At 64.6% G+C, this 56,652-nt stretch carries 52 protein-coding genes and 1 pseudogene; 23 read left to right on the top strand and 30 right to left on the bottom strand.

From position 1 onward, the window contains the following. Nucleotides 1-80 precede the first annotated feature (80 nt). The 3 genes from C2I35_RS13100 to C2I35_RS13090 all read left to right on the top strand — a co-directional run bounded on the left by C2I35_RS13100 (nt 81) and on the right by C2I35_RS13090 (nt 4,515). The gene (locus C2I35_RS13100) at nt 81-1,127 is read left to right on the top strand and encodes an ABC transporter permease (protein WP_103763518.1); all 1,047 of its coding nucleotides are present in this window, start codon (nt 81-83) and stop codon (nt 1,125-1,127) included. Between the two features lie 16 nt (nt 1,128-1,143). Beyond that, entirely contained in the window at nt 1,144-2,331 is a 1,188-nt protein-coding gene (locus C2I35_RS13095; protein WP_103763517.1) for an ABC transporter permease, read from the top strand. 90 nt (nt 2,332-2,421) lie between these two features. Then, entirely contained in the window at nt 2,422-4,515 is a 2,094-nt protein-coding gene (locus tag C2I35_RS13090) for an ABC transporter ATP-binding protein (protein WP_103763516.1), read from the top strand. Nucleotides 4,516-4,521: 6 nt separating this feature from the next. On the opposite strand, the gene C2I35_RS13085 is transcribed toward C2I35_RS13090, so the two are convergent. Next, nucleotides 4,522-6,303: an SLC13 family permease gene (locus tag C2I35_RS13085; protein ID WP_103763515.1), complete on the bottom strand. Its 1,782-nt coding sequence runs from the start codon at nt 6,301-6,303 to the stop codon at nt 4,522-4,524. Between the two features lie 155 nt (nt 6,304-6,458). Beyond that, entirely contained in the window at nt 6,459-6,890 is a 432-nt protein-coding gene (mscL, locus tag C2I35_RS13080; protein WP_103763514.1) for a large conductance mechanosensitive channel protein MscL, read from the bottom strand. Between the two features lie 175 nt (nt 6,891-7,065). On the opposite strand from mscL, the gene C2I35_RS13075 reads away from it, so the two are divergent. Together C2I35_RS13075 and C2I35_RS13070 are read left to right on the top strand one after the other, a co-directional pair. Beyond that, complete coding sequence (locus C2I35_RS13075; protein WP_103763513.1) at nt 7,066-9,123, top strand: hydantoinase/oxoprolinase family protein; 2,058 nt, start codon at nt 7,066-7,068, stop codon at nt 9,121-9,123. Then, a complete protein-coding gene (locus C2I35_RS13070; protein ID WP_103763512.1) occupies nt 9,120-10,853 on the top strand; it encodes a hydantoinase B/oxoprolinase family protein in 1,734 nt (577 codons plus the stop codon). The genes C2I35_RS13075 and C2I35_RS13070 overlap by 4 nt, the downstream gene beginning before the upstream one ends. 19 nt (nt 10,854-10,872) lie before the next feature. Here the strand turns inward: C2I35_RS13070 and glmM are convergent, their stop codons facing one another. Further along, entirely contained in the window at nt 10,873-12,216 is a 1,344-nt protein-coding gene (glmM, locus tag C2I35_RS13065) for a phosphoglucosamine mutase (protein WP_103763511.1), read from the bottom strand. Nucleotides 12,217-12,423: 207 nt separating this feature from the next. Here glmM and C2I35_RS13060 point away from each other — a divergent pair, with 207 nt between their 5' ends. Continuing rightward, on the top strand, nt 12,424-13,770 hold the full coding sequence (locus tag C2I35_RS13060; protein ID WP_103763510.1) for a UDP-glucose dehydrogenase family protein: 1,347 nt from the start codon (nt 12,424-12,426) through the stop codon (nt 13,768-13,770). Between the two features lies 1 nt (nt 13,771). On the opposite strand, the gene C2I35_RS13055 is transcribed toward C2I35_RS13060, so the two are convergent. Together C2I35_RS13055 and C2I35_RS13050 are read right to left on the bottom strand one after the other, a co-directional pair. After that, entirely contained in the window at nt 13,772-14,926 is a 1,155-nt protein-coding gene (locus tag C2I35_RS13055; protein WP_103763509.1) for an amidohydrolase, read from the bottom strand. Then, complete coding sequence (locus C2I35_RS13050) at nt 14,923-16,158, bottom strand: glycerate kinase type-2 family protein (RefSeq protein ID WP_103763681.1); 1,236 nt, start codon at nt 16,156-16,158, stop codon at nt 14,923-14,925. Before C2I35_RS13050 ends, C2I35_RS13055 begins: the two co-directional genes overlap by 4 nt. 107 nt (nt 16,159-16,265) lie before the next feature. Here C2I35_RS13050 and crcB point away from each other — a divergent pair, with 107 nt between their 5' ends. From crcB to C2I35_RS13010, 8 genes are all read left to right on the top strand, one after another. Next, complete coding sequence (crcB, locus tag C2I35_RS13045) at nt 16,266-16,643, top strand: fluoride efflux transporter CrcB (RefSeq protein WP_103763508.1); 378 nt, start codon at nt 16,266-16,268, stop codon at nt 16,641-16,643. Then, nucleotides 16,640-17,695 (top strand): RluA family pseudouridine synthase, encoded by a 1,056-nt coding sequence (locus tag C2I35_RS13040; protein WP_103763507.1) that lies wholly within the window; start codon nt 16,640-16,642, stop codon nt 17,693-17,695. Before crcB ends, C2I35_RS13040 begins: the two co-directional genes overlap by 4 nt. Next, complete coding sequence (locus C2I35_RS13035) at nt 17,692-18,372, top strand: HAD-IA family hydrolase (RefSeq protein ID WP_103763506.1); 681 nt, start codon at nt 17,692-17,694, stop codon at nt 18,370-18,372. The genes C2I35_RS13040 and C2I35_RS13035 overlap by 4 nt, the downstream gene beginning before the upstream one ends. Then, nucleotides 18,369-19,082 (top strand): ATP12 family chaperone protein, encoded by a 714-nt coding sequence (locus C2I35_RS13030; protein WP_103763505.1) that lies wholly within the window; start codon nt 18,369-18,371, stop codon nt 19,080-19,082. Before C2I35_RS13035 ends, C2I35_RS13030 begins: the two co-directional genes overlap by 4 nt. Before the next feature lie 205 nt (nt 19,083-19,287). Then, nucleotides 19,288-20,307 carry an amino acid ABC transporter substrate-binding protein gene (locus C2I35_RS13025; RefSeq protein ID WP_103763504.1) on the top strand — a complete coding sequence of 340 codons (1,020 nt, stop codon included), beginning with the start codon at nt 19,288-19,290 and terminating at the stop codon, nt 20,305-20,307. Nucleotides 20,308-20,423: 116 nt separating this feature from the next. Then, a complete protein-coding gene (locus C2I35_RS13020; RefSeq protein ID WP_103763503.1) occupies nt 20,424-21,638 on the top strand; it encodes an amino acid ABC transporter permease in 1,215 nt (404 codons plus the stop codon). 1 nt (nt 21,639) lies between these two features. Next, nucleotides 21,640-22,932: an amino acid ABC transporter permease gene (locus C2I35_RS13015; protein WP_103763502.1), complete on the top strand. Its 1,293-nt coding sequence runs from the start codon at nt 21,640-21,642 to the stop codon at nt 22,930-22,932. 14 nt (nt 22,933-22,946) lie between these two features. Then, nucleotides 22,947-23,714, top strand: a complete 768-nt coding sequence (locus tag C2I35_RS13010; RefSeq protein ID WP_103763501.1) for an amino acid ABC transporter ATP-binding protein — start codon at nt 22,947-22,949, stop codon at nt 23,712-23,714. A gap of 18 nt (nt 23,715-23,732) precedes the next feature. On the opposite strand, the gene C2I35_RS13005 is transcribed toward C2I35_RS13010, so the two are convergent. The 11 genes from C2I35_RS13005 to C2I35_RS12955 all read right to left on the bottom strand — a co-directional run bounded on the left by C2I35_RS13005 (nt 23,733) and on the right by C2I35_RS12955 (nt 34,370). Beyond that, nucleotides 23,733-24,860, bottom strand: a complete 1,128-nt coding sequence (locus C2I35_RS13005) for an acetoin utilization protein AcuC (protein ID WP_245890489.1) — start codon at nt 24,858-24,860, stop codon at nt 23,733-23,735. Continuing rightward, complete coding sequence (locus tag C2I35_RS13000; RefSeq protein WP_103763500.1) at nt 24,857-25,348, bottom strand: SixA phosphatase family protein; 492 nt, start codon at nt 25,346-25,348, stop codon at nt 24,857-24,859. Before C2I35_RS13000 ends, C2I35_RS13005 begins: the two co-directional genes overlap by 4 nt. Then, nucleotides 25,345-25,983, bottom strand: a complete 639-nt coding sequence (locus C2I35_RS12995; protein WP_103763499.1) for a ferredoxin — start codon at nt 25,981-25,983, stop codon at nt 25,345-25,347. Before C2I35_RS12995 ends, C2I35_RS13000 begins: the two co-directional genes overlap by 4 nt. Further along, a complete protein-coding gene (locus C2I35_RS12990; RefSeq protein ID WP_103763498.1) occupies nt 25,980-26,774 on the bottom strand; it encodes a sterol desaturase family protein in 795 nt (264 codons plus the stop codon). The genes C2I35_RS12995 and C2I35_RS12990 overlap by 4 nt, the downstream gene beginning before the upstream one ends. Before the next feature lie 75 nt (nt 26,775-26,849). Then, nucleotides 26,850-27,713, bottom strand: a complete 864-nt coding sequence (argB, locus tag C2I35_RS12985; RefSeq protein ID WP_103763497.1) for an acetylglutamate kinase — start codon at nt 27,711-27,713, stop codon at nt 26,850-26,852. Nucleotides 27,714-27,908: 195 nt separating this feature from the next. Continuing rightward, on the bottom strand, nt 27,909-28,559 hold the full coding sequence (gene yihA, locus C2I35_RS12980; protein WP_103763496.1) for a ribosome biogenesis GTP-binding protein YihA/YsxC: 651 nt from the start codon (nt 28,557-28,559) through the stop codon (nt 27,909-27,911). Beyond that, a complete protein-coding gene (locus C2I35_RS12975; RefSeq protein WP_103763495.1) occupies nt 28,559-29,302 on the bottom strand; it encodes an MOSC domain-containing protein in 744 nt (247 codons plus the stop codon). The genes yihA and C2I35_RS12975 overlap by 1 nt, the downstream gene beginning before the upstream one ends. Continuing rightward, the gene (yidC, locus tag C2I35_RS12970; RefSeq protein WP_103763494.1) at nt 29,302-31,134 is read right to left on the bottom strand and encodes a membrane protein insertase YidC; all 1,833 of its coding nucleotides are present in this window, start codon (nt 31,132-31,134) and stop codon (nt 29,302-29,304) included. The genes C2I35_RS12975 and yidC overlap by 1 nt, the downstream gene beginning before the upstream one ends. A 193-nt stretch (nt 31,135-31,327) precedes the next feature. After that, entirely contained in the window at nt 31,328-32,839 is a 1,512-nt protein-coding gene (locus tag C2I35_RS12965) for a putative bifunctional diguanylate cyclase/phosphodiesterase (protein ID WP_103763493.1), read from the bottom strand. Between the two features lie 55 nt (nt 32,840-32,894). Beyond that, the gene (gene ttcA, locus C2I35_RS12960) at nt 32,895-33,764 is read right to left on the bottom strand and encodes a tRNA 2-thiocytidine(32) synthetase TtcA (protein WP_103763492.1); all 870 of its coding nucleotides are present in this window, start codon (nt 33,762-33,764) and stop codon (nt 32,895-32,897) included. A gap of 45 nt (nt 33,765-33,809) precedes the next feature. Beyond that, nucleotides 33,810-34,370, bottom strand: coding sequence for a TlpA family protein disulfide reductase (locus C2I35_RS12955; protein ID WP_103763491.1), 561 nt, complete (start codon nt 34,368-34,370; stop codon nt 33,810-33,812). Between the two features lie 22 nt (nt 34,371-34,392). Here C2I35_RS12955 and argH point away from each other — a divergent pair, with 22 nt between their 5' ends. Genes argH through C2I35_RS12930 form a run of 5 tightly spaced genes read left to right on the top strand, consistent with a single transcriptional unit; the run spans nt 34,393 to nt 40,314 of the window. Next, nucleotides 34,393-35,784, top strand: a complete 1,392-nt coding sequence (gene argH, locus C2I35_RS12950) for an argininosuccinate lyase (protein ID WP_103763490.1) — start codon at nt 34,393-34,395, stop codon at nt 35,782-35,784. Further along, nucleotides 35,781-36,014 (top strand): hypothetical protein, encoded by a 234-nt coding sequence (locus C2I35_RS12945; protein WP_103763489.1) that lies wholly within the window; start codon nt 35,781-35,783, stop codon nt 36,012-36,014. The genes argH and C2I35_RS12945 overlap by 4 nt, the downstream gene beginning before the upstream one ends. Beyond that, nucleotides 36,011-36,316 carry a DUF2834 domain-containing protein gene (locus C2I35_RS12940; RefSeq protein ID WP_103763488.1) on the top strand — a complete coding sequence of 102 codons (306 nt, stop codon included), beginning with the start codon at nt 36,011-36,013 and terminating at the stop codon, nt 36,314-36,316. The genes C2I35_RS12945 and C2I35_RS12940 overlap by 4 nt, the downstream gene beginning before the upstream one ends. Before the next feature lie 43 nt (nt 36,317-36,359). Then, nucleotides 36,360-37,625, top strand: coding sequence for a diaminopimelate decarboxylase (lysA, locus tag C2I35_RS12935; RefSeq protein WP_103763487.1), 1,266 nt, complete (start codon nt 36,360-36,362; stop codon nt 37,623-37,625). A gap of 37 nt (nt 37,626-37,662) precedes the next feature. Beyond that, a complete protein-coding gene (locus C2I35_RS12930; protein ID WP_103763486.1) occupies nt 37,663-40,314 on the top strand; it encodes a TIGR02302 family protein in 2,652 nt (883 codons plus the stop codon). 48 nt (nt 40,315-40,362) lie between these two features. Here C2I35_RS12930 and C2I35_RS12925 read toward each other — a convergent pair whose 3' ends face one another. Further along, complete coding sequence (locus C2I35_RS12925) at nt 40,363-41,301, bottom strand: zinc-ribbon domain-containing protein (RefSeq protein WP_170067207.1); 939 nt, start codon at nt 41,299-41,301, stop codon at nt 40,363-40,365. A gap of 165 nt (nt 41,302-41,466) precedes the next feature. On the opposite strand from C2I35_RS12925, the gene C2I35_RS12920 reads away from it, so the two are divergent. The 4 genes from C2I35_RS12920 to C2I35_RS12905 are packed head-to-tail and all read left to right on the top strand — an operon-like array spanning nt 41,467 to nt 44,372. Further along, nucleotides 41,467-42,144, top strand: a complete 678-nt coding sequence (locus tag C2I35_RS12920) for a cell division ATP-binding protein FtsE (protein ID WP_103763484.1) — start codon at nt 41,467-41,469, stop codon at nt 42,142-42,144. A gap of 32 nt (nt 42,145-42,176) precedes the next feature. Then, the gene (locus tag C2I35_RS12915; protein ID WP_103763679.1) at nt 42,177-43,046 is read left to right on the top strand and encodes a cell division protein FtsX; all 870 of its coding nucleotides are present in this window, start codon (nt 42,177-42,179) and stop codon (nt 43,044-43,046) included. After that, nucleotides 43,043-43,783 carry a lysophospholipid acyltransferase family protein gene (locus C2I35_RS12910; RefSeq protein WP_103763483.1) on the top strand — a complete coding sequence of 247 codons (741 nt, stop codon included), beginning with the start codon at nt 43,043-43,045 and terminating at the stop codon, nt 43,781-43,783. Before C2I35_RS12915 ends, C2I35_RS12910 begins: the two co-directional genes overlap by 4 nt. Beyond that, nucleotides 43,770-44,372, top strand: a complete 603-nt coding sequence (locus tag C2I35_RS12905; RefSeq protein ID WP_103763482.1) for a pyridoxamine 5'-phosphate oxidase family protein — start codon at nt 43,770-43,772, stop codon at nt 44,370-44,372. Before C2I35_RS12910 ends, C2I35_RS12905 begins: the two co-directional genes overlap by 14 nt. A 222-nt stretch (nt 44,373-44,594) precedes the next feature. On the opposite strand, the gene C2I35_RS12900 is transcribed toward C2I35_RS12905, so the two are convergent. From C2I35_RS12900 to sucC, 13 genes and pseudogenes are all read right to left on the bottom strand, one after another. Then, on the bottom strand, nt 44,595-45,671 hold the full coding sequence (locus C2I35_RS12900) for a Hint domain-containing protein (RefSeq protein ID WP_103763481.1): 1,077 nt from the start codon (nt 45,669-45,671) through the stop codon (nt 44,595-44,597). 474 nt (nt 45,672-46,145) lie between these two features. Then, nucleotides 46,146-46,448 carry a hypothetical protein gene (locus C2I35_RS12895; RefSeq protein WP_146050035.1) on the bottom strand — a complete coding sequence of 101 codons (303 nt, stop codon included), beginning with the start codon at nt 46,446-46,448 and terminating at the stop codon, nt 46,146-46,148. 254 nt (nt 46,449-46,702) lie between these two features. Beyond that, on the bottom strand, nt 46,703-48,091 hold the full coding sequence (gene lpdA / locus C2I35_RS12890; protein WP_103763479.1) for a dihydrolipoyl dehydrogenase: 1,389 nt from the start codon (nt 48,089-48,091) through the stop codon (nt 46,703-46,705). A 63-nt stretch (nt 48,092-48,154) separates the two neighbouring features. Then, nucleotides 48,155-48,538 carry a hypothetical protein gene (locus tag C2I35_RS12885; protein ID WP_103763478.1) on the bottom strand — a complete coding sequence of 128 codons (384 nt, stop codon included), beginning with the start codon at nt 48,536-48,538 and terminating at the stop codon, nt 48,155-48,157. Continuing rightward, entirely contained in the window at nt 48,535-48,930 is a 396-nt protein-coding gene (locus C2I35_RS12880) for an MAPEG family protein (RefSeq protein ID WP_103763477.1), read from the bottom strand. Before C2I35_RS12880 ends, C2I35_RS12885 begins: the two co-directional genes overlap by 4 nt. Beyond that, nucleotides 48,927-49,472: a hypothetical protein gene (locus C2I35_RS12875; protein ID WP_103763476.1), complete on the bottom strand. Its 546-nt coding sequence runs from the start codon at nt 49,470-49,472 to the stop codon at nt 48,927-48,929. The genes C2I35_RS12880 and C2I35_RS12875 overlap by 4 nt, the downstream gene beginning before the upstream one ends. Nucleotides 49,473-49,557: 85 nt before the next feature. Beyond that, a complete protein-coding gene (locus C2I35_RS12870; protein ID WP_103763475.1) occupies nt 49,558-49,791 on the bottom strand; it encodes a hypothetical protein in 234 nt (77 codons plus the stop codon). 96 nt (nt 49,792-49,887) lie between these two features. Further along, nucleotides 49,888-51,483 (bottom strand): 2-oxoglutarate dehydrogenase complex dihydrolipoyllysine-residue succinyltransferase, encoded by a 1,596-nt coding sequence (gene odhB, locus C2I35_RS12865; protein ID WP_103763474.1) that lies wholly within the window; start codon nt 51,481-51,483, stop codon nt 49,888-49,890. A gap of 6 nt (nt 51,484-51,489) precedes the next feature. Next, nucleotides 51,490-54,447 carry a 2-oxoglutarate dehydrogenase E1 component gene (locus tag C2I35_RS12860; RefSeq protein ID WP_103763473.1) on the bottom strand — a complete coding sequence of 986 codons (2,958 nt, stop codon included), beginning with the start codon at nt 54,445-54,447 and terminating at the stop codon, nt 51,490-51,492. Between the two features lie 46 nt (nt 54,448-54,493). Further along, nucleotides 54,494-54,949, bottom strand: coding sequence for a DUF805 domain-containing protein (locus tag C2I35_RS12855; protein WP_103763472.1), 456 nt, complete (start codon nt 54,947-54,949; stop codon nt 54,494-54,496). 27 nt (nt 54,950-54,976) lie between these two features. After that, on the bottom strand, nt 54,977-55,861 hold the full coding sequence (gene sucD / locus C2I35_RS12850; RefSeq protein ID WP_103763471.1) for a succinate--CoA ligase subunit alpha: 885 nt from the start codon (nt 55,859-55,861) through the stop codon (nt 54,977-54,979). A gap of 100 nt (nt 55,862-55,961) precedes the next feature. Then, nucleotides 55,962-56,453 (bottom strand): hypothetical protein, encoded by a 492-nt coding sequence (locus C2I35_RS12845; RefSeq protein ID WP_103763470.1) that lies wholly within the window; start codon nt 56,451-56,453, stop codon nt 55,962-55,964. Between the two features lie 2 nt (nt 56,454-56,455). Beyond that, nucleotides 56,456-56,652, bottom strand: a pseudogene (sucC, locus tag C2I35_RS12840) (succinate--CoA ligase subunit beta); the annotation flags it as partial.

Raw genomic sequence — 56,652 nt, 5'->3', positions numbered from 1 at the left:
TGGACCGCGCGGCTTGGCCCCAGCGGCTCTATGGTCATACAAACAAGAATAACCGTAGAGCCAGCCGGGGGCATCGCCATATGGGCCGATTTATCCTGCGCCGTATCGGAGTGATGCTTCTGACGGCGCTTTGCCTGACGTTCATCGTCTTCTTCCTGACCAATCTTTACCCGAACCTGGAAAAGATGGCGAAGACCGAGGGCAACATGCGGATGTCGGATGCCGAGGTCGAAAGCTATCTTCAGAACAACGGGTATTTGCAGCCGACGCTGGTGAAATACGGCCAGTGGCTGGGCGTGCTGCCCGGGTATGTCATCGAAGGGACGGACGGGAAGGTGCGGGCGAAATGCGCCACGCCCGAGAAGCCCGTAGAGCAGGCGCCGGCGTTTTGCGGCGTGTTGCAGGGGAACTGGGGCTATTCCAACCGTCTGAAGAAAGACGTGGACGTGGTGATCGGCGAGAAGCTGGCGCTGACCGGCATCCTGATGTTCTGGGTGATGCTGCTGATGGTGCCCTCGGCGCTGATCCTCGGGGTGTTGGCGGGGATGCGGGAAGGGTCAAAACTGGATCGGACGTTGTCGACCTTTTCGATCGGCACGACGGCGACCCCGGAATACGTGTCGGGTGTTCTGTTCATCGCCGTCTTCGCCAGTTCCGCCGTGGGGTTGAAGTGGTTCAAGGGCACGGCGACCAGTGCGATGGACAATATCACCTTCGAGAATTTCTTTCTGCCGGTGCTGACCATCGCTGTTTACGGCATGGGGTATATCGCGCGGATGACGCGGGCCAGCATGGCCGAGGTCATGACCTCGCAATATATCCGAACGGCGCGGTTGAAAGGCGTGAGCTTTCCCAACATCGTGATGAAACACGCGTTGCGCAACGCGCTGATCGCCCCTTTCACGGTGATCATGTTGCAGTTTCCCTGGCTGCTTAACGGCGTGGTGATCGTCGAGACGCTGTTCAACTACAAGGGCTTCGGCTGGGCGCTGGTGTTGGCGGCGGGGAACAATGACATCGAACTTTTGCTGGGAATCTCGGTGGTTTCGGTCGTCGTGGTGCTGGTGACGCAGCTGATCTCGGACATCGGGTATGTCTACCTGAACCCGCGTATTTCGGTCAGCTGAGGGGAGGAGAGCGGACATGGACCCCTTGAGCTGGAGCGGGATCCTCTTGCAGATGGTGCAGCAATTCGCGGCGCCGCTGATCGCGGTGGCGGTGACCTTTGTGGTTTCCTTCGTGTTCAAGCGCAGGCTGGGCATTTACGGCAAGCTTTTTGACAGCGTGATCGGGATGATCGGGCTGGCGCTGGTGCTGTTCTGGGTGTTCACGGCGTTCTTCGCCGGGGCGCTGGACATGGTGGGCACGCATGACCCGCTGGACCAGTCGGCGATGATGAAAAAGGCACTGCCCGGCGAGCCCTATAGCAAGCTGATCGGCGAGCCGGACCCGAACGCGGGGGAGCATTACCTGCTGGGCGGGGACAACCTGGGCCGCGACGTGTTCAGCCGGGTGGTGGATGGCAGCATCAAGGTGATGCTGATCGCGCCGTTCGCGACGATCTTCGCCTTCATGGTCGGGATCACGCTGGGCCTGCCGGCCGGGTATTACGGCGGGCGGTTCGACACGGTGCTGAGTTTCCTGGCGAACCTGGTTCTGGCCTTTCCGGTGATCCTGCTCTTTTACCTGCTTGTGACGCCCGAGATCAAAGAGACGCTGATCCCGCGGATCATGGCGGGCACATTGTTCATCTTTCCAATCGTTTTCCTGACGGTGCTGTGGAATTCGCGGTTCCGAACGCAGGCGTCTAAGCGTAACCTTTACGTTGGCATCACCTTGGTCATGGGGACGTGGGTGTACCTGGGTATCGCTTGGGATGCGGACCCGACGGGGATCATCAGCTTTCCGCCCAACCTGCTGGTGGTGTTCGTGTCGGTGGTATTCGTGAACTCGCCCACGGTGTTCCGGATCGTGCGCGGGCTGGCGCTGGACATCAAGACGCGCGATTACGTGGCCGCCGCGCAGACGCGGGGCGAGGGGCCGTGGTACATCATGCTGTGGGAGATCCTGCCCAATGCGCGCGGGCCGCTCTTGGTCGATTTCTGCCTGCGGATCGGGTACACCACGATCCTTCTGGGGACGCTGGGTTTCTTCGGTCTGGGGCTGGAAAGCGAGAGCGCCGACTGGGGCAAGATGATCATCGACGGGCGGCGCCTGCTGTCGGCCAATATCCTGCATATCGCCATTCCGCCTGCGCTGGCGCTGCTCAGCCTCGTTCTGGGGCTGAACTTCTTGGCGGACGGGCTGCGGGAAGAGAGCTTGAGGGATTAGGGACCAACCCGCCCCGGACCCCGATCCGGGGCCTCTGGTGGCGAGGTCTCGGGGCAGGCCCGGGACGGGATTTCGAGAGGGACATGAGAGATGTCGAAACTGCAAGCGCATGACGGACCCATTTTGGAGATCGACAGCCTGTCGATTTCCTTCTTCACGCGGCTGCGGGAAATTCCTGCGGTGATGGATTTCTCGGTCTCTGTGCAGCCGGGCGAGGCTGTGGGGCTGGTGGGCGAGAGCGGTTGCGGAAAGTCCACGGTCGCGCTGGGCGTGATGCAGGATCTGGGTGTGAACGGACGGATCGTGGGCGGCACGATCAAGTTCAAGGGGCGCGACCTGAGCCAGATGAGCGCCAAGGAGTTGCGCGATATTCGCGGCAACGAGATCGCGATGATCTACCAGGAGCCGATGGCCAGCCTGAATCCGGCGATGAAAATCGGCAAGCAGCTGATCGAGGTGCCGATGATCCACGAGGGAATCGGCGAGACGGAAGCGTGGCAGCGCGCGCTGGACGTGGTGCGGGACGTGAAACTGCCCGATCCAGAGCGCATCCTGAAATCCTTTCCGCACCAGTTGTCGGGCGGGCAGCAGCAGCGGATCGTGATCGCGATGGCGCTGATGTCCAAGCCGTCGCTGCTGATCCTCGACGAGCCGACGACGGCGCTGGATGTTACCGTGGAGGCCGCCGTGGTCGAGCTGGTGAAGGACCTCGGCAAGAAATACGGCACGTCGATGCTGTTCATCAGCCACAACCTAGGGCTGGTGCTGGAAACCTGCGACCGGATCTGCGTGATGTATTCCGGCGAAGCGGTGGAGACGGGCAGCATCCGGGACGTCTTCGACAAGATGCGGCATCCCTATACGCAGGCGCTGTTCCGGTCGATCCCGCTGCCCGGGGCGAACAAGAACGCGCGTCCGCTGGTGGCCATTCCGGGGAACTTTCCCCTGCCGCACGAGCGGCCGCAGGGGTGCAACTTCGGCCCGCGTTGCGATTATTTCAAGGAGGGGCGCTGCAACCGGGCGGAGGGCGTTCCGATGTCGCCCGTGCCGGGGGACGAGCGCCATGCGTCGCGCTGTCTGCGGTTCGAGGAGATCGACTGGACCGCGCCGGTGAAGGCCAGCGTGACGACCGAGGCGACCGAGAAGGGCGAGGTCGTGCTGAAAATGGACAAGCTCAAGAAATACTACGAGGTGGCGGCGAACGCGCTGTTCGGAACAGGCGGCGACACCAAGGTCGTGAAGGCGAACGAGACCCTGAGTTTCGAGGCACGGGAGAGCGAGACGCTGGCCATCGTGGGCGAGTCGGGCTGTGGGAAGTCGACCTTTGCCAAGGTACTTATGGGGCTGGAGACGGCGACGGACGGACAGATCCTGCTGGACAATCGCAATATCGAGCGCACGCGGATCGAGAGGCGGGACACCAAGACGGTGGCCGATATCCAGATGGTGTTTCAGAACCCGTTCGATACGCTGAACCCGTCGATGACCGTGGGGCGGCAGATCATCCGCGCGCTCGAAGTATTTGGCGTGGGCAAAAACGATGCCGAGCGGCGGGCGGAATTGATGCGACTGCTGGACCTTGTGAAACTGCCGCGTGAATTTGCAGACCGGATGCCCCGGCAGCTGTCCGGCGGGCAGAAGCAGCGCGTGGGGATTGCGCGGGCCTTTGCCGGGGGCGCGCGGATCGTGGTGGCGGACGAGCCGGTGTCGGCGCTGGATGTCAGCGTGCAGGCGGCGGTGACGGACCTGCTGATGGAGATACAGCGCGAGAAGAAGACGACGCTTCTGTTCATCAGCCACGACCTGAGCATCGTGCGCTACCTGAGCGACCGGGTGATGGTGATGTACCTGGGGCACGTGGTGGAACTGGGCACGACCGAGCAGGTCTTTGCGCCGCCCTATCATCCCTACACCGAGGCGTTGCTGTCGGCTGTGCCGATTGCCGATACCAGCGTCGAGAAGACGCATATCGTGCTGGAAGGCGACGTGCCGTCGGCGATGAATCCGCCCTCGGGCTGTCCGTTCCAGACGCGGTGCCGGTGGAAATCCCAGGTGCCGGCGGGTCTGTGCGAGGTCGAGGTGCCGCCGATGCGAACGCTGGATGACGGTCACCAGCTAAAATGTCATCTGGCCGAGGTGAAGCTGGCCGAGATGGAGCCGGTGATCAAGGTCGCGGCGGAGTAGCCTGCTTCAGAGTGGGAAGAAAATGCTGATCGCGAAACTGGCCGTCAGGCCGACGATGATGTTCATCGGCACGCCGACCTTGAGAAAATCGGTGAATCGATAATTGCCCGCGCCGTAGACCAGCGTGTTGGTCTGGTACCCGATGGGCGTGGCGAAGCTGGCGCTGGCGGAGAACATGACGGCGACGACAAAGGCCCGGGGATCGACTCCCAGCTGGCTGGCCAGTGCCACGACGATGGGTGTGAAGATCACGGCGACGGCGTTGTTGGTCACCACCTCGGTCAGGATCGAGCCGACCGCGTAGATCGCCAGCAGGGTCAGGAAGGGTGGCATGCCCTCGAGCCAGGGCGTGAGCGCGGCAACGAGCAGTTCCACCGCGCCGGTATGGTCCAGCCCGGCGCCGACGATCAGCATGGCGAAGATCAGCACGAGGATCGAGCCGTCGATGGAGGACCACGCCTCGTCACTGTCGATGCAGCGCAGCACGAGGATGGCGGCGACGCCCACGAGGGCGAGGATGCCGATGGGCATGACCTCGAACGCGGCGAGGCCGACGATGCCCAGGAGCGCCAGGATCGCAACCGGGGCCTGCTTGCGGCGGAAGGCGCGCCCGCCCGGTTCGCTGACCGAGACGACATCGCCGGACTTGCGCAGCTCCTCGAAGCCTTCGGAGGTGCCTTCGAGCAGCAGCTTGTCGGCGGGACGCAGGCGCACGCCGGACAGATCGGCGCCGGCGATGTGCCCGGCACGGAACGCGCCCAGCACGCGCATTCCGGCCCGGCGTCCTAGCGCGAGGTCGGCGATGCGGACCCCGGTGCTGCGGCGCGAGGGGGTGACGATGGCCTCGGCCACGCGGATTTCGGCCTCGGGGTCAAGCTCGACCGAGCGGCGCAGGCCGACGCGAAGGCCGGGCGTTTCCGAAAAGGTCAGGATCTCGGAGGTGGGGGCGAGCAGGATGACGGCATCGCCACGGGCGATGACCTGATCGGGCAGGTCCCGGCGCACGATCTGGCTGCCCCGGCGCAGGCCGGTGACGCGGATGCTGTTGCGCTGGAAATCGGCGATCTCGGACAGGGGCATCCCGATCATGGGGGAGTCGGCCAGCACCGTGATCTCGGACAGAAAGGCGGTCTCGGAGGTCTCTGCCTCGTCCTTTGATCGGCGGTCGGGGAGCAGGAAGCGGCCCAGCAGCACCATCGCCGCACCGCCGACGATGGCGACGACAATGCCGACCGGGGCGATTTCGAAGATCGAGAACGGCTCCAGCCCGGCCTCTCGCGCGACGCCGTCGACCAGAAGGTTGGTCGAGGTGCCGATGAGCGTGCAGGTGCCGCCAAGTACGGCGGCATAGGAGAGCGGGATAAGCAGCCGCGTGGCGGCGATGTTGAGGCTGCTTGCCAGGCGCATGACCACGGGGATCAGCACCAGCACGACCGGCGTGTTGTTGATGAAGGCCGAGGCGGCGATGGTGGCAAAGATGAAGATGCCGATGGCCAGAAGTGGACGGTCCTTGGCCCGGCCGATCACCAGACCGGCGATGGCATCCAGCACGCCGGTGCGCACCAGAGCGCCGGAGACCACGAACATCGCGGCAATGGTGATGGGCGCGGAGCTGGAAAAGACGTCCATCACCTCGTCCGTGGGCACGAGGCCGAGGATGATGAAGAGCGCGGCGGCGCCGGCGGCGGTCACTTCGGGCGGGTATTTTTCAAGCGTGAAGGCGACGAAGAGAAGCGCGAGGATGACAAGCGCGATGACAGGGGCGTTGGCCCCGATGATGTCGTACATTTCCGCAACCTGGAACGAGATACTCTGCGGCGGAGCATAGGCCTGTTCGGTGCGATGACCAGAGGGATTCGCGCAGCGAGCGGCAGGGTGCCGAGCTGCGGCAGGCGAGCCCTTTTACAAGAGCCCGCCAGACGCTGTGTTGCGGTGGTGTGGCCTTAGCGGGCCTTCAGCGCGTCGCGGATTTCCACGAGCAGGTCGATCTCGTTGGGGCCGGGGGCCTCTTCGGGGGCTTCTTCCTTTTTCTTGAAGGCGGCGTCCTTCACCTTGTTCACGTAGCGCACCAGCATGAACACGACGAAGGCGATGATCAGGAAGTTGATCACGGCCATGACGAACGCGCCCCAGGCGAAGACGGCGGCACCGGCCTCGCGCGCGGCTTCCAGCGAGGCGCCTTCGGCCACGTCGCCCGAAAGGACGGTGTAGTTGTTGGTGAAGTCCAGCCCGCCGGTCACGAGCCCGATGATCGGATTGATTAGGTCGGCGACCATGGACGAGACGATGGCGGTGAAGGCCGCGCCGATGATGATGCCGACGGCCATATCCATGACATTGCCGCGGGCGATGAAGTCTTTGAATTCGCTTAGCATATCAGTGTCCTCTTTTCATAACGAGGCTGTTGCCGCCTCTGCCGGAATTTTCATTAGCACAGGTTATTTACAGAGTGTGACGATTTGTTTGGGGAAAGATGCGGGGTCTCTCCCCGAGATTGACTTTTACCGACCCCTCGCGGACGGTCGCTTTGGGTGCAGGCAAGGGACGACGATGACAAACCGGCAGAATGGCACGATCGTGGGGATCGACGTGGGCGGGACGTTCACCGACCTCGTGCAGCTTGATCCTGCCAGCGGCAAGGTGCGGTTGGCCAAGGTGCCGACCACGGTGGAGAACCAGGCCTTCGGCGTGATGGATGCGCTGGCGGCGGCCGAGGCCGAGCTGGCGGCGATCGACCTGATCGTGCATGGCACCACCACGACGACGAACGCGGTGCTGGAACGCAAGCTGAGCCGGACCGGGCTGATCACCACGCAAGGCTTTCGTGACGTGCTGGAACTGGGGCGGCGGACACGGCCGCAAGCCTATGGCATGACGGGGCAGTTCACCCCGATCATCCCGCGCGACCTGCGGATCGAGGTGCCCGAGCGGGTGGATGCCGCTGGAGACGTCGTCGTGCCGCTGGACGAGGATGCGGTGCGGACGGCGGCGGCGCGTTTGCTGGCCGAGGGGTGCGAGGCGGTGGTGGTGCATTTCCTGCATGCCTATGCCAACCCGGCGCATGAGCTTCGCGCCGGGGAGATCATCGCCGAGGTTTGGCCCAACGGGCACATCACCCTGGGCCATGCGATCTTGCAGGAAAGCCGGGAATACGAACGCGGCGTGACGGCGGCGGTGAATGCCAGCGTGCAGCCGATCCTCGACCGCTACCTGAAGCGTTTGACCGACAGCCTGTCGGAGGGCGGATACGACCGCGACGTTCTGGTGATGAACGGGAATGGCGGCATGGTGTCGGCGCGGCTGGTGGCGCGGGAGGCGGCGAAGACGGTGATGTCGGGGCCGGCCTCGGGCGTGATGGCGGCGGCTTATACGGGTCGGCAGGCCGGGTTGGTGAACCTTATCACCTATGACATGGGCGGCACCTCGACCGACGTGGCGCTGATCCGGGGGGCGGAGCCGCCGGTGTCGAACGAGATCGAGATCGAGTACGCGATGCCGATCCACGTGCCGATGGTGGATGTGCGCACGGTAGGGGCCGGCGGCGGGTCCATCGCGAAGGTGAACGCCGCTGGATTGGTGGATGTGGGGCCGGAGAGTGCCGGGGCCGACCCGGGGCCAATCTGCTACGGGCGGGGCGGGACACGGCCCACGATCTCGGACGCGAACCTGATCCTGGGGCGGCTGGATGCGGCCAGGCTGGCCAAGACCGGCGCGGTCGCGGCAGGCGACGTGGCGCAGGCTTTTGCCCGGGACCTGGCCGAGCCGCTGGGGCTGGACGTGACCGAGGCGGCGCTGGCGGTGATCCGGATGGCGAATACGAAGATGGCGGGGGCCATTCGCATGGTGTCGCTGTCGCTGGGGGCGGACCCCAGGGATTTTGCCCTGTTTGCCTTTGGTGGAGCGGGGCCGCTGCATGCTTGCGCGCTGGCGCGGGAGTTGGGCGTGCCGCGTGTGCTGGTGCCGGCCCGGCCGGGGATCACCAACGCGCTGGGCTGCGTGGTGGCCGACCTGCGGCACGACTTCGTGCAGACGGTGAACCGGCCCGTGCATGCGCTGGAGGCGGGCGAACTGGCGGCGGTCTTCGCCGGGCAGGCGGCGGCGGGCAAGGCGATGCTGGACCGCGAGCGCGTGGCGATGACCGGGGTGCGGCATGTCTATAGCGTGGACATGCAGTTTGCCGGGCAGACGCACCTGTTGCGCGTGCCGCTGGAGCGGCCGGACGTGATGCCGGAGGAGCTTCAGTCGTTGTTCGAGGATGTCTATTTTGCGCGCTTCAAGGTGCGGCTGCCCGAAATCCGGGCGCATGTGGTGAACGCGAATTGCTCTGTCATCGGAGAGCGGGCGCCGCTGGATTTGTCGGTGCTTGTCGACCCGGCGGGGCGGAAGGCGACGCTGGAAGAGGCCCGGCAGGGATCGCGGCGCGTGCGGTTCGAGGACGACTGGCACGAGACGCCGATCTATTGGCGCGATCACCTGCCTTTGGAATTCCGGCTGCAGGGGCCGGGCATCGTGGCGCAGATGGACACGACCGTGCTGATAGAGCCGGGCTGCGTGGCGGCGGGAGACGCGCATGGCAATATCCTGATCTCCGTGGGAGAGGCGCCATGACGATGGATCCGATCACGCTGTCGGTTATCCAGGCCGGGTTGCAGCAGGTCTGCGACGAGATGGACCTGGCGTTTTCACGGGCCGCGTTTTCGCCGGTGATCGCCGAGGCGAATGACCGTTCGGACGGGATATACGCCGCTGCCGATGGGGCGTTGATCGCGCAGGGGGCGGGTGGCCTGCCGGTGTTCGTCGGCACGATGCAATATTCCACGGCCACGCTGATCGAGATGATCGGGGATGGGCGCGTGGGCGCGCCGGAGCCTGGGGATATCTATATCGTCAACGATCCCTATCTGGGGGGCACGCATTTGATGGACGTGCGCTTTGCGCGGCCTTTCTATCGCGGGGATCGCCTGTTCTGCTGGCTGTCGAATACGGGGCATTGGCCTGACACCGGCGGTGCGGTGCCCGGAGGCTTTTCCGCCAGTGCCACGGCGGTGGAGCAGGAAGGGCTGCGCCTGCCGCCGGTGAAGCTGTTCAAGCGGGGGCAGATGGATGCGGAGATCTACAGCATCATCTGTTCCAACATCCGAGTGGCCGATCAGCGGATCGGCGATGTGCGGGCGCAGGCCGCGGCACTGGATCTGGGGGCCGAGCGGCTGGGCGCGCTGATGGATCGCTATGGCGATGACGTGGTCGAGGCGGCGATTGAAGCGTTGCGGGACCGCGCGGCGCAGCAGATGCGACGGTTCATCGGGGAGATTCCGGCGGGGGCGTATGAGGCCGTTGCGTGGATCGACAGCGATGGCGTTGTGGATGAGCCGCTGGCGATCCGCCTGAAGGTCACGCGGGAGGCCGAGCGGCTGGTGTTCGATTTCACCGGGTCGGCGCCGCCGTGCCTGGGGCCGATGAATTCGGTCCGAGCAACGACCCTGAGCTCGGTCTACCTGGCGATGCGGCATATCTTTCCCGACGTGCCGATCAGCGCGGGGGCGTTCGAGCCGCTGGAAGTGACGGGGATCGAGGGTACGTTCCTGGATGCGCAATATCCTCGCCCGGTGTCGGGATGCGCCGCAGAAGTGAGCCAGCGGATCGCGGAGGCGGTGTTCGCCGCATTGGTTCAGGCGCTGCCCGAGCGGGTGACGGCGGCACCGGCGGGAACAAGCGGAAACTTCGCGCTGGGCGGGCATGACCCGGCGAAGGGTCGGGATTTCGTGATGTATCAGTTGTCCGGCGGCGGTTATGGCGGCTGGGACGATGGTGACGGGATCAGCAATGGCTGTTCGACCATCGGGATTTCCAAGGCGCCGCCGGTGGAGATCATGGAGCAGGCCTTTCCGGTGCTCTACCACCGCTATGCGCTGCGCGAAGGGTCAGGCGGGGCGGGCCGAATGCGTGGCGGGTTCGGCCTTGATTACGAGGTGGAACTGCGGCGCGGTCAGGCCAAGGCGAGCTTTGTCATGGATCACGGGCGGTTCGGGCCTCAGGGCGCGATGGGCGGCGGCGACGGTGCGCCGAACGAGGTGACGGTGTGGCGGGGCGACGTGCCCTATACGCCGGTGCATTTGTCGAAGGAGCAGGGCATTCCGCTTGAGCCCGGCGACCGGGTGCGGGTGAAAACGCCGGGCGGCGGCGGGTACGGGGACCCGATGCAGCGGGAGCCGGCGCTGGTGGCCGCGGATGTGCGGCTGGGGCGGTACAGCGTCGAGGAGGCGGAGCGGCTCTTTGGCGTGGTCATCGAGGAGGGCGTGGTCGACAAAGTGGCGACGACGCAGCGGCGGTTGGGGTGAGGCTGGCCGCGCGATGCGTTCAGACCGTCGCCTGTTTCACCGCACCCACGACATCCTCCAGGACGGTGTCCAAAAGGGCGGGATCGACGGCCTCGCCCATGACGCGGATCAGGGGTTCGGTGCCGGATTTACGGATCAGAAGGCGGCCGTCGCTGCCCAGCTTCTTCTCGCCGTCGGCGATGGCCTGTTGCACCGCGTCGGCCTCGAGCGGGGTCTGGCCGGACTGGTAGCGGACATTGATCAGCTTTTGCGGGATGGGGGTGAAGACACGCGCCAGTTCGCTGGCCTTCTGGCCGGTTTCCACCATCGAGGCGAGGAACTGAAGCGCGCCAATCAGCCCGTCGCCGGTGGTGGCGTAATCCGTCATGACGATATGGCCGGACTGTTCGCCGCCCAGGTTGTGGCCGCTGGCGCGCATCTCTTCGACCACGTAGCGGTCGCCGACCTTGGTGCGCTTGAGCCCGATGCCCTTGGATTCAAGGTGCCGTTCCAGCCCAAGATTGGACATGACGGTGGCGACCAGCGCATCGCCCTTCAGCCGGCCTTCGGCGGCCCAGCGGGTGGCGATGAGGGCCATGATCTGGTCCCCGTCGGCGATATGCCCGGTTTCGTCGATCAGCACGACGCGGTCGGCGTCGCCGTCGAGGCAGATGCCGAGATCGGCGCGGGTTTCCAGAACCTTGCGCGCAGCGGCTTCGGGGTGGGTGGAGCCACATTCGAAATTGATGTTGGTGCCGTCGGGCTCGACCCCGAGAGAGATCACGTCGGCGCCCAGTTCCCACAGCACGGCGGGGGCGGTCTTGTAAGCCGCGCCGTTGGCGCAATCGACCACGATCCGCAGCCCTTCGAGCCGTCCGCGATAGGGGAAGGTGGTCTTGGCATACTCGACATAGCGGCCACGGGCGTCCTCGAACCGCTTGGCGCGGCCGATGTTTTCCGGCTTGGCAAGTCGTGCGCCGTCCTGCAGCAGTTTCTCGATCCCGGCTTCGGACTCATCCGACAGTTTGAAGCCATCGGGGCCGAAAAGCTTGATCCCGTTGTCGCTGGCCGGGTTGTGGCTGGCCGAGATCATCACGCCCACGTCAGCCCGAAGCGAGTGGGTCAGGTACCCCACGGCGGGTGTCGGCACAGGGCCGAGCAGGAAGACATCCATGCCGGTCGAGGCAAATCCGGCGGTCAGGGCGTATTCGATCATATAGCCCGACAGGCGCGTGTCCTTGCCGATCACCACGCGGTGTTCCTGGTTGTCGCGGCGGAAGTGACGGCCGGCGGCCGCGCCCAGCTTCAGCGCCAGTTCGGCGGTCATGGGCCAAGTATTGGCCTCTCCGCGGACACCGTCGGTTCCGAACAGTTTGTCAGCCATGCACCCGCACCTTTAGCCCCGTGACGTTTTTGTGACCATTCTCATACAAGCGCGGCTGCGCCCTGTCCAATGGTGCGCGCGGGCATGAGCCATTTGTGGCATAGAACGCATAGCCCCGCCGGCCCGTCGCAGATGCGCGTTGACGGACGGCGAACCGCGACCGCATAAGAAGGGCGGGGGCGACAGGCAGATCAGGGGCGAAACCCGATGAAGATTGCGATGATTGGAACCGGCTATGTCGGGCTTGTGTCCGGGGTGTGCTTCTCGGATTTCGGGCATGACGTCGTGTGCGTCGACAAGGACGCCGCCAAGGTCGAGAAGCTGAACCATGGCGAGGTGCCGATCTACGAGCCGGGGCTGGACGTTCTGATGCAGAAGAACGTCGAGGCCGGGCGGCTGACGTTCACGCAGGACCTGCCACAGGCGCTGGACGGTGCGGAGGCCGTATTCATCGCGGTGGGCACGCCCACGCGGCGCGGCGACGGGCATGCCGATCTGACCTACGTGATGGCCGCAGCGCAGGAAGTGGCGAAGCTGGCCAACGACTATATCGTGATCGTCACCAAGTCGACGGTGCCCGTGGGCACGAACCGGCAGGTGAAACAGGCGGTGCGCAAGGCGAATCCGGATCTGGAGTTCGACGTCGCCTCGAACCCTGAATTCCTGCGTGAGGGTGCGGCGATCGAGGATTTCATGAAGCCCGACCGCGTGGTCGTGGGCGTGCAGTCGCAGCGCGCGGCGGAGGTGATGGAGGATATTTATCGCCCGCTTTACCTGCGCGAGTTCCCGATCCTGATCACGGATCTGGAAAGCGCGGAGATGATAAAGTACGCGGCGAACGCCTTTCTGGCGACCAAGATCACTTTCATCAACGAGATCGCCGCGCTGTGCGAGCGCACCGGCGCAGACGTGAAGCAGGTCAGCCGGGGCATGGGCCTGGATGGGCGGATCGGCAACAAGTTCCTGCATGCCGGGCCGGGCTATGGCGGCAGCTGCTTTCCCAAGGACACGCGGGCATTGGCCCGGACCGGGCAGGAATATGGCGTGCCGCTGCACATCACCGAGGCGGTGATTTCCGTAAACGAAGAGATGAAGCGGCGGATGATCGACAAGCTTCTGGACCTCTGCGAGGGCAGCTTCAACGGCAAGATCATCGCGGTGCTGGGGGCGACATTCAAACCCAACACGGATGACATGCGCGAGGCGCCGTCGCTGACCATCGTGCCGGCGTTGGTGGGCGGGGGGGCCAAGGTGCGCATCTGCGACCCGCAGGGCGAGCGGGAAGGGCATGAACGGCTACCGGGCGTGCAATGGTCCGAGAACCCCTACAAGGCGGTGGGCAATGCAGACCTGGTGGTGATCCTGACGGAATGGAACGAGTTCCGGGCGCTGGACCTGAAGCGGATCGCGCGGCGGATGAACGTCGCCCGGATGGCCGATCTGCGCAACATCTACTCGGTCAAGGACGCGAAACGCGCCGGGTTCATCGCCTATGACAGCGTCGGCCGCACCGCGTTCGAGCGCAGACCCGAAGCGGAAGAAGCGGCAGAGTAGGTCAGCCGGCCAGTTCGGCCCGTGCAACGGCAACCCAGAAAGCTGCGCCGTGGGCCAGCGTGTCATCGTTGAAGTCATAGTCCGCCGAATGCAGGGGGCGGGCGTGCGGCCCTTCGGTGCCGTTGCCCATCAGCACGAAACATCCCGGGCGTGTTGCGGCCATTTCGGCAAAATCCTCGGAGAAGAGTTTCGGCGGGCAGGCCGCATCCATCGGTGCGCCGATGGCTTGCGCGGCGGCGGTGGCCGTGGTGACGGGTTCGGGCGCGTTGATCGTGGGGCGGAAGATCGTGTCGTAGGTCACATGGCCGGTGACGTCATGGGCAGTGCAGATGCCGGCCACGATTCGGCGTATGGCGGCCTCGATTTGGGCGTTGACCTCGGGCGTGAGCGCCCGGGCGTCGCCGGTGAGGGTGGCGCGTCCGGGCAGGACGTTCCGCTTGCCGTCGGTTTCGAAGCCGGTGACCGATACGACACCGTTCTGTGCTGGGTCGAGCTTGCGCGAGACGATGGTTTGCAGCGCGCCGACGAGCTCGGCACCGATGGTGATGGCATCGGCGCCCATGTGGGGCAGGGCAGCGTGGCCGCCGCGCGCCTCGATGATGATCTCGAAAAGCGCTTCGCTGGCGGTGATCGGGCCCGTGCGGGTGGCGAACTGGCCCACGGGCATGCCAGGGATGTTGTGCATGCCGTAGACGGCCTCGACGTCAAAGCGGTCGAAAACACCTTCGGCGATCATGGCAGCGGCACCTTGACCGTGTTCTTCGTTCGGCTGGAAGAGGAAGACGATGCGCCCCGAGAGGTCGTCGGCTTCGGCCAGCGCCTTTGCCGCGCCAAGGGCCATTGTGGTGTGGCCGTCATGGCCGCAGGCGTGCATCTGGCCGGGAACCTCGGAACGGTAAGCGACGTCGGTCTGCTCGGTGATCGGCAGCGCGTCCATGTCGGCGCGGATGGCGATGGTGCGGGTGCCGTTGCCTTTCTGAAGGATGCCGACGACGCCGGACTGGCCGATGCCGGAGTGAACCTCCAGCCCGAAGCCGCGCAGCAGGTCGGCGACGCGGGCACTGGTGCGGGGCAGGTCGAAGCCCAGTTCCGGCATCCGGTGAAAGGCATGGCGCCATTCGGTCATTTGCGCCGAGAGGTCGGGCGGCAGCGTCATGGTTTTGGCATGACGAGAATCGCGCGGAAGTCGTTGACGTTGGTGAGCGTGGGGCCGGTCACGACCTGGTCGCCGATGCGCCCGAAGAAGCCGTGCGCGTCGTTGATGGCGAGCGCGTCGGCGGCGTCGGGGGCCTTGGAGAGTGTGTCGGGTGAGACGACCGCACCGGCGACCTCTGCCGCGCCGTCGACGCCGTCGGTGTCGCAGGCCAGCGCGTGGATGCCGGGGGCGCCATCGAGGGCGACGGCGAGAGCGAGACAATATTCCGCGTTAGGCCCGCCGATGCCGTTGCCGCGTCGGGTGACGGTAAGTTCGCCGCCCGAGAGCAGGAGGACAGGTTTGTCGCCCTGTGCCTTACGCGCGAGGTCGGCATGTTCGGCGGCGACGTCGCGGGCCTCGCCTTCGATTGCGTCGCCGAGGATTTGCACCTCGATCCCTTCCGCTTCCGCCATCTCGGCGGCGGCGGCGAGCGATTGCGAGGGCGCGGCGTAAATCACGTTTTCCACGGTCGACAGGCGCGGATCGTCGGGGGGCAGGGGATTTCCGCCCGCGCTCAGGTAGTCGGTGATGGAAGGCGACGGCGTGACGTTCCAGCGGTCTAAGGCCTCCAAGGCGCGAGCCGGGGTGCCGGTGTCGCCGACGGTTGGGCCGCTGGCGATGTCGCTCGGGTTGTCGCCGGGCACGTCGGAGATCAGAAGCGCGACCATTTTGGCGGGGTGGGCGGCGGCGGCGAGCTTGCCGCCCTTGACCGCCGAGATCTGCTTGCGGATGCCGTTGATGGCGCCGATGGGCGCGCCGGAGGCCAGCAGCGCGTCGGTCAGCGCCTGTTTTTCGTTGAGCGTGATCCCCTCGGCGGGCGCACAGAGGAGCGCGGAGCCGCCGCCGGAGATAAGCGCCAGAACGGTGTCTCCTTCGCCGCAGGTGTCCAGCAGGGCCAGCATCCGACGGGTGGCGTCGACCCCGGCCTGATCCGGGACGGGATGCGCGGCCTCGACAATCTCGATGCCTTCGCAGGGACGGGCATAGCCGTAGCGGGTGATCACCAGCCCCTCGCAGGGACCATAGGCGGCCTCGACCGCCTCGGCCATGCGGGCGCTGGCCTTGCCGGCGCCGATCACCACGAGGCGCCCCTCGGGGCGGGGTGGAAGGTGCGCGGCGAGGCTTTGCATCGGGTCGGCCACTTCCACGGCACGGTCGAACAGGCGGCGCAGGAAGCTGTCGGGGTCTTGCATCGGGGGCTCCGGGTCTTTGGTTGACGCAGCGTAGCGTTGTTCACGGCGCATGCAAGCCAAGCCTGCCCAGCTTGACAAAACCGGGGGCAGAGGCGACAGACGCGGCCATGTGGATGACCTTTCTTCAGGTGGGCCTTGGCGGCGCCATGGGCTCGATGCTGCGCTTCGGTGTGGGGCAGGCGGTGGCGCGTCACGTCGCTGGCGGGTTCCCGTTGGGCGTGCTGCCGGTAAACGTCTTGGGGTCGTTCCTGATGGGGATGGTGGTGGTCTACACGTTCCACAAGGACATCACGCATTTGAACCCGTTCCTGATGGCGGGCGTGCTGGGCGGGTTCACGACCTTCTCGGCCTTTTCGCTGGAGGCGTTCACACTTTACGAGCGCGGCGCGGTGGGGACGGCGGCACTTTACGTGATCCTGTCGGTGGCGCTGTCGATCCTCGGACTGGCACTGGGCGTCTGGCTGGCGCGGGGGATCTGGGCATGAGCGGTGTGCAGACATTGACGGTGGAGGCCGGCGAGGGCGACCAGCGGCTGGATCGTTGGCTGCGGCGGCGATTTCCGCATGTGGCGCAAGGCCGGATCGAGAAGATGTGCCGCAAGGGCGAGCTGCGCGTCGATGGCGGGCGGGTGAAGGCAAACACGCGTCTGAAAGAGGGCCAGCAGGTGCGCGTGCCGCCCCTGCCGGAGCCGGGCGAGGTGGAAAGCGTGCCGGTGGAGAAACAGAAGTCCAAGGTTTCGGACGCCGACGCGAAAATGATGCGGGACGCGGTGATCTATCGCGACGATCATATCATCGCGCTGAACAAGCCGCCGGGCCTGCCGGTGCAGGGGGGCAGCAAGCTGACCCGGCACGTGGACGGGCTGGCCGATGCGCTGCGGTTCGGAATGGATGAAGCGCCGCGGCTGGTGCACCGGCTGGACAAGGATACATCCGGTGTCCTGATCCTGGCGCGCACGCGGGCGATGGCAGCGGCGATGACCCAGGCGATCCGGCACCGCGAGACGCGCAAGATCTACTGGGCCGTGGTGGCCGGTGTGCCGACGCCGTATTTGGGCGAGGTCAAATACGGGCTGGTCAAGGCCGGGGGGCATGGATCGCGCGGCGAGGGCGAGAAGATGGTCTGCATCCATCCCGGCGAGGTGGACCACACCAAGGGCGCCAAGCGGGCGATCACGCAATACGCGACGCTCTACCGGGTGGCCAGCCGGGCCGCGTGGGTGGCGATGGAGCCCATCACAGGGCGCACGCATCAGTTGCGGGCGCATATGGCCGAGATCGGCCACCCCATCGTGGGCGATGGCAAATATGGCGGCTCGAGCCAGGAGAACCTTGGCGACGGCTGGGGGGCAAAGCTGGGCGGGATCATTTCGAACAAGCTGCACCTGCATGCGCGGACCATGGCGTTCGAGCATCCGGTGACGAAAAAGCCGGTGGTAATCGACGCGGAGCTGCCAGAGCACATGGCAAATACGTTCGAGACGCTGGGCTGGACGCCGGACCTGGCCGCCGAGGACCCGTTCGAGGCGCTGCGATGAGCGCGCTGCGGCTGGTGATCTTCGACGTGGACGGCACGCTGGTCGACAGCCAGGCGGATATAGTCGCGGCGATGAGCCATGCCTTTGCGAGGGCCGAGCGAGAGGCACCGACGCGCGAGGCGATCCTGTCGATTGTCGGGCTGTCGCTGGACCGGGCCATCGCGTTGCTGGCGCCGGACCTGGAGGCCGGGATGCAGGATCGCATGGTGGAATGGTACAAGGACGCTTATGTTGCCTTGCGGGCCGAGATCGGTGCAGCGCAATCCTCGCCGCTTTATCCCGGGGCGCGGGAGGTGCTGGAGGCGCTTAACGCGCAACCCGAGACGCTGCTGGGCGTGGCGACGGGCAAGTCGCGCCGGGGGTTGGACAAGTTGCTGGAAGGGCATGGGCTCGAGCGGATGTTCATCACCCAGCAGGTCAGCGACCACCACCCGTCAAAACCGCATCCGTCGATGATTCGCGCGGCCCTGTCCGAGACCGGGCTGGAGCCGCACCAGGCGGTTATGATCGGCGACACCAGTTTCGACATGGAGATGGCCGCGGCGGCGGGCGTCGCGGGCATTGGCGTCGGCTGGGGCTATCACCCGCGCGAGTCGCTGGGCGCGGCGCGGCACGTGATCGAACGTTTCGAGGACCTGCCGCCCCTGTTGCAGCAAATATGGGAGGCCGCAGCATGAGCGAGTGGAAGGCCAAGCGGTTCTGGAAAGAGGCTACCGTCGTGGAGGAAGCGGGCGGGTTCGGCATCCGGCTGGATGGCCGGGCGGTCAAGACGCCGGCCAAGGCGGCGATGATCGTGCCGACGCGCCCACTGGCCGAGGCGATCGCGGTGGAGTGGGACGCGCAGGAGGACCTGATCCAACCGGGCACGATGCCGGTGACACGGTCGGCCAATGCGGCCATCGACAAGGTGCGGCACCAGCATGCCGAAGTGGCGGAGATGCTGGCCGGTTACGGCGATACGGACCTTCTGTGCTATCGCGCCGACAGCCCCGACAGCCTTGTGCGGCGCCAGGCCGAGGTGTGGGACCCGCTGCTGGACTGGGCGGAAACGCGGTACGGGGCGCGGCTGGTGCCGGTGGCGGGCGTGATGCACCGTCCGCAGGATGCCCGGTCACTGGCGCTTTTTTCAGCACATGTGCACGCGATGGACAATTTTGCCCTCACTGCCTTTCACGATCTCGTGGGCTTGTCGGGCTCTCTGGTGATCGGGCTTGCCGCGCTTCAGGACGCCCGACCGGTAGAGGACCTGTGGGAGATTTCGCGCCTCGACGAGCGCTGGCAGGAAGAACAATGGGGCATTGACGAGGAGGCCCGCGCGGTCGAGGCCGTCAAACGCGCCGAATTCCTGCATGCCAAGCGCTTCCACGATCTGGCGCAACGCGGCTAGACCGGGTCTTGGACGATGGTTTCCCAAACGGAAACATCGGCCTGATACCATCGTTTTTCGTGACACGGGTCTTGACGTTCAGGAATGAATCCACTCACACTTATGCACACTGACGTGGGGGGACCCCCTTTCACAGTATCGCTCCGGTCCTGTTGGACCGACCAAACCGCCCTAGATCGGGCGGATACATCAGGAAGAGGTAAACATGAAAAAATCCGTATTTCTAGGCGCGCTGACAGTGGCCGGCCTTACGGCTGGCGCAGCTGCAGCCGCGACGCTTGACGACGTCAAGGCACGCGGCACGCTGAACTGTGGCGTGACCACCGGGCTGGTCGGCTTTGCCGCCCCGGATTCCAACGGGAACTGGGATGGCTTTGACGTCGGCGTTTGCCGTGCTGTCGCCGCCGCCGTGCTGGGTGATCCGCAAGCCGTCGAATTCGTGCCCACCACCGGCAAGACGCGTTTCACCGCGCTGGCCTCGGGCGAGATCGACATGCTGGCACGGAACACCACCTGGACCTTTTCGCGCGATGTCGACCTGAAGTTCGAATTTGTCGGCGTCAACTATTACGACGGTCAGGGCTTCATGGTTCCCAAGGAACTGGGCGTTTCGTCGGCCAAGGATCTGGACGGCGCGACCGTCTGCATCCAGACTGGCACCACGACCGAGCTGAACCTGGCGGATTATTTCCGCAAGAACAGCATGAACTACGAGCCGGTTCCGATCGAAACCAACGCCGAAGCGCAGCAGCAGTATCTGGCTGGCGCATGTGACGTCTACACCACCGACGCCTCGGGCCTGGCCGCAACGCGCGCCGCATTCGAAGATCCGTCGGCGCACGTCCTGCTGCCCGAGATCGTCTCGAAAGAACCGCTGGGCCCGCTGGTCCGTCACGGTGACAACGAGTGGGGTGACGTGGTTCGCTGGACCCTCAACGCGCTGATCGCAGCCGAAGAGCTGGGTGTCACGAGCGCCAATATCGCCGACATGGCCTCGGCCGCCGGTGACAGCCCGGAGATCAACCGCCTGCTCGGCACCGAGGGCAACCTTGGCGAGATGCTGGGCCTCGAGGCCGACTGGGCCGTGAAGGCCATCTCGGCTGGCGGCAACTACGGTGAGCTCTTTGAGAAGAACATCGGTGAGACCACGCCGATCGGTCTGGCGCGCGGCCTGAACGCGCAGTGGACCGATGGTGGCCTGCTCTACTCGCCGCCGTTCCGCTAAGAGACAAAGTCGAAGGGCGCGGATCACTCCGCGCCCTTCGCGCATCTAAACCAAGGACAGGCCCACCCGCGCACAAGCGCACACAATAATCCGGGCCGCCAACGGGGACACTCCAGATGACAACATTGACCGACCCTCCACAGGAGTCGTTTCGACCGTCTATGCTGTTGAACGATACGCGCTATCGTTCCTACACATTCCAGTTCATCGCCCTGATCGTGCTGATCTCGATCATCGCCTACCTGGGCTATAACCTTGTGCTCAACCTGCGCGCCGCGGGTCTGAACATTTCCTACGAATTCCTGGGCGAGCCGGCGGGCTATGACATCAACCAGACGCTGGTGGAGTACACCAGCCGAAGCTCGCACCTGACCGCCGCCATCGTGGGCATCTTGAACACGCTTCTGGTGGCGTTCCTGGCCTGTGCCACGGCGACTATTTTCGGCGTGATCGCTGGCGTGCTGCGCCTGTCGAACAACTGGCTGGTGCGCAAGCTGATGGCCGGCTACGTCGAGGCGTTCCGCAACGTGCCGGTGCTGATCTGGATCATCATCATCTTCACGATCATGACGGCCGTCTTGCCAGCGCCACGGGCCTTCCGGGGCGAGGATGCGGATGCGTCGATGATCCTGGGGTCGATCGCCTTTACCAACCGGGGCGTATACGTGCCGATGCCGATCTGGGGGCCGGGGTCGATGGTGGTCGTGGTGACGTTCATCCTGTCGATTGTCGGGGTGTTCGCCTATCGCGCCTATGCCAAGAAATTATTGTTCGATACCGGTAAGCTGTTGCCGATGGGGTGGCCGTCGCTGGCGATCCTGTTCGTGCCGTCGATCCTTATGTTCTTCATCATGGGTCAGCCGATCTCGCTTGACTATCCCGAACTGGGCGGATTCAATTTCTCCGGAGGGCTGCAGATCGGCGCACCGCTGATCGCGCTGTGGTTCGCGCTGTCGATCTATACCGGCGCCTTCATCGCCGAGAACGTCCGCGCCGGCATCCTGGCCGTCAGCAAGGGCCAGACCGAGGCGGCGGCAAGCCTGGGCTTGCGTCCGCGCCGGATCATGAACCTCGTGATCCTGCCGCAGGCGTTGCGGGTGATCATCCCGCCGCTGATCTCGCAGTACCTGAACATAACCAAGAACTCTTCGCTGGCGATTGCCGTGGGCTATGCCGACATCACCGCCACGCTGGGGGGCATCACGCTGAACCAGACGGGCCGCGCCATCGAATGCGTGTTGCTCTTGATGCTGTTCTACCTGCTGATCTCGCTCGGGATCTCGGCGGTGATGAACGTCTACAACAACGCCGTGCGGCTGAAGGAGCGCTGAGATGTCTGACACACATGCAGAATCCGTCGCTTATGTCCGCGACACCATGCTACCGGAAACTCCACCTCCGGCGGCGGAAACCGGCGTCACCAAGTGGATGAAGCAGAACCTGTTCGCGACGATCCCCAACTCGGTTCTGACCGTGGCGGCAATCGTGGTGATCTACTTCCTGCTGGCCGCAACGCTGCCCTGGATCCTGAACGGGATCTGGAATGCAACGTCGATCCGGGAATGCCGCGAGATCCTGGAAGGTGCGACCGGGGGCTGTTTCGCGGTGCTGAGTGACCGGTGGAACCAGCTTTTGTTCGGGTTCAAGTATCCCAGCACGGAATACTGGCGCCCGGCGCTGGCCTTCCTGCTGCTGTTCGTGGCGGCGGCACCGGTGATGTTCTTCAAGTACCTGCCACGGCAGTTGCTGCTGTTCACCGGCGTTTACCCGTTCCTGGCATTCTGGCTGATCTGGGGCGGGTCCATTGTACCGCCGCTGTTGCTGCTGCTTGGGTTCGTCGCGGCCTATGTTGCGTTCAAGGCGCTGGAAAAGAGGGGCTTCGGCGTCGCGGCGCTGGGTGGCCTCGGGGTGCTTATCGTCGCGATCATCCTGGCCGGCAGCATCGGCAAGATCGAGGTGCTGCGGCTGGAGCAGGTGCAATCGCGCGACATGGGGGGCTTCATGCTCAACATGATCCTCGGCACGGTCTGCGTTTCGCTGTCGATCCCGATCGGCATCGCGCTGGCGCTGGGGCGGCAATCAGACATGCCGATCATCAAGTGGATCTGCGTGGTCTTCATCGAGTTCATCCGGGGCGTGCCGCTGATCACGCTGTTGTTCGTGGCGAACGTGGTGCTGGCCTATTTCCTGCCGCCGGGCACGACATTCGACCTGATCATCCGGGTGATCATCATGATCACGGCCTTCGCCTCGGCCTATATCGCCGAGGTGATCCGGGGCGGCCTCGCCGCCCTGCCGCGCGGGCAGTACGAGGCGGGCGACAGCCTTGGGCTGGACTATGCCCAGGCGATGCGGCTGATCATCCTGCCGCAGGCGCTGAAGATCTCGATCCCGGGCATCGTGAACGTGGCGGTGGGTCTGTTCAAGGACACCACGCTGGTCTCGGTCATCTCGATGTTCGATCTTGTCGGCATGATCCGGGGTCCGATCCTGGCCTCGACCGACTGGAACGGGGTCTACTGGGAGCTGTTCGGGTTTGCCGCGCTTCTGTTCTTCGTCGTCTGTTATGGCGTGTCTCAATATTCGCAGTGGCTTGAGCGCGAGCTCAACACTGATCACAGGTAAGGGGAGGGTTATCCATGGCGGAAACCGCTCAAATGCAGGTCTCGGACGAAATCGCGATCCGGATCGAGAACATGAACAAGTGGTACGGCACGTTTCACGTGCTGCGTGATATCGACCTGTCGGTCCACCGGGGCGAGCGCATCGTCATCGCGGGCCCGTCCGGGTCGGGCAAGTCGACGCTGATCCGGTGCATCAACGCGCTGGAAGAGCACCAGAAGGGCCGGATCGAGGTGGACGGGACGGTGCTGTCCTCGGACATCAAGAACATCGACAAGATCCGGTCCGAGGTCGGGATGGTGTTCCAGCACTTCAACCTGTTCCCGCACCTGACGATCCTGGAAAATTGCACGCTGGCGCCGATCTGGGTGCGTAAGATCCCCAAGCGGCAGGCCGAGGAAACGGCGATGCATTTCCTTGAGAAGGTGAAGATCCCCGAACAGGCCGACAAGTATCCCGGGCAACTGTCGGGCGGTCAGCAGCAGCGGGTGGCCATCGCGCGGTCGCTGTGCATGAAGCCACGGATCATGCTCTTTGACGAGCCCACGTCGGCGCTGGACCCCGAGATGATCAAGGAAGTTCTGGACACGATGGTCAGCCTTGCCGAGGAAGGCATGACGATGCTGTGCGTAACTCACGAGATGGGCTTTGCCCGGCAGGTGGCGAACCGGGTGATTTTCATGGACCAGGGCCAGATCGTGGAACAGAACGAACCCGAGGAGTTCTTCAACAACCCGAAAAGCGACCGGACGAAGCTGTTCCTCAGCCAGATTCTCGGGCACTGATCGGGGGCCTTCAGGGCCTTACACCCAAACGCGCCGCCGGGCCTGCAGCAGCTGCACCCGGCGGCGAATTTCGTTCTGCACGGGGCCATGGCGGGGCGTGTCGCGGAGCGTTTCCACGAGGTGATCCGGCCGGTCGCCGCGCTGGCGGGTCCAGCTGAGGGCCGCGAGGACCGACCGCGCCCGTTCCGGCAGGCGGTCGGGAATCTCGAAGCCGTTGAGCGTGGCCCAGACGCCGGACCAGAGCCGGCCGACGGTCCACGGGTTGTATCCGCCCCCGCCAAGGACCAGCAGGCGCGGGGCCATCTGTTTCAGGGCCGTGACGACCTGCCAATGAGCGTTGTTCGACAGGGCCAGACGGGCAAGCGGATCTTCCAACACCGCGTCCGCCCCGCATTGCAGGACGATGACCTCCGGGCGCCAGTCCTGCACGGCGGGCAGGAGGACTTCGTCGCGCAGCAGCGCGAAATCGTCGTCATGCGTACCGCGCGGCAGGGGCAGGTTGATCGCATGGCTGCCGGCCCGGTCGTCGAGCGCGCCGGTAAAGGGCCAGCGGGCCTCTTCGTGGGTAGAGATCATCAGCACGTGCGGGTCGCCGTGAAACGCCGCCGCGACGCCGTCGCAGTGATGCGCGTCGATATCGACGTAAGCGATGCGCGTGAGGCCCTGTGCGAGGAACGCCTTGATCGCCAGCACGGGGTCGTTGAGATAGCAGAAGCCTGCCGCATGGTCGGCCATGCCGTGATGCGTGCCGCCGCCCGGGTTGTAGACGATGCCGCCCTGTGCCAGCAAGTCCGCCGCCAGAAGCGACCCGCCGGCGGCAGTGGCGGGACGGCGGTAGATCTCGGGGAAGATCGGGTTTGACAGCGTGCCGATCTGGTGGCGCGCGCGCGTCGCCTCGTCCACCCTGTGCGCTGCCTCGGCCTGTTGCAGAGCGGTGATGTAGGCGGGCGTGTGAAAGCCCGTCAGCGCCGCGGGCTTGGCGCGCGGGCTGACGCGGAACCGGTCGCGGGGCAGCCAGCCCATCGCGTGGCACAGGTCCATGACCGTGGGCACGCGCGGGATGCTCAGCGGGTGGCGCGCGCCATAGCTGGAGCCGCGGTAGATCTCGGACCCGATGAAAAGGGGATGTGGCCCGGCCCCGGTCACTCAACCAGTTCGCGCGGGATCACGAAGGCTTCCAGCCGTCCGGTGCCGGGCGTGAACGCGCCCCAGTCGTCGATGTCGAACCGCGCGACCAGCGTGGCCCCGGTGGGATAGTCTTCGAAGCGCGGATGGTCGGGATGCTCGGCCATGATCTGGTGTGCGAAAGACGCGATGCCGGGATTGTGCGCCAGCATCAGGACGGTCTGGCCCGTGGCGCCCTTCAGAACCTTCAGCATCTCCGCCGGGCCGGCAAGGTAGAGCCGATCGAGCACCTGACGGTCGCAGTCGACCTTGAGCCGCTGCATTGTCTCGACGGTGCGGACCGACGACGACACAAGCGCTTCGTCCACCACGATGGTTTGCGCCCGCAACCAGTCGCCCAGGGTGTCGGCCGAGCGTTTGCCGCGCTTGTTGAGCGTGCGGTCATGGTCGTCGAGCGTAGGATCGCCCCAGCTGGATTTGGCGTGACGCATCAGGACGAGACGTCTCATTTGAAGGCCCTCATGTGAAAGGCGGACTGGTCTTCCAGCCGCCCGTAGGACTGGCTGACCGGGCAGGCCCGGCGCACTGCACATCCCTTTGACATACAATCATTTTCCGGCCTGTCCAAGTCTGCCTTGCAGGCGTCGATCTCATAGGTGCCGGTGGCGAAGGCATCGACGGGGCAGGCGGTGAGGCAGGGCCGGGTGGCGCAGCTGTCGCAGGGATTGGGCGGCGGGGCCGGTGCGTCGATGATGTGACCGAAGCCAAGCGCGCCGCGATACGAGATCATCAGACCGGCGGCATCGTGCACCAGCAGGCCGACCGGCGAGGAATGCGCCCGACCGCTGGCCTTGGCCCAGCTTACGAACGGCTGGTAGGGCGGGCCGCCGAAAGGGAAGAAGGCGGTGCCGTCCAGAGCCCGGGCGAGGCCGCCGATCACGCGCGACGACCAGCGGTCCATCGCGTCGGGCGCGGTGTCGGCATATTCCGGCGACGCGGTGAAGGCCGGCCAGAAGCCGGGCTCCTGCGGTCCGAGCAGAACGAGCGTGCCGATGCCGTCGGGCGTCTCCGCCCCTGTCACCACGCCGAAGGTGGCCAGATGGTGCGGGGCCGCGGCCTGTGCGATGTCGTCGAGTGTCGTCATTTGCGGAAGAATGGCAGCCCGAGAGACCATCCAAGGCGCGAGGGCCGATCATCCTGCCACTCAAGGCCGATGGTCATGTCGTCATGGCCCTTTCCGGGCTGGTCGATGTATGTGCCGAACATGCGATCCCAGATCGACAGGGCGAAACCGTAGTTGCTGTCGTGTTCGCTGCGCTGGTCGGAATGGTGCACGCGGTGCATGTCCGGCGTCACCAGGACCTTGCGCAGGGCGGCGTCCAGCCCCAGAGGCAGCTTGATATTGGCGTGGTTGAACATGGCGGTGCCGTTCAGGATGATCTCGAACAGGATGATTCCGAGCGCGGGCGGGCCGAGCAGGTAGACGAGCCCGATCTTGAGCAGCATCGACAGCGCGATTTCCACCGGGTGAAACCGGATCGCGGTGGTCACGTCGATGTCGCGGTCGGCATGGTGGACGCGGTGGATGCGCCACAGGAGCGGGATCTTGTGAGTGACGAGGTGCTGCGCCCAGATGGCAAGGTCGAAGATCAGCACGGTCAGCACCACGGCGATCCAGCCGGGAATGTCGACGGCGTTCATCAGGCCCCAGCCGTTGGCCTCGGCATCCACGGCGGCGCCGACGGCCAGCAGCGGCAGGGCGAGCGCGAGGGCGCGCAGGGTCAGCGTGTCGAGGAGGACGATGGCCCAGTTGGTGATCCAGCGCGTATTGCGCGGTTGCGTGCGCACGCGGCGCGGGGCCTTGGCCTCGACCAGGGCCAGGACCGCGAAAAGCCCGATGAAGACGGACAGGCGGATCAGCAACTCGTTTTCCATGCGGTATATTTATTGCATCCGCATGTGTCCGCAAAGAGACGAAGGGTCACAAGGCGGTGACGCTTTTGACGGCGCTCAACCCGCGCGGATCAGCGAGCCGGAGCCGTGTTCGGTGTAAAGCTCCAGCAGCACGGCATTGTCCAGCCGCCCATCAAGGATGACCACGCCGCGCACGCCGTACGAGAGTGCATCGAGCGCGGTTTCCGTCTTGGGGATCATGCCGCCCGAGATGACGCCCCGATCGGTCAGAGACTTGATCTGCGATGCGGTCAATTCGGTGAGGATGTTGCCCTCGCCGTCGCGCACGCCGTCCACATCCGTAAGCAGCAGCAGGCGGTCGGCCTGAAGCGCCGCCGCAATGGCACCGGCGGCGGTGTCGCCGTTGATGTTGAAGGTCTCGCCCTGGCGGCCCGCGCCCAAGGGAGCGATGACGGGGATCGCGTCATCCTGAAAGAGCGTGTGCAGGATGGACGGATCGACCTTGTCGGGCGTGCCGACGAAGCCGAGCTTGGGGTCGGTGGGCACGCAGGTGATAAGGCCCGCATCCTTGCCCGACAGGCCCACGGCCTTGCCGCCCTGAGCGTTGATCGCCTGCACGATGCGCTTGTTGACGCGGCCCGAGAGGACCATCTCGACCACTTCCATCGTGGCCTCGTCCGTCACCCGCTTGCCATTCACGAAATCGGACTTGATGTTCAGCTTTTCCAACATCTGGTTGATCATCGGGCCGCCGCCATGAACGATCACCGGGTTCACGCCGACCTGCCGCATCAGCACGACGTCGCGGGCGAAGGTTGCCATCGCCTCGTTGCTGCCCATGGCGTGGCCGCCCAGCTTGATCACCACGATGGCGTCGTCGTAGCGCTGAAGATAGGGCAGGGCCTCGCTGAGGGTGCGGGCGGTTGTGAGGTTGTCGCGGGTCATGTCTCGAGTCTTCATGGGCGTGATCCTTGTTCGGGGGCGTTATCACCGGACGGGCGCTGACGCGCAAGACTTTAGGTGACCCCCACCCTGACCCTCCCCTCGGGGGAGGGAAGCCTGGTGGCGGGCCTACCCCGCTGAAGGATCGGGGCGCCTGTGGTCGCGTTCGTGCATGAGTATTTCCGGCAAGAAAAAGCCGGAGGTGATCCCGGGCTATTCCAGCGTGGCGATGATGGCGCGCAGGGTGGCGATGCCGTCGCCCTTTTCCGAAGAGGTCAGGACGATCTCGGGGAAGGCGGCGGCATGGGTGGCAAGGCGGGTGCGGACCTGTGCCAGCACCTTGTCGCGCTCGGCAGCCTTGACCTTGTCGGCCTTGGTGAGCACGCATTGAAAGGTCACGGCGGAGCTGTCGAGCAGGGCCATGATCTCTTCGTCTACGGGTTTGATCCCGTGGCGGGCGTCGATCAGCACGAAGGCGCGGCGCAGGGTGACGCGGCCCGAGAGGTACTGTTTCAGCAGCGCCTGCCATTTCTCGACCTTCGGCAGAGGTGCGTTGGCATAGCCGTAGCCGGGCAGGTCCACGAGGAATGTCTGGCCGCCGAGGTCGAAATAGTTGATTTCCTGCGTGCGGCCCGGGGTGTTGGAGGCCCGGGCCAGCGCCTTGCGGCCGGTCAGCGCGTTGATCAGGCTGGATTTTCCGACGTTGGAGCGCCCGGCGAAGCAGACCTCGGGACGGTCGGCGTCGGGCAGGCCGGACATGGCGACCACGCCCTTGACGAAAGTAACCTCGCCGGCAAAGAGCTTTCGGCCGGATTCCAGAGCGGCCTCGCTGGGCGCCTCAGCCAGGGGGAAGGGGAGCGCCATCAGATCGGTTCCACGGTGTCGCCGACGCGGATCGTGCCCGAGCGCATGACGGTGGCGTAGACGCCGAAATCCTGGTGGCCGAAGCGGGTGTTCAGCGTGCCGAGCGTGTCCGCGTCACGTTCGCCGGTCTGCGGATTGGCGGTGGTGGCAAGGCAGCGCTTGATCGGTTCCTGCACGCTCAGTTCGGCGTCGCCGATGCGCAGGGTCTGGCCGACCCAGTCGAACTCGGCCCATGGGTCGAGCCCGGTAAGGTGGATGTTGCCGCGCCAGCGCAGGGGCGAGATGTCCTGCGCCATCGCCTCGGTCATGGCGTCGTTGGAGGCAAGGTTGATCAGGCTGATCGACGCGTAGTCGGTGTCGGTCATGCCGCGCCCGGGCACATGCACGAGCCGGGCCGATTGCGCGCGGTCGGCGGGCATGAGCGGGCGAACCCAGTCGAGGAAGGCATCCTGCTCCCGTTCGGGATCGAAAGTCAGATCGGGCCGATCGGGATGGGTGAGCGTGACGCTGCCATCAGCTTCGTCCACCTTGGCCGAGATGGCCATGAGCGTGCCGGTCTTGGCCCCGCGCGAGAAATTGGCGCAGGGCACCCATTCGGTCCCGTCGGCCTTGGACATCTCGTGCGCGACGGCCCAACGGCGGTCCCATGGCATGGTCTGGCCCTCGGTCAGGGTGACCGTGTCCAGCGCTTCGCGGCCGTGCCCCTTGATCGGGTGACGCCAGAGCGCGGCCACGGTTGCCATCACTTGTCCTCCGGCGGCGGGGTCTTGGCCTTTTTCTTGAAGCTGGACTTGATGTTGCCGAAGACATCCGGCTTGTAGCCCTGGCTGCGCATGATCAGGTATTGCTGGCTGAAGGTGATCACGTTGTTGGCGATCCAGTAGACCACGAGGCCGCTGGCGAAGCTGCCCAGCATGAACATGAAGACCCATGGCATCCACGCGAAGATCATCTGTTGCGTCGGGTCGGTCGGCGCCGGGTTCAGTTTCTGTTGCAACCACATGGACACGCCGAGGCAGAGCGGCAGGATGCCGATGAAGATCAACGCCAGGATCGAGCCCGGTTCGGGCGCGGCCCAGGGCAGGATGCCCCAGAGGTTATAGAGCGACGATGGGTCGGGTGCCGAGAGGTCGTCGATCCAGCCGATCCAGGGAGCGTGGCGCAGCTCCAGCGTTACGAAGATCACCTTGTAGAGCGAGAAGAAGATCGGGATCTGCATCAGGATGGGCAGACAGCCCGAGGCCGGGTTGACCTTTTCCTTCTTGTAGAGCTCCATCATCTCTTTCTGGAGCTTCTGGCGGTCGTCGCCCGCATTTTCCTTGATCTTCTCCATCTGCGGCTGGAGTTCCTTCATCTTGGCCATGGAGACGTAGGACTTGTAGGCCAGAGGCAGCAGGACCGCCTTGATGATGAGGGTCAGCGCGATGATCGCCCAGCCCATGTTGCCGATGAGTTCGTTGAGGTTGTGCAGCAGCCAGAAGATTGGCTTGGTCAGGAAGAAGAACCAGCCCCAGTCGATCGAATCGATGAACTTGGTCACGCCTTCGTCGTTCTGGTAGTGCCGGATGGTTTCCCATTCCTTGGCGCCGGCGAAGAGGCGGGTCTGGATGGTCACTTCCTGCCCGGGCGCGACGGTCTCGGTGCGCTGCTTGATGTTGGTCTGGTAGATGTTGCGGTTGGTGTCCTGGAAGGTCGAGAAGGTCGAACCTTCGGCCTGGCCGGGGATCAGCGCGGTCATCCAGTAGTGATCGGTGAAGCCGGACCAGCCGGCCTCTTGCAGGGCGATATTCTCATGCGCGCCCGCAGCTTCGAAATCGTCATAGTCGATCTCGCGCAGCTCGCCGTCAGTCAGGCTGATGCCGCCTTCGTGAAGGATGAAGAAGTTCTTGAGGTCCGGCGGCAAACCGTGGCGGGCGAGGATGCCGTAAGGCGCGACGGAGGCGGCGTTGTCGCCGGTGTTCCGCACCGATTGGGTGACGTTGAACATCGAGCGGTCATCGACGGACATTTCGCGGCGGAAGGTCAGGCCAGCGCCGTTGTCCCAGGCCAGGACCAGCGGGTTTTCGGGGGTCAGCGGACCATCGGACTCGACGTCCCAGACGGTGTTGGCACCGGGGACCTGGTCGGGCGTCAGACCGCTGCCCGGCGCCCAGCCGAAGAGCGCATAATAGGCGCGGTCGGTGCCGACGGGCGACAGGAGCGTGACGATCGGCGCATCCGGTTCGAGCGTTTCGCGGTAGTTCTTGAGTTGCAGATCGTCGATCCGCCCTCCACGCAGCGAGACGGTTCCTTGCAGGGTGGGCGTGTCGATCTCGATGCGCGGCGTGTCGTCGGTCTCTGCTTCGGCCTGTTGCGCCTCGGGTGTCGCGGCGGTGTCGTCGGCCGTACTTGGCACAATGGCCGTGTCGCCCGCACGCTCGGACGGGGTGGTGCCGGTTTCCGTGGTGGACGTGCTGGTGGTGGTCGCCCCCGGCGTCTCTTCCGGCTCGGGCGGCGGGAAAAGCAGGAACCAGATAAGGATCACCAACAGGCTGAGGCCCGTTGCCAGCAGGAGATTGCGGTTCTGTTCGTCCATCGTGGATGGCCACCCGTGCAAGTTTCATTCGTTTGGGGCGTTCAACAGAGTGCAGCAGCAAAGGTCAAGGGGGCAGAGCAGATTCGTGGTGATGTGAAAAACTGTGTCGCAGCTTGCAACGAAGCCCGTTGACAGGTTTGTTGCGGGCCTGGGCGTCACGGATGCGATTGCGCCCAGTGATGCGATGGGTGGCCTAGCCGGCGCTACGGCCGATGCGTGGCGGCGTCTGGACCCGCGCAAGGTGATCGCCGATCCACTGGATTGTTCGGACAGCCGGCATGGGGCGGGCGATGCCGAAGCCCTGAACATGGCCGACCCCAAGTTGGGCAAGCATCGCGTGTTCGCCCGCGGTTTCCACGCCTTCGGCAACGGTCTCGAGGTCAAGCTGTTCTGCCATGAGCTGGATTGCGTTGACCATGCGCTGCTGCTCGACGTCGTGATCGAGTTTCTTGACGAACGAGCGGTCGATTTTCAACCTGTGCACAGCGAACCGACGGATCGACGAGATCGAGGCGTGCCCGGTGCCAAAATCGTCGAGGTCGATGTGACAGCCCATCTCGGCCATGCGTCTGATATTGCGCACGATCGTATCCTCGGGGGAATAGGCGACAACGGATTCAAGAATCTCGACCGTCAATCGCGTCGGCGCGATATCGTAGCGGTCAAGCTCCCACGCGAGGCGGTCGACCAGTTTCGGGTCGCGCAGTTCGCCGGCAGAGAAATTCACACCGACCTGAGGTACGTCGAATCCCGCATCGTCCCAGGATTTGAGCGCTGAAAGCGCGTCCCGCAGGATTTTCGTGCCAAGAATGTCTGTTTTGCCCATTTTCTGCAGGAGCGGAAGAAACTCTGTGGGCGGAATCAGGCCGCGAACGGGATGTTCCCACCGCGCCAGCGCCTCGAACCCGGAAATGCCGCCGGTATCGGTGGAAACCTGCGGCTGGAACCAGGCGTTTATCTGCCCATCAGTCAGTGCGGTCAAAACCTCTGTTGCGGTGCCCTCGGGCAGGGGCGAGACCCGGCGCAACTCGGGGCTGTAGGCGCGAATGGCCGATGGGGCGTGGCGGCGCGCCTCGACCAGCGCGGTACCGGCAGCATCGGACAGGTCGCGCCCGGTGCCGCCGCGAATGAAGCTGTCAAGGCAGAAGCCCACCGAGGCTGAGACATAGATCGTGGTGGCATCAAGTGAGATCGGCTCCTCCGCGACGGCTTGCAGGCGGGTGGCCAGTTTCAGCCCGGCTTCGGAGTCGAGTCGGCGAACGGGGGCAAGAATGATGCCGAACTGCCCGTTGGAAATTGGAAGCAGGACGTCATGTTCGCGCAGTACGGTCTTGAGCCGGTCGGTCACGCATTTGCAGATACGATCGGCAGCCGCGGTTCCGTACCGGTCGAGAAGCGTTTCGTAGTCGTCGATTTCGACGATCGCGCATCCCGTGCGTCGAAGGCAGTTGCGTGCAGCGTCGAGCGTTTCCTGAAGCGCGTGTTCGAAATCGCCTTCATGGCGCGTTACGGCGACAGGTGGCGCGGCGTGACGCAGCCACGCAAGACCGAGCGGCACCGCCAGCGCAATCGCCAACAAGACCGGTTCGCCACCAAGCCAGAACCCGCCCAGCACCAGCGCGGGAAGGAAAGCCAGCGCCTGTGGGCCCGAAAGCACCGTCATGAAGGAATAGCGAAGGGAGGACACATATTTGTTCAGGGGCATGTTTCGGGGTCCAAAGCGATCAAGCGGACGCTAACCCGAGTTGTTCAATAGCCCCTTAACGCAACCTGGGTAGCGCGTCGTCATTTCCTTCGAATTTTAGCGAGTCCCGGCTTAACCCCTCGAAATCGAAGAGTTTAGGGTCGAGCAAGTGTGAGGGCCGGGCGTTCATCAGGGCCCGGAACATGACCTGGCGGCGGCCCGGGCTGTTGGCCTCCCAGCCGTCGAGGATCTGTTTGACCTGCTGGCGTTGCAGCCCGTCCTGCGAGCCGCAGAGATCGCACGGAATGATGGGATAATCCATCGCGCGGGCGAACCGCTCGCAATCGGCCTCGGCCACATGGGCCAGCGGACGGTAGACGAAAAGGTCGCCTTCCTCGTTCACCAGCTTGGGCGGCATGGTGGCCAGCCGCCCGCCGTGAAAGAGATTCATGAAAAACGTCTCGAGGATGTCGTCGCGGTGATGACCCAGCACCACGGCGGAACAGCCTTCTTCGCGCGCGATGCGGTAGAGATGACCACGGCGCAGCCGCGAGCAGAGCGCGCAATAGGTGCGGCCCTGCGGCACCTTGTCGACGACGACGGAATAGGTGTCCTGGTACTCGACCCGGTGGGGCACGCCCATGTCTTCGAGGAACTTGGGCAGGACTGTCGCCGGGAAGCCGGGCTGGCCCTGGTCGAGGTTGCAGGCGAGGATATCGACGGGCAGAAGGCCGCGCCATTTCAACTCGTGCAGGACGGCCAGCAGGGTGTAGCTGTCCTTGCCGCCGGACAGGCAAACCAGCCAGCGAGCATCTTTCTCGATCATGCCGTATTGCTCTGTCGCCTCGCGCGCCTGGCGGACGATGCGTTTGCGCAGCTTGCGGAACTCCGTGGTTTTCGGAGCGCCGGCAAAGAGCGGGTGGATATCGTCGGCATCGTCGAGCATGTTTGGGCGTTTAGAGCGATTCACGCCACCGGGCAAGCGCGAGCGTCAGGCGCCGGCGTCGATCAGCGCCTGCAGAATCGACTTGGCGCTGTCCGAGCTCCAGTCGGCATCGCCCTGAAGCCGGGCAATCTCGCGGCCCTCGCGGTCGAGGATGACCGTGACGGGCAGGCCCAGCACGCCCATCTGGCGCGAGACGCCCATCTTGGGGTCGGCGTGAAGCGGCAGGTTGTCGACGCCGATCTCGTCGAAGAACTTTTCCATCGCGGCGGGTGCGTTGCGGCCCGAGGCGATGGTGACGACCTCGAAATCCTTGCCGCCGAGTTGGTCTTGCAGGTCCGACAGCATCGGCATCTCGTGGCGGCAGGGGGCGCACCACGTGGCCCAGAAATTGACCAGGGTGATCTTGCCTTCGTAGTCCGACAGGGTCAGGTCGCCGCCATCCTCGGACTTGAAGGCCTCGGAAGGCACCGCCTTGGCCTCGGAATGCACCACCAGCTTTTTCATGTCGCCGTCGCGCAGGTCGGCAATATCCGCGGTCTGGGCCGCTGCGCCGTTTGCACCGACTGCGAGGGCCATATAAAGGACGATGGACTTCAGCGAATTCATAGCGCCTCCGAAGAGTTGGGACATGACAGACAAGACCTCTAACAAGATGTGGGGCGGCCGGTTCGCCGCAGGGCCCGATGCGATCATGGAGGCAATTAATGCCTCGATAGATTTCGACAAGCGCCTCGCGGCGCAGGATATCGCCGGGTCGCGCGCCCATGCGGCCATGTTGGCCGCGGCAGGTATCGTCAGTGATAGCGATGCCGAGGCGATGCGGGAAGGCCTGCTCACGGTGTTGTCAGAGATCGAAAGCGGGGAGTTCCCGTTCTCGAAGGCGCTGGAGGACATTCACATGAATGTCGAGGCGCGGCTGAAGGAGGTGATCGGCGAGCCGGCGGGGCGGCTGCACACGGGGCGCAGCCGGAATGACCAGGTGGCGACGGATTTCAAGCTGTGGGTGCGCGATCAGCTCGATGCCTGCGATGCGGCATTGGTGGCGCTGATGAAAGCGTGCCTCGCTCAGGCCGAGGCCGGGGCGGATTGGGTGATGCCGGGGTTCACGCATCTGCAGGTAGCGCAGCCGGTGACGTGGGGCCATCACATGATGGCCTATGTCGAGATGTTCGGGCGGGATCTGTCCCGTGTCCGCGATGCCCGCACGAGGATGAACGAATGCCCGCTGGGCGCGGCGGCCCTGGCCGGGACGTCCTTTCCCATCGATCGGGACATGACGGCGAAGGAGCTTGGGTTTGATAGACCGGCGGCCAACAGCCTCGACGCGGTCAGTGACCGGGATTTCGCGCTGGAGTTCCTGTCCGTGGCCAGCATTTGCGCCATGCACCTGAGCCGGATGGCCGAGGAACTGGTGATCTGGTCTTCGGCGCAGTTTCGCTTCGTGACGCTGAGCGACCGGTTCTCGACCGGGTCGAGCATCATGCCGCAGAAGAAGAATCCCGATGCCGCCGAGCTGATCCGCGCCAAGATCGGGCGCATTTTCGGGGCGAACGTGGCGCTGATGACGGTGATGAAGGGCCTGCCGCTGGCCTATTCCAAGGACATGCAGGAGGACAAGGAGCAGGTCTTTGACGCCGCGGACAACCTGATGCTGGCGCTGGCCGCGATGGAGGGGATGGTCCGCGACATGTCGGCCAACCGCGACGCGCTGGAGGCGGCGGCGTGTGCGGGGTTCTCGACCGCGACGGACCTTGCGGACTGGCTGGTGCGGGTGCTGGGCCTGCCGTTCCGCGACGCGCATCACGTGACCGGCGCGCTGGTGGCCAAGGCGGAAGCCAAGGGATGCGACCTGCCGGAGCTGAGCCTGGAGGAGATGCATTCCGTGCATGGCGATATCGACAAAACGGTTTATGATGTGCTGGGTGTGCACAACTCGGTCGCCTCGCGCATGAGCTATGGCGGGACCGCGCCCGAGCAGGTGCGCATGCAGGTTGATCGCTGGAAGGAGATCCTGGGATGAAACGTGTGATTGCATGTCTGGGCCTGATTCTGGTCGCAGCATGCGGCGTGGATGGCGAGCCGATCCCGCCCGGCACCGAGCCAGACGATACCGTGGCGCGGAATGATCCCACACCGGTGCGGCCAAACCTGAACGGGTCGCTGACCGTGGGCACAAACGGATCGCGGGCCAGTGTGGGCACGTCGGTCGTCAGCGGTAACGTGTCGGTCCACGTGGGCACGGTGTTTTGAAGTACGTTTTCCTGGCCTTGGCTACCTGGGGGGCAATCCACCCGATGGCGTGGTTCGTGGCGTGGTTCAACGCCAACGGGTACAGCCTGATGGGCATGGTGGAGGCGTGGCATGCCAATGCCGCGACCAGCGGGCTGGTCTGGGACCTGACGATTGCTGCCGTCGCACTGACCCTCTGGGTGATCTGGGAAACGGCAAAGGCGCGCGACTGGCTGCGCCTGATCGCGATACCCGCGACGTTCTGCATCGGGGTGAGTTGCGGTTTGCCGCTTTATCTGTTTCTGAGGATGCGGCGCGGGTGAGACCCGCCGAGTATTGAGTATTTTCAGCAAGAAAAAGCGGGCGATGGATCATTTTCTTTACCGAGACGGCGAGCTTCATGCCGAGGATGTGCCGGTGGCCGAGATTGCCGCCGAGGTTGGCACGCCGTTCTATTGCTATTCGACCGCGACGCTGACGCGGCATTTCCGGCTGTTCGACGAGGCGCTGGACGGGATGCCGCATCTGGTGTGCTACGCGATGAAGGCGGCGAGCAACCAGGCGATCCTGAAGACGCTGGCGCAGCTGGGCGCGGGGATGGACGTGGTCTCAGCCGGCGAATACCTGCGCGCCAAGGCGGCGGGGGTGCCGGGCGAGCGGATCGTGTTTTCCGGTGTTGGCAAGACTCGCGATGAAATGCGCATCGCGCTGGAAGGCGGCGTGCGGCAGTTCAATGTCGAGAGCGAGCCGGAGATGGCCGCGCTGTCGGAGGTTGCCGTGTCGCTGGGTGTGGAGGTGCCGATCACTGTTCGGGTGAACCCGGACGTGGACGCGAAGACCCATGCCAAGATCGCGACCGGCAAGAGCGAGAACAAGTTCGGCATCCCGATTGCCCGCGCGCGGGAAGTCTATGCCGAAGCCGCGCGGTTGCCGGGGCTCAAGGTGATCGGGATCGACGTGCATATTGGCAGCCAACTGACCGATCTGGAGCCGTTCCGGCTGGCGTATCAGAAGGTTGCGGAGCTGACCGAAGTGTTGCGGGCGGATGGTCACGAGATATCGCGCCTTGATATGGGCGGTGGGCTTGGCATCCCCTATGAACGGTCGAACGCGGCGCCGCCGCTGCCCACGGATTACGGGGCTATGATCCGCGAAACGGTCGGGCACCTTGGCTGCGAGATCGAGATCGAGCCGGGGCGGCTGGTGGCGGGCAATGCCGGTATCCTTGTCAGCAAGGTGATTTACGTGAAATCGGGCGAAGGGCGTGATTTCCTGATCCTCGACGGGGCGATGAACGACCTGATCCGCCCCGCGATGTACGACGCCTACCACGATATCGTCCCGGTGAAGGAGCCAGCGCCGGGCGCGGAGCCGGCCAAGTACGACATCGTCGGACCGGTCTGCGAATCGGGCGATACCTTCGCCAAGGAACGGGTCATGCCGCATGTGGGCGAGGGCGACCTTGTGGCGTTCCGCAGCGCGGGCGCATATGGCGCGGTCATGAGCAGCGAGTACAATACAAGGCCGCTGGTTCCGGAAGTTCTGGTGCATGAGCATCAATTTGCCGTCATCAGGCCCCGGCCGACCTTTGACGAGATGATAAATCGCGATACCATTCCTGCATGGTTGTGACGCGACGGGCGCGTTCGCAATCCAACCGCAGGGATGCATGGCACAATCTGACAACACCACGTTCAACAAGGTCATCAGGCGGCTGAAGCGGCCCTTGATGCTGACTTGGGCCGGGCTGATTGCCGAGCGTCTGGTTCGGGCCTTCTGGCCGCTCTGGAGCGTGGTTATCGCGGTGTGCGCCGCCTTGATGCTTGGGCTGCACGACCTTGCGCCGGTGGAAATCGTCTGGACGCTGGCCATCGTTTCTGGGCTGGCCGCGCTGGGCTTCGCGGTGCACGGGGCGCGCCGGTTCGACTGGCCGTCGCGCGAAGAGGCGATTCGACGGATGGACGGCGTGTTGCCGGGACATCCGCTGGCGACACTTGCCGACAGGCAGGCCATCGGTAACGGCGACACGGGGTCGCAGGCCCTGTGGCGGGCGCATATCGCACGGATGGAAGCCCGCGCCGCCGGTGCGAAAGCGGTCGAACCCGACCTGAGACTGTCGCGCCGGGACCCGTTCGGGCTTCGCTATGTCGCCCTGTTGGCGCTGGTCGTGGCGGTCTTGTTCGGATCCGTCTGGCGGGCCGGTACGGTGTCGCAGATGGCCCCCGGCAGTGGTGCGGCGCTGGCCAGCGGACCGACTTGGGAAGGCTGGATCGAGCCGCCGGCCTATACCGAGTTGCCGAGCCTTTACCTGAACGATCAGGACGGGGCGTTCAGCGCCCCCGAAGGCAGCTTGGTCACGCTGCGCTTTTACGGCGAGGTGGGCGCGCTGAGCATGACCGAAACGGTCTCGGGTCGGACCGAGGACATTCCGCCGGCCACGGACATCGAGCAGAGCTTCGAGATCGCACAGGACGGGACGTTGCGGATTGATGGGCCCGGCGGCGAGGAATGGACGATCACGGCACTGCCCGACGCGCCGCCCGAGGCGTCGATCTCGGAAGGGCTGGAGGTCACGTTCGACGGGCAGATGAGCCAGCCTTTCGCGGCCAGCGACGATCATGGCGTGGCCGGTGGCACCGCGACGTTCGAACTGGCGCTAGACGAGGTCGACCGGCGCCATGGCCTGACGGCCGAACCCGATGCGCGCGAACCGATCGTGCTGGACCTGCCGCTGCCGATCACCGGGGACCGCGCGGACTTTACCGAGACCTTGATAGAGAACCTGTCAGAGCATCCGTGGGCGCATCTGCCGGTGCGCCTGACGCTGAACGTTCGGGACGAGCGCGACCAGACGGGGCAAAGCGCGCCGCTGGTGATGGATCTGCCGGCGCGGCGGTTCTTCGATCCGATGGCCGCGTCGGTGATCGAACAGCGGCGGGATCTGCTCTGGGCGAAATCCAACGCCAGACGTGTCAGCCAGATGCTGCGGGCGGTGTCGCACAACCCCGAGGAGGGGCTTTTCAAATCCGAGACGGCCTATCTGAAGCTGCGGGTGATCCTGCGGCGGCTGGAGACGTTCATCGACCATGACAGCCTGACCGACGAGACGCAGGACGAACTGGCGCAGGCGCTGTGGGATCTGGCCGTGCTGCTGGAGGATGGCGATATCGGCGACGCGCTGGAGCGGATGCGCGCCGCGCAGGAACGGCTGAGCGAGGCCATGCGTAACGGCGCCAGCGAAGAAGAGATCGCGCGGCTGATGCAGGAGTTGCGCGACGCGACGCAAGATTACCTGCGCCAGAAATCGCAGATGGCACAGCGCGAGGGCGATCAGACGGACGAACCTGACCGCGGCCAGTCCGAGAACATGCAGGCCCTGACCGACCAGGATCTGCAGGACATGATGGACCGTATCCAGGAACTGATGGAGCAGGGCCGGTTTGCCGAGGCGCAGCAGGCACTGGAAGAGTTCCAGCAGATGATGGAGAACCTGCGCGTGACCGAGGGTCAGCAGGGGCAGGGCGGTGACAATCCCGGCCAGCAGGCGATGGAAGGTCTGGCCGAAACGCTGCGTGACCAGCAGGGCCTGTCGGACGAGGCGTTCCGGGATTTGCAGGAACAGTTCAATCCCGGCGCGCAGGCCGGGGAGTCGCAGGGCAACGAGGGCCGCAACGGCGGCCAGGGGCAGGGCCAGCAGCACTCGCAACAAGGACAGGGCCAACAGCAGGGTCAGGGTCAGCAGCAAGGGCAAGGCCAAGGCCAGCAACAGGGTCAGCAACCCGGTCAGGGCCAAGGCAACCAGTCCGCCGAAGGGCAGCAGGGCAACGGCGCCGGCGCCCTGTCGGACCGGCAGGAGGCGCTGCGGCGCGAGTTGGAACGCCAGCGGCAGGGTCTGCCCAATGTCGGCGGTGAAGCCGGGGAAGATGCCCGCGAGGCGCTGGACCGGGCCGGACGCGCCATGGAAGGTGCAGAGGAGGCGCTGCGGGGCGACGACCTTCCCGAGGCGATCGACCGGCAGGCCGAGGCGATGGACGCCCTGCGCGACGGGATGCGCAGCCTGGGCGAGGCAATGGCCGAGAACAGCCAGTCCCAGCCGGGCCAAGGCCAGGCGCAAAGCCAGACACCGGGCCAGTTCGGCGAGCAGGATCCGCTTGGCCGGTCACAGCGCGGGCTGGCCGGGGACCAGGGCGAGTTCACCGCACGAGAAGACGTGTATCGCCGTGCCGGAGAGCTATTGGACGAGATCCGTCGCCGGTCGGGCGATACGGCGCGACCCGAGGTCGAGCTTGATTACCTGCGGCGGCTTCTGGACCGGTTCTGAACTGCGACGAAACTCCGGCGCGCGCTGCACAGCATCCGCGGCACCTTATCAGCCGTCGGCGGCACCGTCTTCGGACAACGAGGTGGCCACGTCCTGAATGAGGTCGTTGAGACCGGCACGCCAGGAATTCACCATCTCGACATAACCCGCCAGCGGATCGGCCAGCTGCGGGACCGCACCGGACAATTGCGGCGCGAAAACGTAAAGCAGCAAGGCCAGAACCGCGACGATGACCGCCAGCCGGAACCCGGAGCGGAAGCCGCTTTTCCCGTGGGCACCGGTGGTCTCGGCGGGCGATGACACGGAGCGCGGCTCTTCTTTCTTGCCGTCGGAGTCAAGCGACGAGTTGATCTCGTCGATATCGGGCAGCAGGTTGCTGCGCGACGAGGGATCGATCTCGTCCAATTCGGCATCGGTTTTTTGCGCCTCGGGTTCGCCACGCAGGCGGGCCATACGGGCGCGGGCCTCTTCCGAGCGGCGCTGGGCGTCGTTGTCGGTGTCCTGAAGTCCAAGCTCCTGCTGGGTCTCGACGGTCCCGCGGTTGTCTTGTTCGCGCGCACGGTATTCACGCTCGGCCTCTTCGCGAAGAACATCGGCCACGGCGGGGTCGATCTCGCGCCGCGTGTGGTCGGTTGCGGGTGCGTGGAGTTCTTCCGGAGTATCCTCGTCCTTGGACCTGTCATCGGCGTCCGCCGGCGGGGTCGCGTCAGGTCTGACGTCGCCGCTGGCCGAGAGGGCGTCGTCTTCCTCGTCTTCCGCGCCATAGTCAGCCTCGGGGTCAAGCCCGGAGGACATGTCTTCTGGCTCGTACTGCTCCTGACTGGCAAGATCATCTGCAGCTGCCGCAGACTCTTCGGGCGCATGGTCGGGATGGTGCTGGAACCAGGTGGTTCCGCAATCGGAACATTGCACGTCGCGCCCGCTTGTGGGAATGACTTCCGTAGGGACTTCGTATTGTGCCCCGCAATTCGGGCATATCAACCGCATCTTGCCACCCGCTGCCTTCCGCCTGACCGGCATACCCCAGCCTATCGTTTGGCGTACCTTACGCACAAATACCGGACCGGGAAAGGGGGCAATCACCGAAGTACCGTAGTCGTTGCACAAGTGTGTCCTGTGGGGCATGAAGGGCAAAACGCATCGGGGGTCGAAGTGATCGAGCTGGAAAACGTCGCCTACAGCTATGGCGGGGGGGAACTGCTGAGTGATGTCTCGCTCAAGCTGCAGGCCGGGTCATTTCATTTCCTGACCGGCCCGTCGGGATCCGGCAAGACCACGCTTCTGAAGCTGTGTTACGGGGCCCTGATGCCCACCGCCGGCGAGGTCCGGCTGTTCGACACGGATGTGCGCGCGATGGAGCGGGACGACATCGCCTATGCACGGCGGCGGATCGGGGTGGTGCATCAGGATTGCCAGTTTCTCGACCATATGAGCGTGGCCGACAACATCTCGTTGCCACTGATGGTGTCGGGGCGCGACCTGCTGGGCGAGTCTGCGAACCTCAAGGAACTGATCGGCTGGGTGGGTCTCAAGGCGCGGGCCGACGCCCTGCCGCCGGAGCTGTCGGGTGGGGAACGTCAGCGGGCGGCGCTGGCGCGTTCCATCATCATGTCGCCGGACGCGGTTCTGGCCGACGAGCCCACGGGCAACGTCGACTGGGAAATGTCGCAGCGTCTGCTGCGCCTGCTGATCGAGCTGAACCGGATGGGCAAGACGATCATGGTCGCCACCCATGACCTTGCCCTGATCCGGGCCGCGAAAACCCATGTCCAGGCAAGGGTGCTGCGGATCTCGAACCGGCGGCTGCAACTGGCGGGGGCGGACCTGTGAAGCTGGATTTCAACCGCGTGACCGAGTTCGTCATGGGCGATGCGCAGGCCGACCGGGTCGTGCCGCCCACAGGATTCACGGCCTCGCTTACGGTGTTCAGCGCAGGCGCTATGGCGTTTCTGGCGGTGTTCGCACTGGCCCTGTCGATGGCGACCGGGCGGCTGGCCGATCGCTGGGGATCGGAACTGGCCCGATCCTCGACCATCCGGATTTCCGCGCCCGAGGGCCAGATGGCGGCACAGACCGCGGCCACGCTGAAGATACTTCAGACGACCAAAGGCGTCGCCTCGGCCCGGGCGCTGGACCCCGACGAACAGCGGGCCTTGCTGGAGCCGTGGTTCGGCCCCGACCTGCCGGTGGATACCCTGCCGATCCCACAGCTGATAGAGGTTGTCGAGGAGGGCGAGGGGTTCGATGCTGGCGGCCTGCGCCTGCGGCTGTCGGCCGAGGTGCCGGGGGCGATCCTGGATGACCATACCCGGTGGCGCCGGCCGCTGGTGAGTGCCGCGACGCGCCTGCGCATGCTGGGCTACATATCCATTCTGCTGATCGGGGCGGCGACGGCGGCGATGATCACGCTGGCGGCCAATGCCGCGCTGGCGGCGAACACGCAGGTGATCGGCGTGCTGCGCCTTGTGGGCGCGCGGGACAGCTATATCGCGCAGGCCTTCGTGCGGCGATTCACGCTGCGGGCCCTGACCGGAGGCGCCGTGGGCACGGTGGCGGCCGGGGTGGCGGTGTTCCTGTTGCCCGCGGCACAGGAAGAGGGCGGTTTCCTGACAGGTTTGGGCTTTCGCGGCTGGCAGTGGCTGTGGCTGCTGGTGATCCCGCCGCTGGCCGCTGCGGTCGCCTTTGCCGCGACCCAGGCGGCGGCCCGCAAGACGTTGAAGGACACACCATGAGATATGCCATTCAATGGGTCCGTTCGGCGATCTACGTGGGCCAGATCTATTTCATGATGCTGCCCATCGGGATCGTGTTCCTGCCTTGGGCGCTGGTCTCGTCCCGGGGCGCGAACGCGGCGTGCAAGGCGTGGTGCGCCTGGGTCCGCTGGACGGGCCGCTGGATGGTGGGGCTGAGGACCGAAGTGCGCGGCACACCGCCCACGCAAGAGTGCCTGATCGTCGCCAAGCACCAGTCATTCCTCGATATTATCCTGATTTTCGCCAGTGTCCCGGCAGGCAAGTTCATCATGAAACGGGAGTTGATGTACGCGCCGATCATCGGCCAATACGCGATGAAGCTGGGCTGCGTTCCCGTGGATCGGGGCAAGCGCAGCCAGGCGATCAAGAAGATGATCGCGGATGTGGGCCGAGGGCGGTTGCGGCCGGGACAGTTGATCATTTACCCGCAAGGCACGCGTATCGCGCCAGGGGTCAAGGCGCCCTACAAGGTGGGGTCGGCGATCCTCTATGAAGAGATGGCACAGGAGTGCATTCCGGTGGCAACGAATGTCGGTCTGGTCTGGCCGCGCAGGGGGATCATGCGGCATCCCGGGACCGGGGTGGTGGAGTTCCTGCCGGCGATCGAGGCGGGATTGCCGAAGGACGAGTTCATGGCGCGGCTGGAAGATACTGTCGAGAGCAATTCCAACCGACTGATGCGCGAAGCGGGGTTCGATCCGGATGGAGTTCATTAACGATATCAAGACGCTGGAAGCGCTCTACGGCACACCCGGCGCGGCCAGCACGCGCAAGGTGGTGCATCGGCTGACGCCGCTTTACCGGCAGTGGATCATGACCTCGCGCTATTGCGTGCTGAGCACGGTTGGGCCGGACGGAACCGATGGCAGCCCGCGTGGGGATGACGGCCCAGTGGTGATGGACCTGGACGAGCGCACATTGGCGATGCCCGATTGGCGCGGGAACAACCGTCTGGATTCGCTGAGGAATATCGTGTCGGACGGGCGCGTGTCGTTGATGTTCATGGTGCCGGGGTCGAACACCGTGGTTCGGGTGAATGGCACCGCGAAGCTGACCGCCGACGAGGGGTTGCGCGCCCGGTTCGAACAAAAAGGCAAGCACCCGGCGACGGTGATCGTGATCGCGATTTCCGAGATCTACAGCCAGTGCGCCCGGGCCACGATCCGGGCCGGGTTGTGGGGCCGGGACGACAGTGACGGCTTGCCGACGGTGGGCGAGTTGCTGTCTGAAGCCTCGGATGGGGACGAGGGCGGCGCGGCGTATGACGCCGACTGGAGCGCCAGGGCGGCGAAGACGATGTGGTAGCTGGTGCAGGGATGGTTAACGCGATTTGGCACGTCGGTATCGCGTCGGTATTTCAGTAGCATCGCGTCGGTGGAAATGACGGGAGGCATGAAAGCTTAACATCACGAGCTGTCCACCGCCGAGAATTTGCCACATTGCCGCAAACGTCAGTTTCGTCGAGCCCATATCGACTGATGCTGCGACGAGCAAGAATGGCGGCTTTCGCAGTTATGGAGGATGGCGCTACTTAACGATGCGAAGTTTACTGGTCGCTTCACGACTTGTATCTCCACCAATGACCTGCCGTCTGAGGCGCATAGTCTCGGAGAGCGCTCTTGCTTCTTGAACCGACAGAAGTCGTCGTGCCTCTGGGTAGGCAATTGATGCCTCCTTGTTACGAAGGGCCGGACAAAGAGAGAGAATTTCTGCGCGACCCAAAGATCCGATACGGCGCAGCGCTTGTGTGCCAGGATACAGCGTCTCAACCGCCAGGCCATTTGCGAGGATGATCTCGTGTCGACTGGTGAAGAGTGTGATGTACTCGATGCTCTTCTTACCGCTCATTTCACGGATGCGTGATAATCTGACCAAACCCTTCGCTGGTGCGAGGACTTCTTTGTACCCAAACAACAAGTCACATAACGGATCACAAACCAGAATCCGATGATCTGGCGACACGACAAGGTCAGCACTCGGTCTCATTTGGTCAAGGAACCCGTCCTTGATCATGATCGGTTTTCCAATCTTTTGCGCAGTCAGATCCAACTCCCGACGACCTATCCAGGTGATCGGAACGCTCCCATGATCCAATGTTTTGACCAGATCACCCACGTGCAGTTCCGCAATGTCGATCTGGCCAGATGGCGTCGCTATCAGCGTACCAGGCGCAAAACACGGGAAGTCGTCAAAATCAAGATTCCCATCATCGTCGCCATCCGGAGACCCGATTTCGTCGGCCTCGGTATAAGTGATCGTTGACGGCCCGACGGGAACCCCGCCGAGATCTATGAGGAAAGGCTGCCCAGCGAGGAGAAGGTGCTCATCGCCCGCGCCGCGGCCCTGCTCAATGTCGGGTTGCACACCGGTTCGCGGCATCACGATGTTGTCGTCCGAATCCAGAATCGTTATGAATTGCCCGTTCTGAAACTCGGTGACTCCCGCGTTTACCTGTTCTACGACGACCGTGAATAACTGGTCCGGCGTACCAAGAGCTTCGACCCCGTTGACGGCTACAACCCTCTCTATCCCGTTCCCCGAGCCTGAAAAGCTTGTATAACGCCCGATCTGATCGCCACGAAGCTCTAGGGTTACCGTCGGCATGCTGTATTCTCCTGGGTTTGCGCGACAACTTAAGCACGATGTCGTCAAGCGCGATAAACTGCCTCGTCGACCTCGTACTAGCAAACCAGGGTACTATCTATCGCATTTTACCTCGCCTAGTTTCGCGCCAGAAGCGGTCGCTCATTGTCCCGCAGCGAATGCCCGGATTGTCCCGCAAAGCGAACGTCCCGCGCGGAATCAAGGTGCAGCTTGCTGCATCGCCGCGCCGCGGCCCGTCGCGCCGGAGGCGCGCATTTTAAGTGACGCGCCTCTGGCGCGATGCGCGGCAACAGCGAACCATCGTAAACTTCATCCGCAGACCAGTCATCCGACGTAGTTCCCTCTGACGCGTAAGCGGTCCGGCGCGTGGGTTTGCACCCATCCTACGATGCTAAGGCGAATGACGGCTTCGAGCCCATCTTGCCGTTAATTAATTGTAGAAGCAGTTTCGGTGGTTCTGTTGTCGTCTCAAACCTACCCCCAACGAAAACCTATCCAGCCTGCCATAACAAAAACCAAGAACACGCCGAATAAAAACACCGCGAAGTGGACGAATCCAATCCGGGCCAAGCGCTTGTACAATCTATGGTGCTCTTCCTTGCGGCTAAGAAAATAGGCCCAAATGAGTGTATTCAGGTTCAGGTTGATGGTTCGGTCACCTTCCGAAATCGCCTCAAATTCTTTCCGGCTTTTGGCTTTCCCAAATGACCAAGCAACCGCGAACATCCATATGAGGATCACGAGAAAGGCAAAGAGAGTGATTGCTTCGATTGACACGTCAAGAATTCCTAGGAGCATTTGACCGACAGTTGCTCTGCAAGGTCTTAGCTTTTGCAAAGGGCGGAATAAGTTTTACCTACATTAAATTCTCCGCCGATCACGACTCGTCCAAATTCAGCTCCACCGGACCGTCAGTAACTAAATTGCCTTAAGCCGCCGACACAAACAAAAATACGTCCAGGGTAGTCCGAAATTCAGGCGATTAGGATCGTACAGCGCGGGCGGAGGATACACTCCGCCCGCTGCTTAAGTTACGAGTGGATCGGCCCGTCGCCGCAGGCCAGGGCCGCTTCGCGTACGGCCTCGGAATAGGTCGGGTGGGCGTGGCAGGTCAGGGCCACATCCTCGGCCGCGGCGCCGAATTCCATCGCGACGCAGATCTCGTGGATGAGGTCGCCGGCCATCGGGCCGATGATATGCGCGCCCAGTATGCGGTCGGTTTCCTTGTCCACTAGGATCTTGACGAAGCCGTCGGCGGCGAAGTTGGCCTTGGCCCGGCCATTGCCCATGAAGGAGAACTTGCCGGCCTTGTAGGCGCGGCCCTCTTCATTGAGCTGCTCCTCGGTCTTGCCGACGGCGGCGACCTCGGGGTGGGTGTAGATCACGCTGGGAATGACACCGTAGTTCACATGGCCGTGCTGGCCCGCGATGACGGATGCGGCGGCCATGCCCTCGTCCTCGGCCTTGTGGGCCAGCATCGGGCCTGAGATACAGTCGCCGATCGCGTAGACGCCCTTGACGTTGGTCTGCCAGTGGTCGTCGGTCTTGATCTGGCCGCGCTCGGTCATCTCGACGCCAAGGCTGTCGAGGCCCAGCCCGTCGGTGAACGGCTTGCGCCCCGTGGCAACCAGCACCACGTCGGCATCGAGCGTTTCCTCGCTGTCGTCCTTGCGCAGCTTGTAGGTGACCTTGGCCTTGGTCTTCATCGCCTCGACGCCCTGAACGGCGGCGCCCATGATGAAGTTCAGGCCCTGTTTCTTGAGCAGCTTGTGGAAGTTCTTCTGCACCTCGCCATCCATGCCGGGGGTGACATGGTCGAGATATTCCACGACCGTCACCTCGGACCCAAGGCGGGAATAGACCGAGCCAAGTTCCAGCCCGATGACGCCGGCGCCGATTACGACCAGTTTCTTGGGCACCTTGGGCAATTCCAGCGCGCCGGTGGAGGAGACGACGGTTTTCTCGTCGATCTCGACGCCCGGCAGGGTGCTGACCTCGGACCCCGTCGCGATGATGATGTTCTTGGCTTCGTGCGTGTCGTCGCCGACCTTGACCTTGCCCGCCTCGGGGATGGAGCCCCAGCCCTTGAGCCAGTCGATCTTGTTCTTCTTGAACAGGAATTCGATGCCCTTGGTGTTCTGGCCGATCGTGTCGTCCTTGTAGGACAGCATCTGTTTCCAGTCGACCGAGGGGCTTTTGCCCTTGAGGCCCATCGACGCGAAGTTGTGCTCCGCCTCGTGCAGCATGTGGCTGGCGTGCAGGAGCGCCTTGGAGGGGATACAGCCCACGTTCAGGCAGGTACCGCCCAGGGTTTCGCGGCCTTCGACGCAGGCGGTTTTCAGGCCAAGCTGGGCGCAGCGGATGGCTGCGACATAGCCGCCGGGGCCGGAACCGATTACGATGACGTCATAGGAAGCCATTAGATATTCTCCTTCGCGTGTCGGGCGTCTTGGTCCCGAACCTAAGCTGTTTGTTTGGAAGTGTCACGATGTGGGGGTGGCGCAGTCCGGCACGGTTTTCAGGATCTGGTGCAGAAGGTCCGTCCACTCGGCGTCGGGGTTGTTTTCCATGAAGCCGATGGCGGGGACGAAGGCGTTCCGGAAACCGGGGTGGAAGGTTTCGCCGTCCGACCACCAGGGCGTGATTGTGCCGCTGACGAGGGTGAAATCGATTGATTTGCCCGGCAGGTCGACGCGGGTGATCTGGAAACAGCCGTCGCCTTCGCCCTCGGGGGCACCGTCGGTGAAACTGTTGGTCTTGTGGTGGTAGTCGCGGTGCATGACGAAATACGTGTTTTCCTCGATCACGAATTCGGCGGCGGCCGGCGTGGCGGTGATCGCCAGGGCGAGGGCGAGAGGGCGGATCACAGCAGCGCGGCCAGGTACATGAGGGCCGTGGCGGCGAAGCCCACCATCCAGATCAGCGATCGCCACGGACGCAGGCCGAGGTAGTAGGCCGGGATATAGGCGATGCGGGCAATGAGGTAGGCCCAGGCGCAGGTCGTGGTGACCCAGGTGGACTGGCCCGAGACGGCGATCACGACGCAGGCGATGGTGAAAAGGATCAGCCCCTCGAAATGGTTGTCCATCGCGCGGCCCAGACGGGCGGTGCGGTCGGACATCTGGCGCGAGGGTTCACGGTCGCGGGCCGAGGTGGTGTAGCCGGGCCCGAGCTCCATGTTGGCGGGCACGGCGTAGAGGGCGAATTGCACCACCTGCAACAGGGCGGCGAGGGTGAGGACGGTGAGTTCTGGTGTCATGCGGCTTGAATCGCCTCTGCTATGGCTTGGGCCTTGGCGTCAAAAGTGCCGGTGCGGGCCGAGGGGTGGGGCGCGCGGATGTGCGGCACGTTGAAATGTTTCAGAACACGGGCGGCATCGTGGCCGAGCGCGATGGGGCGGCGGCCGAGGCGTTCGTGCTGGCCGATGGTTTCCCAGCTGGCGCGGGCGTGGGCCGGGGGGATGGTGGAGGAGCGCTGCGGCGTCAGCAGGTGAAAGACCGGGGTGATGTAGATGTCGGCGCGGGTGAGGTTCAGCAGCGCCAGCACTTTGTCGATCACGCGGTTGAACGGGTTGGTGGAGAGGTAGCCTTGCCGCGTGAGTTCCGCGCGGTGGCGACGCACGGACGGGGCATCGAGCCAGTCCTTGGACACCAGCATGGGGCCGGTGAGGCTGCCGGAGGTCATCTGGATGGGCGAGACATACTCGCCGTCAAAGCCTTCCTCGGCCAGCGTCGGATAGCCCGGCAGGCGAAACGCGCGGCGTGCGGCGACGGCGCGGGCGTATCCGGCGGAAGGGGGCATCAGTGGGCTGCGTCCCGGGCTTGACCCGGGACCTCTGTGTGGGCGAGAGGCCCCGGCTCGGGGGCCGGGGCGGGTAGCTCGTGGCTCATGCCGTCTCCAGCATGTGCGAGGCGGCGGGGCCGTGGCCGAGGCCGGTTTCCTTGTCGACCCAGGCCTTGGCGCGGGCCACGTCGTTGACGTCGAAAAGGACCCAGTGGGTACCCGTGCCCTCGCGCCACATCTGAAGCTGGGTGAGACCGGCATTGGCCCGGTCCTCGGCATGGGAGTCGTGGGTGTCCTGGTCGAAGCTGTCGTAGCGGAGGAGGAGTTGGGTGGTCATGGGGTGGGTCGCCTTTACGCATTGGTGTTGCGGAATGGTGGGGTGAAACCCCACCCTACGCAAACTCGTAGGGTGGGTGAAAACCCACGCGCGACGTCACAGATCCATCAACAACCTTCTCGGATCTTCCAGCGCGTCCTTCACACGCACCAGGAAGGTCACGGCGCCCTTGCCGTCGACGATGCGGTGGTCGTAGCTGAGGGCGAGGTACATCATGGGCCGCGCCTTGATCTCGCCGTTCACCACCATGGGGCGCTGCTGGATCTTGTGCATGCCCAGAATGCCCGATTGCGGCGGGTTGAGGATGGGCGAGGACATCAGCGAGCCGTAGACGCCGCCGTTGGAGATGGTGAAGGTGCCGCCCTGCATTTCCGCCATGGAGAGCTTGCCGTCGCGGGCGCGGGCGCCTTTTTCGGCGATGGCTTTCTCGATGTCGGCAAAGCCGAGCGCGTCGGCGTCGCGGATCACGGGGACCACGAGGCCGGTGGGCGTGCCGGTGGCGATGCCCATATGCACGAAGTTCTTGTAGACGATGTCGGTGCCGTCGATCTCGGCGTTGACTTCCGGAACCTCTTTCAGTGCGTGGCAGCAGGCCTTGGTGAAGAAGGACATGAAGCCCAGCTTGACGCCGTGCTTCTTGAGGAACTCGTCCTTGTACTCGTTCCGAAGGGCCATCACCTCGGTCATGTCCACCTCGTTATAGGTGGTGAGCATGGCGGCGGTGTTCTGGCTGTCCTTGAGGCGGCGCGCGATGGTCTGGCGCAGACGGGTCATCTTGACCCGTTCCTCGCGGCTGGCATCCTCGGCCGACACCGGTGCGCGGGGCGCCTGTGCGGGGGCCGACGCGGCGGCGGGTGCGGCGCTGCTGGCGGCGGCTGCGGCGCGGGCCACGTCCTCTTTCATCACGCGGCCATCGCGGCCAGAGCCTTGCACCTGGTCGCTGCTGAGGCCCTTTTCGGCCATCGCCTTTTTCGCCGAGGGCGCATCCTCGACGTCGCGGCCCGGGGGCGGGGTGGTGTACTGGCCGCCATTGGCCGTGGCCGGTTCGTCCGCCGTCGACCCGGCCGCGTCGCCATCGGGACGTTCGGCGGGTTCGACCGCGCCATCGGCGCTGCCGGACAGCACGGCAAGCTTGCCGCCCGCCTGGACCGTCTCGCCCTCGTTGGCGAGGATCTCGGTCAGCGTGCCGGCGGCGGGCGAGGGGACCTCGACCGAGACCTTGTCGGTTTCAAGCTCGCAGAGCATTTCATCCTGGCTGACGGTGTCGCCGGCTTTCTTGAACCAGGTCGAGACGGTCGCCTCGGACACGGATTCGCCCAAGGTCGGCACCATCACGTCGATATTGCCGCCGTCCGTACCGCCGCTGTTGCCGCTGGCCGGCTTGGCGGATTCGGACTCGGTGCTTTTATCTTCTTTCTTCTCGGCCTTCTTCGGCGCGGAGGCGGAGCCGCTGTCGCCTTCGGACAGGGTGGCCAGCAGGGCGTCGACGCCCACGGTCTCGCCCTCTTGTGCGACGATCTCGGCCAGGGTGCCGGCGGCGGGCGAGGGCACCTCGACGGTGACCTTGTCGGTTTCCAGCTCGCACAGCATCTCGTCGGCCTCGACCGTGTCGCCGGCTTTCTTGAACCAGGTGGCGACGGTGGCTTCGGTCACGGATTCGCCCAGCGTGGGCACGCGTACTTCGGTGGTCATTACGTCTTATCCTTCGATCGTCAGCGCGGCGTCGACCAGCGCTTCTTGTTGGGCCTTGTGTTGGCTTGCGAGGCCCGTTGCGGGCGAGGCGGAGGCGGAGCGCCCGGCATAGACCGGACGGGTATGCTTGGCCTTGATGCGTTGCAGCACCCATTCGATGTTGGGCTCGATGAAGCTCCAGGCGCCCTGGTTCTTGGGCTCTTCCTGGCACCAGACCATCTCGGCCTTCTTGAAGCGTTCCAGTTCCTTGACCATCGAGATGGCAGGGAACGGGTAGAACTGTTCGACGCGCAGGATATAGACATCGTCCAGCCCGCGATTGTCGCGTTCTTCCAGCAGGTCGAAATAAACCTTGCCGGAGCACATGACGACGCGCTTGATCTTGTCGTCGGACTTCAGCTTGGTGTCGGAGTTGCCGTACTGGGCATCGTCCCACAGCACGCGGTGGAAGCTGCTGCCGGTGGTGAATTCCTCGGCCTTGGATATGCACATCTTGTGACGCAGAAGCGATTTCGGCGTCATCAGGATGAGCGGCTTGCGGTAGGTGCGGTGCAGCTGCCGGCGCAGGATGTGGAAATAGTTCGCCGGGGTCGAGCAGTTGGCGACGATCCAGTTGTCCTGTCCGCACATCTGCAGGAAGCGTTCGAGGCGCGCGGACGAGTGTTCCGGGCCTTGCCCTTCGTAGCCGTGGGGCAGCAGGCAGACGAGGCCGGACATGCGCAGCCATTTCGATTCACCCGAAGAGATGAACTGGTCGAACATGATCTGCGCGCCGTTGGCGAAATCGCCGAACTGCGCCTCCCACAGGGTCAGGGCGTTGGGCTCGGACAGGGTGTAGCCATACTCGAAGCCCAGAACCGCGTATTCCGAGAGCATCGAGTCGATGACCTCGTACTGCGCCTGGCCTTCGCGGATGTGGTTGAGCGGGTAGTAGCGTTCCTCTGAATCCTGGTCGATTAGGCCGGAGTGCCGCTGGCTGAACGTGCCGCGGGTGCTGTCCTGCCCGGCGAGCCGCACGCGGTAGCCTTCGGTCAGGAGCGAGCCGAAGGCGATTGCCTCGGCGGTGGCCCAGTCGAAGCCCTCGCCGGTTTCGAACATCTTGGCCTTGGTCTCCAGCAGGCGTGACACGGTCTTGTGCAGCGGCGTGCCCTCGGGCGGGGTGGTCAGGGCGCGGCCGATCTCGGCCAGGGTCTTTTTCTTGATGGCGGTTTCGCCGCGCTGGTAATCCTCGTCCTTGCTGTCGAGGTGGGACCACTTGCCGTCGAGCCAGTCGGCCTTGTTCGGGCGGTATTCCTTGCCGGCCTCGAACTCGTCGGCGAGGTAGGACTGGAACGCGGCCTTCATGTCGTCGATCTCGCCCTCGGGGATGAGGCCGTCCTTGACCAGCCGCTCGGTGTAAAGCGAGAGCGTGGTCTTCTGGGACTTGATCTTCTTGTACATGATCGGGTTGGTGAACATCGGCTCGTCGCCTTCGTTGTGACCGAAGCGGCGGTAGCAGATGATGTCGATGACCACGTCCTTGCGGAACTTCTGGCGGAACTCGGTGGCGACCTTGGCGGCGTGCACGACGGCCTCGGGGTCGTCGCCGTTCACGTGGAAGATCGGCGCCTCGACCATCAGGGCGATATCCGTGGGATAGGGCGAGGAGCGCGAGAAGTGCGGCGCGGTGGTAAAGCCGATCTGGTTGTTCACCACGAGGTGCATGGTGCCGCCGGTCTTGTGACCCTTCAGACCGGACAGGCCGAAGCATTCCGCCACGACGCCCTGGCCCGCAAAGGCCGCGTCGCCATGCAGCAGGAGCGGCATGACGGCGGTGCGTTCCTTGTCGCCCAGCTGGTCCTGCTTGGCGCGGGATTTGCCCAGCACGACGGGGTTCACCGCCTCGAGGTGCGAGGGGTTCGCGGTGAGTGAAAGGTGCACGGTGTTGCCATCGAATTCGCGGTCCGACGAGGCGCCGAGGTGGTATTTCACGTCCCCGGAACCGTCCACGTCCTCGGGCTTGAACGATCCGCCCTGGAACTCGTTGAAGATGGCGCGATAGGGTTTGCCCATCACGTTGGCCAGCACCGACAGGCGGCCGCGGTGGGGCATCCCGATGACGATGTCCTTCAGACCCAGCTGTCCGCCGCGCTTGATGATCTGTTCCATCGCGGGGATCAGCGCCTCGCCGCCATCGAGGCCGAACCGCTTGGTCCCCATGTATTTCACGTGCAGGTATTTCTCGAAGCCCTCGGCCTCGACCAGCTTGTTCAGGATCGCCTTGCGGCCCTCGCGGGTGAAGGTGATTTCCTTGTCGTAGCCCTCGATGCGTTCCTTCAGCCAGGCGCTCTCTTCGGGGTCGGAGATATGCATGTATTGCAGGGCGAAGGTGCCGCAATAGGTGCGCTTGACGATCGCGAGGATCTCGCGGATCGAGGCGACCTGAAGGCCCAGCACGTTGTCGATGAAGATGGGCCGGTCCATGTCGGATTCGGTGAATCCGTAGGATTTCGGGTCAAGTTCGGGTCGGTCGGGCGTCTCGCGCAGGCCCAGCGGATCAAGATCGGCGGCGAGATGGCCGCGGATGCGGTAGGCGCGGATCAGCATCAGCGCACGGACGGAATCGAGCACGGCGCGTTTCACGGCATCGTCCGAGACCTCGACGCCCTTCTCGGCGGCCTTCGACTTGATCTTGTCGCCGGCTTGTCGCGCCTCGACCTCGGTCGGGTACTCGCCGGTGAGGGCGCTGGTCAGGTCATCGGCGGGCTGGGGCGGCCAGTCGCCCCGCGCCCAGCTTGGCCCGGCGGCTTCTTTCTTGACGTCCGTATCGCCATCGCCCAACTCGCGGAAGAAGGCCTGCCACGCCTCGTCGACCGCATTGGGGTCGTTGGCGTATCGCGCGTAAAGCTGTTCGAGATATTCCGCGTTGTGCCCCTGCATGAAGCTGGAGGCGTGGAACTGGTCGTTGGGGGATTGGTCGGTCATGGGTGTACCTTGGCTAGCTTGGACTGACTTTCGCGCGTTGCTGGTGTCAGGGGGCGGGAGGTGGTCCGTATTCGTTGGGTTCCGGTTCGGAGGGGCGGGTGAGCCACCAAATGAAAACGATCGCGATGATCAGGCCGATGATCCCGAAGATAGCGCCGAAGAACGCGCCGCCCAGCGATGGCATACGGTGTGGCATCCCGGGGTCGCCATGCATGCCCGGGCCGCCGAAGCCGACCACCCGCATGAACAGGTTGTAGATCGACGGGATCAGGAAATACCAGCCGGGGCGGCCGGTATCGTGCATCCGGCGGAAGCCCACCGCCAGAAGTGGCAGGAACATTCCCAACGCGTAGATCAGTGGCAACAGGGGAAAGAGCGAGACAACCAGCGCCCCGATGAAATAGGCGAGCAGAAACCACCAGAATTCCGAGCGCGACGCCCGGCCCGAGAAGTCCATGTACTTCTCGGTGAGGCAGGTCTTAACGCTGGTCTGGAAGTCCATCAGCTTTCTCCTGTCACTGTTGCGCGGTCACTTCCCGATAGCTTCGAGCACGGCTTCGCCCAATCCTGCGGGGGACTCGGCGACGGTGATGCCGGCGGATTTCATCGCCTCGATCTTGTCGTCGGCGCCGCCCTTGCCGCCGGCGACGATGGCGCCGGCGTGGCCCATGCGGCGGCCCGGAGGCGCGGTGCGGCCCGCGATGAACCCGGCGCAGGGCTTGGAGCGGCCTTTCTTGGCCTCGTCCTTGAGGAACTGCGCCGCGTCTTCCTCGGCGCTGCCGCCGATCTCGCCGATCATGATGATCGATTCCGTCTCGTCATCGGCCAGGAACCATTCCAGCACGTCGATATGCTCGGTGCCCTTGATCGGGTCGCCGCCGATGCCCACGCAGGTCGACTGGCCCAGGCCCACGTCGCTCGTCTGCTTCACGGCCTCGTAGGTCAACGTGCCGGAGCGGCTGACCACGCCGACGCTACCGCGCTTGTGGATGTGGCCGGGCATGATGCCGATTTTGCAGGCGTCGGGCGTGATGATGCCGGGACAGTTGGGGCCGATGAGGGTCGAGCTGCTGCCCTCGAGCGCGCGCTTGACGCGCATCATGTCCAGGACCGGGATGCCCTCGGTGATGCAGACGATCAGCGGGATCTCGGCGTCGATCGCTTCAAGGATCGAGTCGGCGGCGAAGGGCGGCGGCACGTAGATGACGCTCGCATTGGCGCCGGTCTCGTGCATGGCCTCGTGGACCGAGTTGAACACGGGCAGGTCCAGGTGCGTCTGGCCGCCCTTGCCGGGGGTGACGCCGCCGACCATCTGCGTGCCGTAGGCAATGGCCTGCTCGGTATGGAACGTGCCCTGGCTGCCGGTTAGGCCCTGGCAGATGACTTTGGTGTTTTCGTCGACGAGAACGGCCATTGTGGCGTCTCCTTCCTTGATGATCTCTTCCCCGGCGACCGGGGTTATGTTGGTCTTGGCGCGCGGGGCTCAGCCCCCGCGCACGGGTATTTCAAACGCCTCAGATGCCCGAGGCATAGCCCAGGTCATAGGCGGTCAGGGTGCGGCCCGGGGTGCCCCTTATCACCAGGATCAGGTTGCCCTTGGCGCCCAGGTTGTAGACGCGCGCGGGCGGGGTGATCCGGTCGGTCATGCGCGGCGCGCCGAAGCGTTCGGTCATGGCCTGTTCCAGCGTGTAGACGTTGCCCGGAAAGCGCGCGCTGACGGCGCAGAACGTCCGGCCCTCGGGCGTGCGGGTGACGGCGGCCGAGACGGATTCGGTCGGCGAGAAATTGCGTCCGCCCTCCTCGACCGTCAGGCCCTCGGCCACCATGCGCGCCTTGGCCCCGGCAAAATCGGGGCGGGTCGGGCCGCAGATGCTGTCGTTCAGGACAATGGCCCGGTCGAGGCTGACCGGGTCGGTGCCGGAGCGCGAGATGCCGTCGCCGCCTGTTCCGCAAGCGGCAAGCAGAAGCGTGGCGGCCAGCAGGCCAAGGTTTTTCGAACGCGCCATCGTCAGCCCTTGACGGCTTTCACGATCTTCTGGGCGCCGTCCTTGAGGTCGTCGGCGGCGATCACGTCAACATCGGAGTTGTTGATGATCTCCTTGCCCTTCTCGACATTGGTGCCCTCGAGGCGCACGACCAGCGGGACCTGAAGCCCGACCTCTTTCACGGCCGCGACCACGCCCTCGGCGATCACGTCGCAGCGCA

This window comes from Roseovarius confluentis (assembly GCF_002917925.1).
GTDB lineage: Bacteria > Pseudomonadota > Alphaproteobacteria > Rhodobacterales > Rhodobacteraceae > Roseovarius > Roseovarius confluentis.
Note: the sequence above shows the minus strand (reverse complement) of the source record. Positions and strands in the feature narration are given on the sequence as shown.

Excerpts from the sequence above, each read along its gene's own strand:
- C2I35_RS13100 (WP_103763518.1), top strand. The coding sequence starts at position 81 with ATGGGCCGATTTATCCTGCGCCGTATCGGAGTGATGCTTCTGACGGCG.
- C2I35_RS13095 (WP_103763517.1), top strand. The coding sequence starts at position 1,144 with ATGGACCCCTTGAGCTGGAGCGGGATCCTCTTGCAGATGGTGCAGCAA.
- C2I35_RS13090 (WP_103763516.1), top strand. The coding sequence starts at position 2,422 with ATGTCGAAACTGCAAGCGCATGACGGACCCATTTTGGAGATCGACAGC.
- C2I35_RS13085 (WP_103763515.1), bottom strand. The coding sequence starts at position 6,303 with ATGTACGACATCATCGGGGCCAACGCCCCTGTCATCGCGCTTGTCATC.
- mscL (WP_103763514.1), bottom strand. The coding sequence starts at position 6,890 with ATGCTAAGCGAATTCAAAGACTTCATCGCCCGCGGCAATGTCATGGAT.
- C2I35_RS13075 (WP_103763513.1), top strand. The coding sequence starts at position 7,066 with ATGACAAACCGGCAGAATGGCACGATCGTGGGGATCGACGTGGGCGGG.
- C2I35_RS13070 (WP_103763512.1), top strand. The coding sequence starts at position 9,120 with ATGACGATGGATCCGATCACGCTGTCGGTTATCCAGGCCGGGTTGCAG.
- glmM (WP_103763511.1), bottom strand. The coding sequence starts at position 12,216 with ATGGCTGACAAACTGTTCGGAACCGACGGTGTCCGCGGAGAGGCCAAT.
- C2I35_RS13060 (WP_103763510.1), top strand. The coding sequence starts at position 12,424 with ATGAAGATTGCGATGATTGGAACCGGCTATGTCGGGCTTGTGTCCGGG.
- C2I35_RS13055 (WP_103763509.1), bottom strand. The coding sequence starts at position 14,926 with ATGACGCTGCCGCCCGACCTCTCGGCGCAAATGACCGAATGGCGCCAT.
- C2I35_RS13050 (WP_103763681.1), bottom strand. The coding sequence starts at position 16,158 with ATGCAAGACCCCGACAGCTTCCTGCGCCGCCTGTTCGACCGTGCCGTG.
- crcB (WP_103763508.1), top strand. The coding sequence starts at position 16,266 with ATGTGGATGACCTTTCTTCAGGTGGGCCTTGGCGGCGCCATGGGCTCG.
- C2I35_RS13040 (WP_103763507.1), top strand. The coding sequence starts at position 16,640 with ATGAGCGGTGTGCAGACATTGACGGTGGAGGCCGGCGAGGGCGACCAG.
- C2I35_RS13035 (WP_103763506.1), top strand. The coding sequence starts at position 17,692 with ATGAGCGCGCTGCGGCTGGTGATCTTCGACGTGGACGGCACGCTGGTC.
- C2I35_RS13030 (WP_103763505.1), top strand. The coding sequence starts at position 18,369 with ATGAGCGAGTGGAAGGCCAAGCGGTTCTGGAAAGAGGCTACCGTCGTG.
- C2I35_RS13025 (WP_103763504.1), top strand. The coding sequence starts at position 19,288 with ATGAAAAAATCCGTATTTCTAGGCGCGCTGACAGTGGCCGGCCTTACG.
- C2I35_RS13020 (WP_103763503.1), top strand. The coding sequence starts at position 20,424 with ATGACAACATTGACCGACCCTCCACAGGAGTCGTTTCGACCGTCTATG.
- C2I35_RS13015 (WP_103763502.1), top strand. The coding sequence starts at position 21,640 with ATGTCTGACACACATGCAGAATCCGTCGCTTATGTCCGCGACACCATG.
- C2I35_RS13010 (WP_103763501.1), top strand. The coding sequence starts at position 22,947 with ATGGCGGAAACCGCTCAAATGCAGGTCTCGGACGAAATCGCGATCCGG.
- C2I35_RS13000 (WP_103763500.1), bottom strand. The coding sequence starts at position 25,348 with ATGAGACGTCTCGTCCTGATGCGTCACGCCAAATCCAGCTGGGGCGAT.
- C2I35_RS12995 (WP_103763499.1), bottom strand. The coding sequence starts at position 25,983 with ATGACGACACTCGACGACATCGCACAGGCCGCGGCCCCGCACCATCTG.
- C2I35_RS12990 (WP_103763498.1), bottom strand. The coding sequence starts at position 26,774 with ATGGAAAACGAGTTGCTGATCCGCCTGTCCGTCTTCATCGGGCTTTTC.
- argB (WP_103763497.1), bottom strand. The coding sequence starts at position 27,713 with ATGAAGACTCGAGACATGACCCGCGACAACCTCACAACCGCCCGCACC.
- yihA (WP_103763496.1), bottom strand. The coding sequence starts at position 28,559 with ATGGCGCTCCCCTTCCCCCTGGCTGAGGCGCCCAGCGAGGCCGCTCTG.
- C2I35_RS12975 (WP_103763495.1), bottom strand. The coding sequence starts at position 29,302 with ATGGCAACCGTGGCCGCGCTCTGGCGTCACCCGATCAAGGGGCACGGC.
- yidC (WP_103763494.1), bottom strand. The coding sequence starts at position 31,134 with ATGGACGAACAGAACCGCAATCTCCTGCTGGCAACGGGCCTCAGCCTG.
- C2I35_RS12965 (WP_103763493.1), bottom strand. The coding sequence starts at position 32,839 with ATGCCCCTGAACAAATATGTGTCCTCCCTTCGCTATTCCTTCATGACG.
- ttcA (WP_103763492.1), bottom strand. The coding sequence starts at position 33,764 with ATGCTCGACGATGCCGACGATATCCACCCGCTCTTTGCCGGCGCTCCG.
- C2I35_RS12955 (WP_103763491.1), bottom strand. The coding sequence starts at position 34,370 with ATGAATTCGCTGAAGTCCATCGTCCTTTATATGGCCCTCGCAGTCGGT.
- argH (WP_103763490.1), top strand. The coding sequence starts at position 34,393 with ATGACAGACAAGACCTCTAACAAGATGTGGGGCGGCCGGTTCGCCGCA.
- C2I35_RS12945 (WP_103763489.1), top strand. The coding sequence starts at position 35,781 with ATGAAACGTGTGATTGCATGTCTGGGCCTGATTCTGGTCGCAGCATGC.
- lysA (WP_103763487.1), top strand. The coding sequence starts at position 36,360 with ATGGATCATTTTCTTTACCGAGACGGCGAGCTTCATGCCGAGGATGTG.
- C2I35_RS12930 (WP_103763486.1), top strand. The coding sequence starts at position 37,663 with ATGGCACAATCTGACAACACCACGTTCAACAAGGTCATCAGGCGGCTG.
- C2I35_RS12925 (WP_170067207.1), bottom strand. The coding sequence starts at position 41,301 with ATGCGGTTGATATGCCCGAATTGCGGGGCACAATACGAAGTCCCTACG.
- C2I35_RS12915 (WP_103763679.1), top strand. The coding sequence starts at position 42,177 with ATGGGCGATGCGCAGGCCGACCGGGTCGTGCCGCCCACAGGATTCACG.
- C2I35_RS12910 (WP_103763483.1), top strand. The coding sequence starts at position 43,043 with ATGAGATATGCCATTCAATGGGTCCGTTCGGCGATCTACGTGGGCCAG.
- C2I35_RS12905 (WP_103763482.1), top strand. The coding sequence starts at position 43,770 with ATGGAGTTCATTAACGATATCAAGACGCTGGAAGCGCTCTACGGCACA.
- C2I35_RS12900 (WP_103763481.1), bottom strand. The coding sequence starts at position 45,671 with ATGCCGACGGTAACCCTAGAGCTTCGTGGCGATCAGATCGGGCGTTAT.
- lpdA (WP_103763479.1), bottom strand. The coding sequence starts at position 48,091 with ATGGCTTCCTATGACGTCATCGTAATCGGTTCCGGCCCCGGCGGCTAT.
- C2I35_RS12880 (WP_103763477.1), bottom strand. The coding sequence starts at position 48,930 with ATGACACCAGAACTCACCGTCCTCACCCTCGCCGCCCTGTTGCAGGTG.
- C2I35_RS12875 (WP_103763476.1), bottom strand. The coding sequence starts at position 49,472 with ATGCCCCCTTCCGCCGGATACGCCCGCGCCGTCGCCGCACGCCGCGCG.
- C2I35_RS12870 (WP_103763475.1), bottom strand. The coding sequence starts at position 49,791 with ATGACCACCCAACTCCTCCTCCGCTACGACAGCTTCGACCAGGACACC.
- odhB (WP_103763474.1), bottom strand. The coding sequence starts at position 51,483 with ATGACCACCGAAGTACGCGTGCCCACGCTGGGCGAATCCGTGACCGAA.
- C2I35_RS12860 (WP_103763473.1), bottom strand. The coding sequence starts at position 54,447 with ATGACCGACCAATCCCCCAACGACCAGTTCCACGCCTCCAGCTTCATG.
- C2I35_RS12855 (WP_103763472.1), bottom strand. The coding sequence starts at position 54,949 with ATGGACTTCCAGACCAGCGTTAAGACCTGCCTCACCGAGAAGTACATG.
- sucD (WP_103763471.1), bottom strand. The coding sequence starts at position 55,861 with ATGGCCGTTCTCGTCGACGAAAACACCAAAGTCATCTGCCAGGGCCTA.
- C2I35_RS12845 (WP_103763470.1), bottom strand. The coding sequence starts at position 56,453 with ATGGCGCGTTCGAAAAACCTTGGCCTGCTGGCCGCCACGCTTCTGCTT.